Annotated in this window: 54 protein-coding genes and 1 pseudogene (2 of these 55 only partly in view); 20 read left to right on the top strand and 35 right to left on the bottom strand. The window is 65.6% G+C overall.

The features are described 5' to 3' along the window. Positions 1–107: the 3' portion of a (2Fe-2S)-binding protein gene (locus tag EV560_RS15440; protein WP_131856651.1), read on the top strand. The gene continues 391 nt to the left of window position 1, outside the view; 107 of the gene's 498 nt are visible here — the last part of the coding sequence; its start codon lies beyond the left edge, outside the window; it ends in the stop codon at positions 105–107. After that, the gene (locus EV560_RS15445) at positions 107–2,335 is read left to right on the top strand and encodes a xanthine dehydrogenase family protein molybdopterin-binding subunit (RefSeq protein WP_131856652.1); all 2,229 of its coding nucleotides are present in this window, start codon (positions 107–109) and stop codon (positions 2,333–2,335) included. Before EV560_RS15440 ends, EV560_RS15445 begins: the two co-directional genes overlap by 1 nt. 101 nt (positions 2,336–2,436) lie before the next feature. Here the strand turns inward: EV560_RS15445 and EV560_RS15450 are convergent, their stop codons facing one another. Together EV560_RS15450 and EV560_RS15455 are read right to left on the bottom strand one after the other, a co-directional pair. Beyond that, complete coding sequence (locus tag EV560_RS15450; RefSeq protein ID WP_131856653.1) at positions 2,437–3,438, bottom strand: substrate-binding domain-containing protein; 1,002 nt, start codon at positions 3,436–3,438, stop codon at positions 2,437–2,439. Continuing rightward, complete coding sequence (locus tag EV560_RS15455; protein ID WP_131856654.1) at positions 3,439–4,542, bottom strand: LacI family DNA-binding transcriptional regulator; 1,104 nt, start codon at positions 4,540–4,542, stop codon at positions 3,439–3,441. A gap of 209 nt (positions 4,543–4,751) precedes the next feature. On the opposite strand from EV560_RS15455, the gene EV560_RS15460 reads away from it, so the two are divergent. From EV560_RS15460 to EV560_RS15470, 3 genes are all read left to right on the top strand, one after another. Continuing rightward, positions 4,752–6,341 carry an ABC transporter substrate-binding protein gene (locus tag EV560_RS15460; RefSeq protein WP_465247013.1) on the top strand — a complete coding sequence of 530 codons (1,590 nt, stop codon included), beginning with the start codon at positions 4,752–4,754 and terminating at the stop codon, positions 6,339–6,341. Positions 6,342–6,485: 144 nt separating this feature from the next. Continuing rightward, positions 6,486–7,892, top strand: a complete 1,407-nt coding sequence (locus EV560_RS15465; RefSeq protein ID WP_131856656.1) for a M20/M25/M40 family metallo-hydrolase — start codon at positions 6,486–6,488, stop codon at positions 7,890–7,892. A 296-nt stretch (positions 7,893–8,188) separates the two neighbouring features. Next, positions 8,189–9,004 (top strand): DUF4118 domain-containing protein, encoded by an 816-nt coding sequence (locus tag EV560_RS15470; protein WP_165923481.1) that lies wholly within the window; start codon positions 8,189–8,191, stop codon positions 9,002–9,004. Between the two features lie 63 nt (positions 9,005–9,067). Here EV560_RS15470 and EV560_RS15475 read toward each other — a convergent pair whose 3' ends face one another. The 5 genes from EV560_RS15475 to EV560_RS15495 all read right to left on the bottom strand — a co-directional run bounded on the left by EV560_RS15475 (position 9,068) and on the right by EV560_RS15495 (position 13,299). After that, complete coding sequence (locus EV560_RS15475) at positions 9,068–9,772, bottom strand: fumarylacetoacetate hydrolase family protein (RefSeq protein WP_131856658.1); 705 nt, start codon at positions 9,770–9,772, stop codon at positions 9,068–9,070. A gap of 32 nt (positions 9,773–9,804) precedes the next feature. Then, the gene (locus EV560_RS15480) at positions 9,805–10,557 is read right to left on the bottom strand and encodes an ABC transporter permease (RefSeq protein WP_131856659.1); all 753 of its coding nucleotides are present in this window, start codon (positions 10,555–10,557) and stop codon (positions 9,805–9,807) included. 9 nt (positions 10,558–10,566) lie between these two features. Further along, positions 10,567–11,391, bottom strand: coding sequence for an ABC transporter ATP-binding protein (locus EV560_RS15485; protein WP_131856660.1), 825 nt, complete (start codon positions 11,389–11,391; stop codon positions 10,567–10,569). Next, positions 11,388–12,206, bottom strand: coding sequence for an ABC transporter permease (locus tag EV560_RS15490; protein WP_131856661.1), 819 nt, complete (start codon positions 12,204–12,206; stop codon positions 11,388–11,390). The genes EV560_RS15485 and EV560_RS15490 overlap by 4 nt, the downstream gene beginning before the upstream one ends. Positions 12,207–12,300: 94 nt before the next feature. Next, on the bottom strand, positions 12,301–13,299 hold the full coding sequence (locus EV560_RS15495) for an ABC transporter substrate-binding protein (protein WP_207908036.1): 999 nt from the start codon (positions 13,297–13,299) through the stop codon (positions 12,301–12,303). A gap of 226 nt (positions 13,300–13,525) precedes the next feature. Between EV560_RS15495 and EV560_RS15500 the strand changes: the two genes are divergently transcribed. Further along, the gene (locus EV560_RS15500; RefSeq protein WP_248312056.1) at positions 13,526–14,224 is read left to right on the top strand and encodes a FadR/GntR family transcriptional regulator; all 699 of its coding nucleotides are present in this window, start codon (positions 13,526–13,528) and stop codon (positions 14,222–14,224) included. A 128-nt stretch (positions 14,225–14,352) separates the two neighbouring features. On the opposite strand, the gene EV560_RS15505 is transcribed toward EV560_RS15500, so the two are convergent. From EV560_RS15505 to EV560_RS15515, 3 genes are all read right to left on the bottom strand, one after another. Further along, positions 14,353–15,297 (bottom strand): ABC transporter substrate-binding protein, encoded by a 945-nt coding sequence (locus tag EV560_RS15505; RefSeq protein WP_131856788.1) that lies wholly within the window; start codon positions 15,295–15,297, stop codon positions 14,353–14,355. Positions 15,298–15,384: 87 nt separating this feature from the next. Next, entirely contained in the window at positions 15,385–16,380 is a 996-nt protein-coding gene (locus EV560_RS15510) for an ABC transporter permease (protein ID WP_131856662.1), read from the bottom strand. Beyond that, on the bottom strand, positions 16,377–17,897 hold the full coding sequence (locus EV560_RS15515) for a sugar ABC transporter ATP-binding protein (RefSeq protein ID WP_131856663.1): 1,521 nt from the start codon (positions 17,895–17,897) through the stop codon (positions 16,377–16,379). The genes EV560_RS15510 and EV560_RS15515 overlap by 4 nt, the downstream gene beginning before the upstream one ends. 226 nt (positions 17,898–18,123) lie before the next feature. On the opposite strand from EV560_RS15515, the gene EV560_RS15520 reads away from it, so the two are divergent. Beyond that, complete coding sequence (locus tag EV560_RS15520; protein ID WP_248312057.1) at positions 18,124–18,906, top strand: IclR family transcriptional regulator; 783 nt, start codon at positions 18,124–18,126, stop codon at positions 18,904–18,906. 400 nt (positions 18,907–19,306) lie between these two features. On the opposite strand, the gene EV560_RS15525 is transcribed toward EV560_RS15520, so the two are convergent. The 11 genes from EV560_RS15525 to EV560_RS15575 form a co-directional block, all read right to left on the bottom strand. Continuing rightward, entirely contained in the window at positions 19,307–20,074 is a 768-nt protein-coding gene (locus EV560_RS15525) for an ABC transporter ATP-binding protein (protein ID WP_131856664.1), read from the bottom strand. Beyond that, on the bottom strand, positions 20,071–20,793 hold the full coding sequence (locus EV560_RS15530) for an ABC transporter permease (RefSeq protein WP_131856665.1): 723 nt from the start codon (positions 20,791–20,793) through the stop codon (positions 20,071–20,073). The genes EV560_RS15525 and EV560_RS15530 overlap by 4 nt, the downstream gene beginning before the upstream one ends. Beyond that, positions 20,793–21,512, bottom strand: a complete 720-nt coding sequence (locus tag EV560_RS15535) for an ABC transporter permease (protein WP_131856666.1) — start codon at positions 21,510–21,512, stop codon at positions 20,793–20,795. Before EV560_RS15535 ends, EV560_RS15530 begins: the two co-directional genes overlap by 1 nt. 27 nt (positions 21,513–21,539) lie before the next feature. Beyond that, the gene (locus EV560_RS15540) at positions 21,540–22,382 is read right to left on the bottom strand and encodes a transporter substrate-binding domain-containing protein (RefSeq protein WP_131856667.1); all 843 of its coding nucleotides are present in this window, start codon (positions 22,380–22,382) and stop codon (positions 21,540–21,542) included. Beyond that, positions 22,379–24,079: a M28 family peptidase gene (locus tag EV560_RS15545; protein ID WP_131856668.1), complete on the bottom strand. Its 1,701-nt coding sequence runs from the start codon at positions 24,077–24,079 to the stop codon at positions 22,379–22,381. Before EV560_RS15545 ends, EV560_RS15540 begins: the two co-directional genes overlap by 4 nt. 113 nt (positions 24,080–24,192) lie before the next feature. Then, a complete protein-coding gene (locus tag EV560_RS15550) occupies positions 24,193–25,614 on the bottom strand; it encodes an amidohydrolase (protein WP_131856669.1) in 1,422 nt (473 codons plus the stop codon). A gap of 219 nt (positions 25,615–25,833) precedes the next feature. After that, positions 25,834–27,066 (bottom strand): HlyD family secretion protein, encoded by a 1,233-nt coding sequence (locus EV560_RS15555; protein ID WP_131856670.1) that lies wholly within the window; start codon positions 27,064–27,066, stop codon positions 25,834–25,836. After that, complete coding sequence (locus EV560_RS15560) at positions 27,059–27,523, bottom strand: hypothetical protein (RefSeq protein ID WP_131856671.1); 465 nt, start codon at positions 27,521–27,523, stop codon at positions 27,059–27,061. The genes EV560_RS15555 and EV560_RS15560 overlap by 8 nt, the downstream gene beginning before the upstream one ends. A 25-nt stretch (positions 27,524–27,548) precedes the next feature. After that, complete coding sequence (gene ppk2 / locus EV560_RS15565; RefSeq protein WP_131856672.1) at positions 27,549–28,367, bottom strand: polyphosphate kinase 2; 819 nt, start codon at positions 28,365–28,367, stop codon at positions 27,549–27,551. 101 nt (positions 28,368–28,468) lie between these two features. Further along, complete coding sequence (locus EV560_RS15570; protein WP_131856673.1) at positions 28,469–28,957, bottom strand: hypothetical protein; 489 nt, start codon at positions 28,955–28,957, stop codon at positions 28,469–28,471. A gap of 89 nt (positions 28,958–29,046) precedes the next feature. After that, complete coding sequence (locus tag EV560_RS15575; RefSeq protein ID WP_131856674.1) at positions 29,047–29,628, bottom strand: hypothetical protein; 582 nt, start codon at positions 29,626–29,628, stop codon at positions 29,047–29,049. 353 nt (positions 29,629–29,981) lie between these two features. On the opposite strand from EV560_RS15575, the gene EV560_RS15585 reads away from it, so the two are divergent. The 4 genes from EV560_RS15585 to EV560_RS15600 all read left to right on the top strand — a co-directional run bounded on the left by EV560_RS15585 (position 29,982) and on the right by EV560_RS15600 (position 34,057). Then, entirely contained in the window at positions 29,982–31,892 is a 1,911-nt protein-coding gene (locus EV560_RS15585) for an adenylate cyclase (RefSeq protein ID WP_131856676.1), read from the top strand. A gap of 253 nt (positions 31,893–32,145) precedes the next feature. Then, on the top strand, positions 32,146–32,658 hold the full coding sequence (locus EV560_RS15590) for a hypothetical protein (RefSeq protein WP_131856677.1): 513 nt from the start codon (positions 32,146–32,148) through the stop codon (positions 32,656–32,658). Between the two features lie 51 nt (positions 32,659–32,709). Beyond that, positions 32,710–33,333, top strand: a complete 624-nt coding sequence (locus EV560_RS15595; RefSeq protein WP_131856678.1) for a response regulator transcription factor — start codon at positions 32,710–32,712, stop codon at positions 33,331–33,333. Between the two features lie 61 nt (positions 33,334–33,394). Beyond that, positions 33,395–34,057: a hypothetical protein gene (locus EV560_RS15600; RefSeq protein WP_131856679.1), complete on the top strand. Its 663-nt coding sequence runs from the start codon at positions 33,395–33,397 to the stop codon at positions 34,055–34,057. A gap of 15 nt (positions 34,058–34,072) precedes the next feature. On the opposite strand, the gene EV560_RS15605 is transcribed toward EV560_RS15600, so the two are convergent. From EV560_RS15605 to EV560_RS15620, 4 genes are all read right to left on the bottom strand, one after another. Continuing rightward, on the bottom strand, positions 34,073–35,743 hold the full coding sequence (locus EV560_RS15605; protein WP_131856680.1) for a SulP family inorganic anion transporter: 1,671 nt from the start codon (positions 35,741–35,743) through the stop codon (positions 34,073–34,075). Between the two features lie 96 nt (positions 35,744–35,839). After that, the gene (locus tag EV560_RS15610) at positions 35,840–36,763 is read right to left on the bottom strand and encodes a DUF2950 domain-containing protein (protein ID WP_131856681.1); all 924 of its coding nucleotides are present in this window, start codon (positions 36,761–36,763) and stop codon (positions 35,840–35,842) included. A 58-nt stretch (positions 36,764–36,821) separates the two neighbouring features. Next, positions 36,822–38,540 (bottom strand): DUF3300 domain-containing protein, encoded by a 1,719-nt coding sequence (locus EV560_RS15615; protein ID WP_131856682.1) that lies wholly within the window; start codon positions 38,538–38,540, stop codon positions 36,822–36,824. A 176-nt stretch (positions 38,541–38,716) separates the two neighbouring features. After that, a complete protein-coding gene (locus EV560_RS15620) occupies positions 38,717–39,334 on the bottom strand; it encodes an NAD(P)H-dependent oxidoreductase (protein WP_131856683.1) in 618 nt (205 codons plus the stop codon). Positions 39,335–39,412: 78 nt separating this feature from the next. On the opposite strand from EV560_RS15620, the pseudogene EV560_RS15625 reads away from it, so the two are divergent. The 6 genes and pseudogenes from EV560_RS15625 to EV560_RS15650 all read left to right on the top strand — a co-directional run. After that, a pseudogene (locus EV560_RS15625) lies at positions 39,413–40,061 on the top strand (TetR/AcrR family transcriptional regulator); the annotation flags it as partial. A gap of 194 nt (positions 40,062–40,255) precedes the next feature. Next, on the top strand, positions 40,256–41,572 hold the full coding sequence (locus EV560_RS15630; RefSeq protein WP_165923482.1) for an extracellular solute-binding protein: 1,317 nt from the start codon (positions 40,256–40,258) through the stop codon (positions 41,570–41,572). Further along, positions 41,556–42,533, top strand: a complete 978-nt coding sequence (locus tag EV560_RS15635; protein ID WP_131856686.1) for a carbohydrate ABC transporter permease — start codon at positions 41,556–41,558, stop codon at positions 42,531–42,533. Before EV560_RS15630 ends, EV560_RS15635 begins: the two co-directional genes overlap by 17 nt. After that, positions 42,530–43,354: a carbohydrate ABC transporter permease gene (locus EV560_RS15640; RefSeq protein ID WP_131856687.1), complete on the top strand. Its 825-nt coding sequence runs from the start codon at positions 42,530–42,532 to the stop codon at positions 43,352–43,354. The genes EV560_RS15635 and EV560_RS15640 overlap by 4 nt, the downstream gene beginning before the upstream one ends. Positions 43,355–43,493: 139 nt before the next feature. Beyond that, positions 43,494–44,042 carry a chromate transporter gene (locus tag EV560_RS15645; protein WP_131856688.1) on the top strand — a complete coding sequence of 183 codons (549 nt, stop codon included), beginning with the start codon at positions 43,494–43,496 and terminating at the stop codon, positions 44,040–44,042. 4 nt (positions 44,043–44,046) lie between these two features. Continuing rightward, positions 44,047–44,589: a chromate transporter gene (locus EV560_RS15650; RefSeq protein WP_131856689.1), complete on the top strand. Its 543-nt coding sequence runs from the start codon at positions 44,047–44,049 to the stop codon at positions 44,587–44,589. Positions 44,590–44,595: 6 nt separating this feature from the next. Here EV560_RS15650 and EV560_RS15655 read toward each other — a convergent pair whose 3' ends face one another. Next, complete coding sequence (locus EV560_RS15655) at positions 44,596–45,204, bottom strand: hypothetical protein (RefSeq protein WP_165923483.1); 609 nt, start codon at positions 45,202–45,204, stop codon at positions 44,596–44,598. Between the two features lie 269 nt (positions 45,205–45,473). Here EV560_RS15655 and EV560_RS15660 point away from each other — a divergent pair, with 269 nt between their 5' ends. Genes EV560_RS15660 through EV560_RS15670 form a run of 3 tightly spaced genes read left to right on the top strand, consistent with a single transcriptional unit; the run spans position 45,474 to position 48,996 of the window. Continuing rightward, complete coding sequence (locus EV560_RS15660) at positions 45,474–46,121, top strand: cupin domain-containing protein (RefSeq protein WP_248312058.1); 648 nt, start codon at positions 45,474–45,476, stop codon at positions 46,119–46,121. A 3-nt stretch (positions 46,122–46,124) separates the two neighbouring features. Then, on the top strand, positions 46,125–47,195 hold the full coding sequence (locus EV560_RS15665) for a Gfo/Idh/MocA family protein (RefSeq protein WP_131856692.1): 1,071 nt from the start codon (positions 46,125–46,127) through the stop codon (positions 47,193–47,195). A 19-nt stretch (positions 47,196–47,214) separates the two neighbouring features. Further along, on the top strand, positions 47,215–48,996 hold the full coding sequence (locus EV560_RS15670) for a phosphoenolpyruvate hydrolase family protein (protein WP_282568857.1): 1,782 nt from the start codon (positions 47,215–47,217) through the stop codon (positions 48,994–48,996). Between the two features lie 127 nt (positions 48,997–49,123). Here EV560_RS15670 and EV560_RS15675 read toward each other — a convergent pair whose 3' ends face one another. The 9 genes from EV560_RS15675 to EV560_RS15715 form a co-directional block, all read right to left on the bottom strand. Beyond that, the gene (locus EV560_RS15675; protein ID WP_131856694.1) at positions 49,124–49,567 is read right to left on the bottom strand and encodes an SRPBCC family protein; all 444 of its coding nucleotides are present in this window, start codon (positions 49,565–49,567) and stop codon (positions 49,124–49,126) included. Positions 49,568–49,598: 31 nt separating this feature from the next. Further along, on the bottom strand, positions 49,599–50,438 hold the full coding sequence (locus EV560_RS15680) for a phosphoenolpyruvate hydrolase family protein (RefSeq protein ID WP_131856695.1): 840 nt from the start codon (positions 50,436–50,438) through the stop codon (positions 49,599–49,601). A 3-nt stretch (positions 50,439–50,441) separates the two neighbouring features. After that, the gene (locus tag EV560_RS15685) at positions 50,442–51,650 is read right to left on the bottom strand and encodes a Tm-1-like ATP-binding domain-containing protein (RefSeq protein WP_131856696.1); all 1,209 of its coding nucleotides are present in this window, start codon (positions 51,648–51,650) and stop codon (positions 50,442–50,444) included. 10 nt (positions 51,651–51,660) lie between these two features. After that, a complete protein-coding gene (locus tag EV560_RS15690; protein ID WP_131856697.1) occupies positions 51,661–52,383 on the bottom strand; it encodes a ThuA domain-containing protein in 723 nt (240 codons plus the stop codon). Positions 52,384–52,414: 31 nt separating this feature from the next. Continuing rightward, positions 52,415–53,263, bottom strand: a complete 849-nt coding sequence (locus EV560_RS15695; RefSeq protein WP_131856698.1) for a carbohydrate ABC transporter permease — start codon at positions 53,261–53,263, stop codon at positions 52,415–52,417. After that, positions 53,260–54,147, bottom strand: a complete 888-nt coding sequence (locus EV560_RS15700; protein ID WP_131856699.1) for a carbohydrate ABC transporter permease — start codon at positions 54,145–54,147, stop codon at positions 53,260–53,262. The genes EV560_RS15695 and EV560_RS15700 overlap by 4 nt, the downstream gene beginning before the upstream one ends. Before the next feature lie 72 nt (positions 54,148–54,219). Continuing rightward, complete coding sequence (locus tag EV560_RS15705) at positions 54,220–55,449, bottom strand: ABC transporter substrate-binding protein (RefSeq protein ID WP_131856700.1); 1,230 nt, start codon at positions 55,447–55,449, stop codon at positions 54,220–54,222. Positions 55,450–55,573: 124 nt separating this feature from the next. Continuing rightward, on the bottom strand, positions 55,574–56,401 hold the full coding sequence (locus EV560_RS15710) for an ATP-binding cassette domain-containing protein (RefSeq protein WP_248312059.1): 828 nt from the start codon (positions 56,399–56,401) through the stop codon (positions 55,574–55,576). A 136-nt stretch (positions 56,402–56,537) separates the two neighbouring features. After that, positions 56,538–56,877, bottom strand: partial view of an MBL fold metallo-hydrolase gene (locus tag EV560_RS15715; protein ID WP_131856701.1) — the 3' end only. It continues 464 nt past the right edge of the window; the window shows 340 of its 804 coding nt (coding positions 465–804); the start codon falls outside the window, past its right edge; the stop codon is at positions 56,538–56,540.

A 56,877-nucleotide genomic window follows, 5' to 3' on the forward strand; every position in this document is an offset into this window, starting at 1 on the left:
ATCTCTGCCGCTGCGGCACGCATATGCGCATCCTGGCGGCGATCCGCCGGGCGAGCGAGCTGATGCAGGCTTCGCTCGGCCCGGTCGCGAACAAGAGGGCAGGCTGATGAACGCTCCCTTGACCGGCGCTCTCACGCGCCGCGGCCTGCTGGCCGGAGCCGGCGGCTTGCTGGTCTCCTTCTCGCTGCTGCCTCACGCCTTCGCGCAATCGGCCGCGCCGGCGCAACCCCACCTGCCGGGCAGCCTGGAGACGAGCCGCTCGCTCGATGCCTGGATAAGGATCGACCCCAACGGCCACATCACCATCTTCACCGGCAAGGCCGAGCTCGGTCAGGGGGTGCGCACGGCGCTCCTGCAGGTGGCGGCGGAGGAGCTCGACGTTCCGCCCGGCGAGCTCGAGATCATCACCGCCGATACCGCTCGCACGCCCAATGAAGGCTATACGGCGGGCAGCCAGTCGGCCCAGTATAGCGGCACGGCCTTGCGCCATGCGGCCGCGCAGGTCCGGCAGCTTCTGATCGGAGAGGCGGCCCGGCGTCTCGAACTCGACCCGGGCGTCCTGAAGACGGAAGGCAAGGCCGTACGGGCGCCCGATGGCCGCTCGCTCGGCTATGGCGAGCTGGTCTCGGACCAGTTCCTGCGCGTCGAGGCGAAGCCCGTCTCCATCCTGAAGAAGCCGGACAGCTACCGCTATATCGGGCACTCCCTCCCGCGGGTGGATATTCCGGGAAAGGTCACGGGCGGCGAGGTCTATGTGCATGACATGCGCCTTGAAGGCATGCTGCATGCACGCGTCGTGCGCCCCGCGATCCCCCGCGCTCGCCTGCTCAGTGTGGACTCATCGTCGGTGGAAGCCATGCCCGGCGTCGTCGCCGTTATCCGCGACGGTGATTTCCTCGCCGTCGTCGCGCAGGGTGAGTTCCAGGCCGTGACCGCAATGCATGCGCTCGCCGGCCTGGCGCGCTGGGAGCGGCGCTATGCGTTGCCGGATCAGGCGGCGCTTCCCGCCTATCTGCAGAAGAATGAAAGCACTGTCGGAACCGTCTCCGCGAGCGGCGATCCGGACAAGGCGGCGGGCAAGGTCTTCGAGGCGACCTATACGCGCCCCTATCAGTTGCATGGCTCGATCGGGCCGTCCTGCGGCGTCGCAGTGCTGAAGGACGGGCAGCTGACGGTCTGGTCGCATACGCAGGGCGTCTATCCGGATCGCGCCGCCATCGCCGAGATGCTCGGCATGCCGCCGAACAAGGTCCGCGTCATCCATCGTGAAGGCGCCGGCTGCTATGGCCATAACGGCGCCGACGATGCTGCCGCCGATGCCGCGCTGATCGCGTCGAAACTGCCTGGGCGCCCGATCCGGCTCCTGTGGATGCGCGACCAGGAGCATGCAGGCGAGCCGTTCGGAGCGCCGATGCTGATGAAGATCCGCGCCACGCTCGGCGATGACGGGCGCATCGCCGGCTGGAATTACGATCTCTGGAGCAACGACCACAACACGCGGCCGGGCGGGGCGCGCTCACTGCTGGCGGCGCAGGCGAAGGAGAACCCGTTCCCGCCGCCGGTGCCGAAGCTGGCGATCACACCCAACGGCAATGGCGACCGCAACGCCAACCCGCTCTACGACCTGCCGAACAAACGCGTGCTCTGGCACTATGTCGAGGACATGCCGCTGCGCATCTCGGCGCTCAGAGGGCTCGGCGCCTATGCGAATGTCGTCGCGATCGAGAGCTCGATCGACGAGCTCGCGCTCATGGCCAATGCCGATCCCGTCGAGTTCCGGCTGCGGCATCTCAGCGATCCGCGGGCGCGCGATGTCGTGGAGCTTGCCGCCAAGCGCTTCGGTTGGTCGAATGAGAAGCTTCCGCCGCATCGCGGCCGCGGCTTCGCCTTCGCCAAATACAAGAACCTCGCCGCCTATCTCGCCATCGCGGCCGAGGTCGAGATCGAACGCGAGACAGGGCGCGTGCGCCTCGTGCGTGCGGTGTCCGCGATCGATACCGGCGAGGCGATCAACCCGGACGGCATCATCAACCAGACCGAGGGCGGCATCCTGCAGGCGACGAGCTGGACGCTCTACGAGGCCGTGACCTTCGACGAGAACGAAGTGACGAGCACGGACTGGTCGAGCTACCCGATCCTGCGGTTCTCGAGCGTGCCGGACAAGGTCGAGGTGCATGTGATCAACCGGCCCGGCCTGCCATTCCTCGGCACGGCAGAGGCGGCGCAGGGGCCGACCGGAGCCGCGCTCGCCAACGCCGTCAGGCATGCGACCGGCAGGCGGATCTACGACTTGCCGCTGAGCCGCCAACGGGTGAAGCAGGCGATCGGCATCTGAGCCAGCGTCGGAGCGACCGGTTGCGTGCAACGCAACGGCACCGGCATCCGTAACTCGGATGCCGGTGCGATCATCTGCGCCGGCGGGCCGGACGTGGGCGTTCAGCGCTTCTCCTGCGACTGAAGGAAGTCCGCGAAATACTCGTCCACGCTGATCGACCGGCCAATGATCCCGGCGTCGAGCGCCTGGTTGATGAAGGCCTGGACGGCCTTCCTGTTGGCCTCCGTGAGCCCGTGTCCATAGGGGTTGGAGCCGAGAAGATCCGCCGTCTTGTCCAGCTCGGCCTCCATCCAGGGGAATGCGTCGGGGAAGCCGCGCTGGGAAGCGTCGAAACTGCCATTGGCGGCGGCGAAAGCGTCGGTCAGGCTGCGTGCGATCCAGGGCGCGCGCTCCCAGAGCGAGCGTCTGAGGACGACGATATGCATCATCGGGAAAATGCCGGTGCTGCGATAATAATCGGTCTCGGCCGCGCGGAAATCGGGGAACAGCCGCACGATCGGCCCTTTGTCCGCATCAAGCAGTTTTGGGCGCGGCGGGCTCCACATCGCATCGATTTCGCCGGCGACGAGCATTTCCGCGAGGAAGCGGCCGGCGGGGGCAGGGCGAACATGGTTCGGAAGCTCCGCCACTTGCGCCGCCTGCTGCGTCTCGCCCGGGATCTCGATATCGCCGACATGCCATTCGACGGATTCGAGCGGGACGCCCATGGCGACCTGCGCGTGCCGGTACCAGATGCCGCCGCTGGCGAACCAATTGTACAGGCCAAGCCGCTTCCCGATCAGGTCCTTCGGCGATCGGACCGGCCCATCCTTGCGGACATAGATGTCCCGCATGGTGAAGCCGCGCAGGATGAAAACGGGCAGGGCGACGAAGCTACGGTCGCCCGTCTCGACCCGGCGCAGATGAGCACCCATCGAGCTTTCGCCACCGTCGAACTCAGTCGCGATCGTGGCGCGGCGCAGCAGATCGGCGCGGAGCGGCCAGGAGCCGCCACGCCCGATCGTCAGGGAAAGGTCGATGCCGGCGGGCTTCACCGCCCCGCTCGCGAGCGGCATGACGCGCGCGTAATCGGCGCAGGCGAGGCGAACAGAAATCTCGGTCATTCAAACAGGCTCCGGTTCTGCTGGGGCATGGGCGGTCTGCAAGCCGTTCGAGAGGATGATCTCGAAAGGAAGGATGCTGTCGAAGGGACCGGATGCCTTGCTCTCGTCGTAGAAGGCGTTGAGCGCGTCCACGACCGCGGGTCCGAACAGCTCGTAGGGCGAGCGGACCGTGCTGAGCCAGGGGGCAAGGAACTCGTTCATCGGATTGCCGTCGAAGCCGAAGATCGTCGAGTCGCGCGGCAGGCTCAGGCCGATCTCGAAGCAATGTCGGGCCACGCCATAGGCGATCTCGTCGGTCGTGCAGAAGATCGCCCGCGGCGGCGCGTCCGCCGAGATGTGCGTCTTCGCGAGCTGATAGGCCGAATCCCGCCGGCGCGTGGAGACGTCGATCTCGGGGAGGGGACAATCTGCCCCCGCCAGCTCCTGGAACCTGCGCTGGAAGGAGGTGACGCGGTCGCGGCTTGCCGATGATTTGAGGGGGGCGTGGAAGATCCAGGCGCCTTGGTGATGCTGCGAGAACAGGTATTCCGCGACCTCGCTGGCGGCGCGCACGTTGTCGATACCGACATGCCGCGCCGGGACATCATAGGGGCAGCGCCGGTTGACGAAGACGAGCGGCTCGTTCGACTTCAGGCTCTGCTCGAGCTCCGGGCTCTGGACGGCGCCGAGCATGACGACGCCGAAGACCTGCAGGGCCCTCATCTCCCGGAGCATGGCATCCTGCTGATCCGGGTCTTCGCCGGTATTGGCGAGGACCATGACGAGCCCCTGGTCGCGCAACGCCCGCTCGATCGATCCGGAAATCAGCGCGTGGTAGGCGTTGCCGAGATCGGGCGCCAGGACGCCGACAATATGGCTGCGCTGCTGGCGCAAGGCCCTGCCGGCACGAGACGGCAGATAGGACAGGGTCTCGACGGCCTTGAGCACGCGCTCGCGCGTCGCTGGCGAAGCCTTGTTGGGGACGTTGTTGATCACCCGTGAGACGGTCGCCGTGGACACACCGGCAAGACGCGCGACCTCCTCGATGGAGGCGGCCGATGCCTGAGGCGCTTTTGGATCCCTGGTCGCGATGCTGATCTTGGGCTTGGCCGGCTTCGATGGCATTCGCTTCGGTCTCGCAGCGATGACGGGCGCGCGCTCATAGTTGACACGGCCGGCCCAGTATGACTACGATTAAGGGTAATCGATTACCCTGTCAAGTCCCTTCGACTCCCGGATTTCGATGTCAGGCCGAAACCGGGAGTGGCTTGATCTCAAGGGCGGTCGAGGCGGCCCGGCCGCCAGCCGAACTCTATAAGGAGCGGAGGGGATAGATCATGGATCGTAGAACTTTCTTGGGTGCCTCGCTCGGACTTGCGGCGGGAAGCTTGGCAAGCCCCCATGTCGCAAGGGCTGCCGCAGATCGCGTCATCAAATTCATTCCGCAGCGCGACCTCAACTCGAAGGACCCGATGTGGATACCTGCGGCGAACGTACGCACGCATGGCTATATGATCTTCGATACGCTTTACGGGATCGACGAGAATTTCCGGCCCCAGCCGCAAATGGCGGAGGGCGCGGCGATCGAGGATGACGGCAAGCTCTGGAAGATCAGGCTGCGGCCGGGCCTGAAATTCCATGACGGGACGCCCGTGCTGGCGCGCGATGCCGCCGCCAGCATTCGGCGCTTCTGCGTGCGCGATCCGCTGGGGCAGGCCCTGGCGGCGGTGACCGATGAACTGTCCGCGCCGGATGACCGCACCATCCAGTTTCGGCTGAAGCGCCCGTTCGCGCTGCTGCCCGACGCGCTGTCGAGCACGCCCCTGTTCATGCCGGCCATCATGCCGGAGCGGCTGGCGAATACCGACCCGATGAAGCAGGTGACGGACATGGTCGGCAGCGGGCCGTTCCGCTACGTCGCCAACGAGGAAATGCAAGGCGAACGCTACGCCTACGAGAAGTTCGCCGGCTATGTTCCGCGGGATTCAGGCACGCCGGGTTGGACCGCAGGCCCGAAGGTCGTCAACATCGACCGGGTCGAATGGAAGGTCATCCCCGATCCGGCCACGATCGCGGCGGCGCTGCAGACCGGTGAGGCCGACTGGATCGAATATGCGCCGCTCGACCTTCTGGATGTGCTGAGGAGCGCCCGCAACGTCAAGGTCGCAGTGACGGATCCGACCGGCATGAAGGCCGATATGCGGATGAACCAGGCGATACCGCCCTTCGACAATCCGGAGATACGCCGCGCGCTGCTCGGCGCCGTCAAGCAGGAGGATTATTGCATCGCGATGGCGGGGACGGACCCGTCCGGCTGGAAGGCGCGCGTCGGATTCTTCGTGCCCGGCAGCCCGATGGCGAGCGATGCCGGATTGGATGTCTTCGACACGCCGCGGGACTTCGCCGCCGTCGCCGCGAAGATCAAGGCGGCCGGATACAAGAACGAGAAGGTCGTGATCATGTCTCCCGGCGATATCCCGGCGGGCAAGGCTGCATCCATCGTCAACGCCGACATGCTCCAGAAGGTCGGCATGAACGTCGACTATGCCGAGCTTGACTGGGCCAGCATCGCGCAGCGCCGGATGAAGAAGGAGCCCGTCGAGCAGGGCGGCTGGAATATCTGGATCGCGCCGGGGCCCGGCCTGAGCCAGTTCAATCCGGTTGCGGCGACGCTGTTGCGCACGGGACCGCAGGCCTATTTCGGCTGGCCGAAGAGCGACCGGCTCGAGGAGTTGCGCAACGAATGGCTCACGGCGCCCGATCTGGCGGCGCAGAAGCGCGTAGCGGTGGAGATCCAGAAGCAGGCATTCATCGATCTGCCGATGATCCCGCTGGGTATGTACTACCAGCCGACGGCTTACCGGACGAGCCTCGAAGGGGTGCTCTCAGGGTTCGCGACGTTCTGGAATGTCAGGAAGGCCTGAGTAGCCGCTCGAAAGCGCGCGTCCCGAACTCGGGCGTTCCCCTGGATGATCGTAGGGGGATGCCCGAGGCGAATGTCACATGCCGTCGAATTCGGCCCCCCCGGATCGTGGGGGTTGCCTGATGATGAGAAGAGAGCCGAGCGAATGCTTGATCAACCGCAATCGAATATCGAGAAAGTCCTTTCGCATCTCGCGGAGAACGAGGGTGCAGCCCTCGAACGCCTGTTTAGTTTCCTTCGCATTCCCAGCATCAGCACGGTCAGCGACTATGCGGGTGACTGCCAGAAGGCGGCGGAGTGGCTTGCGGCCCAGTTCGAGGGGCTCGGCTTCAGCGCGAGCGTTCGGCAAACGCCGGGGCGCCCGATCCTGATCGCCCATTCCGACGAGGCGGGGCCGGACGCGCCGCATATCCTCTATTACGGCCATTACGATGTGCAGCCGGCCGATCCGGAGGAGCTCTGGACCAGCCCGGCCTTCGAACCGGTTCTGATAGACGGCCCGGCCGGCAAGCGGATCGTCGCCCGCGGCGCGGCAGACGACAAAGGCCAGGTGATGATCTGGGTGGAGGCATTCCGCTCCTGGCGCGCGGTCCACGGCAAGCTGCCGGTGCGGGTGACGGTTCTCGTCGAGGGCGAGGAGGAGACCGGAAGTCCTAGCCTCAAGCCCTTTCTCCAGGCGCATGCCGACGAGTTGAAGGCCGATGTCGCTGTCATCAGCGACGGCAACATGTGGGATATCGCGTCGCCCTCGATCACCACGCGCCTGCGCGGCACGGTCTACACCCAGATCAAATTGCGCACGGCCAATTGCGATCTGCATTCGGGCCTGTTCGGCGGTGTCGCGCGCAATGCCTTGAACGCCCTGACGCAGTTGCTCGGGGGGCTGCATGACGAGCAGGGCAGGGTGCAGATTCCCGGCTTCTACGACGACGTGCCCGAGCTTCCGGAGGCGCTCGCCCGACAATGGGATGCGCTCGCCTTCGACGAGGCCGCATTGCTGAAGTCCTTCGGCCTCGCGACGCCCGCCGGCGAGACCGACCGGCCGGCACTGCAGAGGCTCTGGTCGAGACCAACAGCGGATATCCACGGCATCTGGGGTGGCTATACCGGAGAAGGTCGCAAGACGGTCATCCCCGCCGAGGCGCATGCCAAGATCTCGTTTCGCGTGGTGCCCGGCCAGGACCCGCAGCGCGTCGCTCAGTGCTTCCGCCGCTTCCTCGACGACAGGCGGCCGCCCGATGCCGAGATCACGCTGGACGTGCTCGGCGCCGAGCCGGGAATCGAGATTCCGGCCGACACCCGCTGGATGCGCGCGGTGAGGCGGGCTCTCGGCGATGAATATGGCAAGCCGGCGATTCTGGGCGGTTGCGGCGGCGCCCTTCCGATGGTCGGGGCCTTGAAGAGCATCCTTGGAGTGGATGCGCTCCTGTTCAGCTTCGGCCTCGACGACGATCAGGTCCACAGCCCGAACGAGAAGTTCGAGCTCCGCTGCTACCGCCAGGGCGCTCGCGCACATGCGCGGCTGCTCGCAGAGCTCGGCCGGGCGACCTGATCCGAGGTTCGCGGATCAAATCCGCCGCAGGACAGCGCGCGAGGCCAGACAAGGGGGGACGATCGGCGGAATTTTACGGGGAAGCCGGCAAGTCCGCATGGAATCCTTATGTCCAGCGTACTTCATATCGGGCAGGCAGGCGTTCCCTCCGTGGGTGCTGCCTCGAAGCACTTCGGATGGCCGCTGGTTCGGTCTGAGCTCGAAGCGCGTAACCGATGATGGAGCGTATGCATCCCGGCATACGGATGACCGCGATGTCGACATCGAGAACGGATTTTGGCGACGGCGCTGCGCCAGTGGCGCTCGCCGAGCAGCGGCAGGGCCTGCAACTGTCGGACCTGCCCAGAGTCGTTGGCTATCTGGCGGCCGTGGCCATGGCGGCGCTCGCGACAGTGGTCGCGGTCGGGTTCGACACCGCAGTCGCGGTTCCGAACCTGTCGCTCGTCTATGTGATCCCGGTGGTGGTCTCCGCGGTCCTGTTCGGCCTCGGTCCCTCGTTGAGCGCGGCGGTGCTCGGCGCGCTCTCCTTTAATTTCTTCTTCACCGAGCCGCTCTATTCGCTGCGCGTCGACGATCCCGCGAACATCTGGGCGATCGGCCTGCTTTTCCTGGTCGGCTGCATCTCGAGCGCCGTCGCCTCCACAGCGCAGCGCAAGGCGAATGACGCGGCGCGCCACCGGCAGCAAGCGCAGATCCTGCAGGGCTATAGTCACGCCGTCATTGCGGCGAAGAGCAACAAGGCGATCCTGTCGCTGACCGCAGCCACCCTCGATAAGCTGTTCGGCGTTCCGGCCGTGGTGATCATCTCGGCCGATGCCAAGGCCGAACTGGCCGAGCTTCGCGGCGGGCTTACGCCGAGTGCGGTGGAGTTCGAGGCGGCGACCGCATCTTTGGCCAGCCGAAAGCGCGTTCCCGCGGCAGTCTATCCGTTCGACGAATCCCGCTTCGACTTCTGGCCCGCCCCTACGGCCGACGGACCGTCGGCGGTGATCGGCCTCGCCTTCGATCCGGAGGAACGCCCGGCCGAGCCCGGCCTCCTGGCCGAACTCGTGGCCAATCTCCTGTCGCTGGCCCTCGCTCGCCAGACAATGACCGGCCGCCCCGTCGCGTGAGCGCAAGTCCGGGCCTTTCGGACATCAGCGCGCGATCATGACCGCGCGCTGATGTCGCCGGGGTCACGCGACCTTGGCGTGCAATGTGCCGACGCCCTCGACATAGCCTTCCATGACGTCGCCGCGCACGATCGCGCCGACGCCGGAGGGCGTTCCGGACATGATCAGGTCACCCGGCTGCAGCTCGAACAGGCCGGAGAGATAGGAGATCATCTCCGGCACCTTCCAGATCATGTGGTTGAGGTCGCCCTGCTGGCGGATCTCGCCATTGACCTTGAGCCAGATCGCCCCGTTCTCGGGATGGCCGATCGTGCTTGCCGGAACGATCTCGCCCATTGGCGCCGAATGCTCGAAGGCCTTGCCGATCTCCCACGGCCTTGCTGCCTTCTTGCACTCGTCTTGCAGGTCGCGCCGGGTCATGTCGAGGCCGACGGCATAGCCGTAGACGTGATCGAGCGCGCTATCGACGGGGATGTCCTTGCCGCCCTTGGCGAGGGCGACGATCATCTCGATCTCGTGGTGAACATTGCTGCTGCGCGGCGGATAGGGGAAGTCGGCCCCGTCGAGGACGACGTTGTCGGGGTTCTTCTGGAAGAAGAAGGGCGCCTCGCGATTGGGATCGCCGCCCATCTCGATCGTATGGGCGGCGTAGTTGCGGCCGACGCAATAGATGCGGTGGACCGGGAAGCGGCTCTGCGTTCCGCGCACCGGCAGCGTGACCGGGGCAGGGGCCTGGACGACATGGTTCTGAGGCGTGGCGATATTCATCTTGCGGGGTCCTTCGTTGGCAAGAGGATGGGTCAGCGCGAGGCGGCGTAATAGGCGAACCGACGTTCGAGCCCGGCCAGCAATTCGTTGAGGGTGAAGGCGAAGGTGAAGAGCACGAGCAGCAGCGCCCAGAAATGCTCCATCAGGAAGTGCGACTGGTAGATCTCGAAGAGCGTGCCGAAGCCGACCACCGAGACTAGCAATTGCCCGATGATCACGCCCTTCACCGCCCGGATCATGCCCAGCCGGATGCCGGCCAGGATCTCGGGCAGCGCCGCCCAGAGATAGATCCGGCTGAAGGCCTGCCAGGTATTGGCGCCGAAGCTGCGGGCCATCTCGACCAGCGAGGGCGAAATGGCGCGGATGCCGGCACGGGTGTTGAGCACGATGATCCACATCGAGAACAGCACGACGGTGAGCACGATCGTCGTCTCGCCGAGCCCGAAGAGCACCATGATGACCGGGACCAGCGCGCTGAGCGGCGCCGAGAGGAACAGGTTGACCCAGGGCAGGAGCAGCCGGTCGGCGATGACCGAGCGGCCCATCAGGATCCCGAGCGGGACGCCGATGACGATCGCGATGGCATTGCCCAGCAGAAAGGCCTTGGCGGTGATCAGCAGCGCGTCGAGGAACGAGGCGGTCGGGACGATCTCGACGACGCGCCAGACGATGCGCGACAGCGGCGGCAGGATGAAGCCCGCGTCGGTATGCCCGACGATCTCCCAGATCACGGCCCAGACGATCAGCGACGTCATCAGGGGAAGGCGAATGCCGGAAATGACCATGGCCGCCCCCTAGTCCAGATAATGCTTGAGCTGCTGCCAGATCTCCTCGACCACATCGAGATAGGCGCTGTCGCGCCTGATCTTGTCCGGGTCGCCGTCGCGGATGATCTTCGGTTCGATCACCGCCGAGACGCGGCTCGGGCGGCGCGAGAGCAGCGCGATCCGATCGGAGACATAGACCGCCTCCTCGATGCTGTGCGTCACGAAGATGAACGACTTGCCTTCATTGGCGACGAGCTCGAGCAGTTCCTCCTGGAACTTGCGGCGCGTCTGCTCGTCGACCGCCGAGAACGGCTCGTCCATCAGCACGACCTTGGCATCGACCGCGAGCGCCCGGGCCAAGCCGACGCGCTGGCGCATGCCGCCCGAGAGCTCGTGCGGGTACTTTTTCTCGAAGCCCTTGAGGCCGACGCGCGCAATCTGGCGTTCGGCGATGGCCTCACGCTCGCCATGGGCCACGCCGCGCAATTCGAGCCCGAAGGCGACATTGCGGATGACGCTCGCCCAGGGCATCAGCGCGAAATCCTGGAAGACGAAGGCGCGTTCGGGGCCAGGCCCCTTCACTTCGCGACCGTCGACGAAGACCTGGCCGCCGCTGGCCGGGATCAGGCCCGCGATGATCTTCAGGAGCGTGGTCTTGCCACAACCGGATGGTCCGAGCAGGGTCGTCAGCCGGCCTTCCGGAAAGTCCAGCGAGATGCCGCTGAGCGCCTCGATGCCGCCGGCATAGGTCTTCGAGACGCTCTTGACCTCGACGATCGGCCGGGCGGGGAGGGGAGGCAGCGCAAGCTCGCTCACGGGCTGCGCCGTCGTGCTTTCAAGGTTCGGGTTCATGCGCGCGCCTCCGGTCGGAACAGGGTGACCTCGATCCGTTCGAGCATCTCGATGAACAGGACCGAGAACACGATGATGGCGAGAATGGCCGCGTACATCTTCGGATAGTCGGCGACCGACTGGTTGTAGGAGATCACGTCGCCGATGCCGGTCGGCGTGATCAGCAGCTCGGCGAGGATGACGCCGATGAAGGCCGCCGCGCAGCCCAGCCGAAGACCGGCGAAGATCATCGGGCTCGCCGCGGGCAGGATGATGAGGCGGATGCTCTGGCTGCGGCTGGCGAGAAAGGACCGGCCCATTTCCAGAAGCGATTTCGGCGTGTTGCGCACCGCGCCCAGCGTGTTCAGCACGATGACCGGCATGGCCATGATGCAGACGGTCATGATCTTGGCCGTGAGCCCGATTCCATAGGCGAAGGTCAGGATCGGGATGAGGGCGGCCAGCGGCGCCGCCTGCGCGATGATGAAGACCGGCGCGATCAGCCATTCCGAGGGCTCGTGCAGCCCCATCAGAACGCCGAGCGCGATGCCGAGCAGGACCGAAACGGCAAGGCCGATGACGAGTGGATGGAGCGTGATCAGGAAGGCCTTGAAGAGGGTGCCGTCGGCGATGATCGCGCCGAGACCACCCATGGTTTCCAGGAAGGTCGGGAAGGCCGGGCTCAGCGGAATTCGCCCGGCATATTCCCAGAGCGCGAGCACGGCCGCGAAGGACAGCAGACGCAGGACGAGCGGGTGGATCAGGACATCGCGCCAGTAGCTGGCCTGAGCGTCACGACGCGTCGGAAAGGCGGTGGCAAGGTCGGATATCTGCAAGGGAGGTCACTCCGCTTGTGAGAGCCGTAGCAGGGGCCGCCGGGCATGATCGCCCGGCATGCCGGTTGGCGCGACAGGCAGGCGCGAGCCTGGCCTAGCTGCCCAAGGCCTTGCGCGCCCGCTCGAGCGGCGCGAGATACCAGAAGTCCTCGACCTTCAGCTCAGCCACCGGCCCCTGCATCTGCCCGGCCTCGGTGTAGAACTCGAAATCGGCCTTCGCGATCTCGGCATTGCCGCCGGTCGGCGCATAGACGCCCTCCTTCGTCGCCATCGTGTAGAATTTGGTGATGCCCTCCAGCACCTCCTTCGGCTGGTCGGCCATCAGCTTGCGCTTGGCACGCTCCTGCTCGACCACTGCCGGGTTGGCCGCCATTTCCTGCCAAAGCCGCAGGAATTCGGTGACGATGACATCGACCTGCTTCTCGTTCTTCTTGATCCACTCGATCTGCCCGAACAGGGTCTCGTCGGAGGCAGGCTCGCTGACGCCGGGCAGGACGTGGAAGCGGTCACCTGCCTTCTCCAGCAGCAGGTTCTTGTTGGCGAGATCGACCACGGTCGCTTTGATCTGGCCCTTCATCATGCCGATGATCCGGTTCTCCGAGCCCGGCACATAGCTGCGCTCGCCGAACTGAATACCTTCGCGCTTGGCGATGATGTTGCCGATCGCCTCCGTCCCGGTCGCGCGGGCGTGGAAGGTGATCGGCTGGCCGTTCATGTCCTTCCAGGATTTGTAGGATTTGTCGGCGACCGGGAAGAAGACGAGGCGCGTGCCCTGGAAGAGGACGCGCAGCGGCGCCTTGCTCTTCTGGACGACGGCATAGGGCGTGCCGATGCCCAGATCGGCCTGGCCGTTGATCACGGCCTGGATGGCGAGATCCTCCTTCGAGAAATGCGTGACCTGGTAGTCGACGCCTTTCTCCTTGGCGCGTTCGAGCGCGATGACCATGGCGAGCGTCTCGGTCGAGAGCACGTCTCCGAGCGCGATCCGGACCTTGTTCTGCGCCTGCGCTTCCAGGCTCCCGAACATCAGCGCGGCCGCGACGGCAGCGGCACCGACCATGGCGGACAGTCTTCCTCCCAAGGGCTTCATCATCTGATTCCTCCCATGATTATTGCTTGGTCTTTTGAGCGATCTGGTCGCAACCAATTTTTATTTGGGCAATGTCATGTGGCAAATTGATCCTGTCAAGGTAGCAGTTTCCGCAGAACAGCTAGCTTGTGCGGTCTTCGAGATGCCATTGTTTCAACCAATTTCATAATGGTTGCAATCGCCGGCGATCCGTGGAATCAAGTCGGAACCACCTATTGCCGGTCACGTCATGATGGATCAGAAAGTCACCCCTCCGGCCGATGCCGCCTATTCAGGGGTCCTGACGCAGCTTTATGGCTTCCTCGCCTCGGCGCGGCTTCCCGATGACGGGCGGCTGCCGCCCGAGCGGGAACTGGCCGAGATGCTCGGCGTCAAGCGAACCGAATTGCGCAAGGGCCTGGCCGTGCTCGAGCGGGAGGGGCAGCTCTGGCGCCATGTCGGCAAGGGCACCTTCGTCGGATCGCGGCCGCCGCAACTGGTCGATATCTCGGATCTGGCGCAGCGCAGCAACCCGATCCAGGTGATGAAGGCGCGCATCGCGCTTGAGCCGGAACTCGCCCGCCTCGCCACGATCAATGCGACGGCCGCCGAAATCGCCACGCTTGCCGAGCTGAACGAGGCCTGTCGCAGTTCGACGACCTGGCGCGAATACGAAGCCTATGACGCGCGCTTCCACCACGAGATCGCCGAGGCCGCGCATAACCCGATCCTGCTCGCGCTGTTCGACACGTTGAACGCCGTGCGCCGTGCCGTCACCTGGGGGCGGCCGCGGCCGAGCCATGGCAGCCCGCCCTCGGACCACCATAGTTTCGACGACCACGCCCGGATCGTCGACGCCATCGCCCATCGCGAGCCGGCCGGCGCGGCCGAGGCGGTGCGCCGGCATCTCCAGAATGTCGAGGATCGGCTGATCGGGCGCGCGCCCTGAGGAGGAGAGGGGCCTTCGACGTCAACGGCGACGTTGGCCCGGAATCCAATGGGAAGCCGGCGCGGCAAGGCAACCGGCCCCCTTGAAGTCCGGCGCAGCCGCGGCGTGCTGCTGCGCCGGCTTGAGGGTCAGTCGTAGAGAACCGCGGCGATGCGCGGATCGGTGAGGTTCGACTTGTCGTAATAGTAGAAGCCGGTGTCGATCTTTGGCGCGACCTTCTCGCCCTTGATCGCAGCGACCGCGGCCTTGACGGTCTCGTAGCCGATGCCGACCGGATTCTGGGTGATGGCGCCCGCCATGATGCCGTCGCGGATCGCCTGTTTCTGCGCAGCGCCCGAATCGAAGCCGATGATCACGAGGCGGCGGTTCATCTCGCGCGCGCCATTGGCGACGCCGATCGCCGAGCCTTCGTTCGCGCCGAACATGCCCTTCAGGTCGGGATTGGCCTGGAGGATCGCCTTGGTGATCTCGGTCGACTTCAGATGGTCGCCGGCGCCGTATTCGATTGCGACGATCTCGATCTTCGGATGGGCCTGCTTGATCCGGTTGACGAAACCGTCGCGGCGGTCGACGCCGGTGCGGCTGGTCTGGTCATGGACGAGGACAGCGACCTTGCCGGCGCCACCGATCAGCTCGGCCATCTTGTCGGCGGCGAGGGCGGCGGCGGCGATGTTGTCGGTCGCCGCGGTCGTCACCGGGATATCGCTCTCGACGCCGGAATCGAACGCGATCACCGGGATGCGGGCGCTCTTGGCCTGCTGCAGCAGCGGGATCGCCGCCTGGCTGTCGAGCGCGGCAAAGCCGATGGCCGTCGGCTTCTTGGCGAGGGCGGCAGCCAGCATGTCGATCTGGCGGTCGACCATCGTCTCGTTGTCGGGCCCCTCGAACGAGATGGTGACCTTGTATTCGGCCGCCGCCTTCTCGGCGCCTGCCTTCACCGCCTGCCAGAACTGATGCTGGAAGCCCTTCGAGATCAACGGGATGTAGATCTTCTCCTGGGCCATGGCGATTGGTGACGCTGCGAGCAATGCAGTTGCGGGGATTCCACCGAGGACCAGGCGTCTGGTGGGCATGCTTTCCTTGCCTCTGGTCATTGTCTCCTCCTGTTCGATCGGTCTTGGTCTTCGGCAGACGAGCGATGCGGCCCGCCAGCCCTTTGGTCAGCCACGCCTGCGGCGCAACTGGTCGGCATAGACGGCCACGATGATGATCGCGCCGGTCACCACGGTCTGCCATTCCGGCGCGACCGAGAGGATGCGCAGCCCGTTGGTCAGCACCGACATGATGAGCGCGCCGATCAGCGTGCCGAGCACGGTGCCGCGCCCGCCCGATAGCGAGGTGCCGCCAATGACCACCGCAGCGATGGCGTCGAGCTCATAGCCCTGTCCAAGCGCGGGCTGGGCGGAGTTGAGGCGCGCGGCGATCAGGATGCCGGCAATGCCGCAAATCGCACCCGCGAGCGCGTAGACGGCGATCTTCCAGGCATCGGTGTTGACGCCGGAGAGCCGGATCGCTTCCTCATTCGAGCCGATCGCATAGGTGTAGCGGCCGAGCACGGTGCGCGCGAGGATCCAGGCGGCGAAGCCGGCGACGGCGAAGAGCAGCAGCACGCCGTTCGGGATCGGCAGCTGGGGGATGACCATTCCCACCAGCGAGCCCTGGGCGATCTGGGTGAAGCCCGGCGTGCTGTTGAAATAGATCGGCCGGGTGCCGGAGATGATCAGCGCCAGGCCCTTCAGCATCAGCATCATGCCCAGCGTGGCGATGAAGGGCGGGATCTTCATGCGGGCGATGATCGTGCCCGAAACCAGCCCGCAGGCCGCGCCGGCGAGGATGGCGGCGAGGATGCCGACAGGCAGCGGCATGCCCCACCAGGTCAGCACCACGCCGCAGATCACGGCGCAGAAGGTCATCAGCGTTCCAACCGAAAGATCGATGCCGCCGGTGATGATCACCAGCGTCGCCGCCACCGCCAGCACGGCGTTGACCGAGGTCGCCTGCAGGATGGCCATGATATTCGAGGTCTGGAGGAAGTTGGGCGAGGCCAGGCTGAAGCCGACCACCAGGATCAGCAGGCTCGCAAAGGCGAGGAGCTTCTGCCCGGCGCCCGAAACCTTGGCGCCGGCCGCGAGCGTGCGCGTCGGAAAGGCGGTCATGCCGGCTGCTCCTCTGTCAGGGCCTCGCGCTGGGTCGCGAGCCGCATGATCTCTTCCTGGGTCGTGTGAGGACCACCGGGCAGGATACCGGTCAGGCGCCCCTCGCACATGACGGCGATGCGGTGGCTGAGGCGCAGCACCTCCGGCAACTCGGAGCTGATCACGATGATCGCCCGGCCCTGGGCGGCGAGCTCGGCGAGCAGCCGGTAGATTTCCGCCTTGGCGCCCACGTCGATGCCACGGGTCGGCTCGTCGAAGATCAGGATGTCGCAGTCGCGCAGCAGCCATTTGGCGATGACCACCTTCTGCTGGTTGCCGCCGGAGAGCAGCCGTACTTCCTGCTGCTCCGAGGGGGTACGGATCCCCAGCCTGCCGATATAGCGGCGCGCGGTTTCGCCCATGGCCGCCTCGTTCAGCCGGCCGAGCCGGTCGGTGAAGCGCTGGAGGCTCGCGATCGCGACATTGTCGCGCACATCCATGCCGAGCGCGAGGCCGAAATGCTTGCGGTCCTCGGACAGGTAGCCGATGCCGGCGCGAACCGCGTCCCTGGGACTGCGAATAGCGCGCGGCTCGCCATGGACCCTGATCTCGCCGGCCTCATGCCGGTCGGCGCCGAAGATGGCGCGGGCCACCTCGGTGCGGCCGGCGCCCATCAGCCCGGCGAAGCCGAGGATCTCGCCCCGGCGCAAGGTGAAGCTGACATTTCGGATTGCCCGGCCACGGCTGAGCCCTTTCACCTCGAGCACCACCGGCTGGGTAGAGAGGTCGGGCACCGGCAGCGCCTCGTCAGTCAGCGCACGGCCGACCATCATGGTGATGATGGTTGCGATCGGCGTATCCGCCGCCTCGACCGTGCCGACGAACTCGCCGTCTCGCATCACCGTGACCCGGTCGGCGATCTGGCGGATCTCGTCCATCTTGTGGCTGATATAGACGATGCCGACGCCCTCGGTGCGGAGCTGGCGGATGATCCGGAAGAGCTCCGCGATCTCGGCATCGTTCAGCGCCGCCGTCGGCTCGTCCATGATCAGGATGCGGCTCTTCACCGACAGGGCCTTGGCGATCTCGACCATCTGCTGGCGGGCGATGGTGAGCCCCTCGACGAGTGCCCGCGGCTCCATGGCGATGTTCATCGCGTGGAAGATCGCGGCTGCCCGGGCGTTCAGCGCCGCCTCGTCGAGCCGGCCGAAGGACTGTCGCGGCTCGCGGCCGATGAAGATGTTCTGGGCGACCGTGAGGTCGTTCATCAGCGCCAGCTCCTGGTGGATCATGGCGATGCCGAGGTTCTGCGCCGCCCGCGGCGAGGCGATGGCGACCTCCTGGCCGTCGATGGCGATGCTGCCGCTATCGGGCTGGTAGATGCCGGCGAGAATCTTCATCAGCGTGGATTTGCCGGCGCCGTTCTCACCCATCAGGGCATGGACCTCGCCGGCCCGAAGCTCGAATTGCGCCTGCTTCAGCGCATGAACGCCGGGAAACCGCTTCTCGATGCCGGCCATCTGCAGGAGGCCGGTCATGACGCGGCTATCCGTCCGGCGAAAGGCGCTCGCTCAGGCCCGCCTGCCGGCCGGCCTCGACGGGAATCCTGGTCCCCGGGGCACATCGGCATTTCCATCCCGTTTGCCGCCATTTGTGCGGCTATGTTTATATATGGATATGCTATTTATGCCTGAACATAATGGCAAGCGACTTCACCGAAGCGGCGACCATCGAACAAGCCGCGCCGACAGAGGGGAGGGCGAAGTGGACACGCAGGAGGCTGTGGACGCCGCGGCGGAAGGAAGCGAGCGCTATCGCGCGCCCGCGCTCGACAAGGGGCTGGATATTCTCGAATTGCTTTCCGAGCAGTCGGCCGGCCTCACCCGTGGCGAGATCGTCAAGGCAATGGGCCGCGGCCCCTCCGAAATCTACCGGATGCTGGAGCGGCTGGTGGCGCGCGACTATGTGGTGCGCTCGTCCGGCGGCGATCGCTACGCGCTGTCGATGAAGCTTTTCGTGCTCGCCAATCGCCATCCGCCGATCCGCCGGCTGGTGGCCCAGGCCCAGCCGCAAATGGACGCCTTCGCTCGCCAGACCGGGCAGTCGTGCCATCTCGTCGTGCCTGACCGTGGGGCTGCGATCGTCGTGGCGCAGGCCAGCCCGATGGACACCTGGGAGTTCCGCGTGCGTGTGGGCGCCCGGCTCGGCTTGCTCGATACCGGCTCCGGCCTGACGCTGCTCGCGTTCCAGAACCCCGCGCGGCGGACCGAGACCCTTGCCGTCTGGGGCGGCAGCGAGGCGCTCGCGCAACTGCATCGGATCGAGACCGAGTTCGCGGCGACGAGAGCGCGCGGCTACCGCCAGGGTCCGAGCCGGCAGCTCCTCGGGATCACCGATCTATCTGCGCCGATCCTGTCGCCTGAAGGCGACGCCGTCGCCGTCGTGACCTGCGCATGGATTGGCCGCCCGGGATCCGAACCAGAGGCGGCCATGGAGACCACGGTCGCGCAGTTGCGGAGATTGGCTGCCGAGCTGTCGCTGAGCTGAGGTCGCGAAGCGCATGGCATGTCCGAGGAATATCCGACTGCCGGATGCAGACCGAACCTGCGGGCGACCACGGCACTTGGAGCGGAAGTCGGCGTGTAGCGGTCAAGCGGATGGCATCGATGCGTAGCCTCGGGAAATGCAGCATCGAAACAGTAGCTTGCGCTATCGTGCTCAACGGGAATGGAAGGCGGTTGCTCCGCAGAAGCGAAGGCTCCGGAACCACATATTTGTTCCATAATATGTCTTATGCGAATCGGATTGGCGCGGCTGAGCATGCTCGCCCGTCTGCCGTTCGGCGCTCCCTGCTGCCTGCTCACCTGGCTCTGTAGCGCTGCCATGAGCTGACGCTCCCGCTGATCCTTGGCGCTCCCTCGGCTCCCGGTTCAACGCCGGGATCAGGTCACTTGGCCAGGAATTGGCGGAAGCGTTCCGAACTGCTGTTTCCAAAGACGTCGGCCGGCGAGCCTTCCTCCTCCACCACGCCCTGATGCAGGAAGACGACCTTCGACGACACGTCGCGGGCAAAGCCCATCTCATGGGTGACGACGAGCATCGTGCGGCCTTCCTCGGCGAGCGCGCGCATTACCCGCAGCACCTCGCCGACCAGTTCCGGATCGAGCGCCGAGGTCGGCTCGTCGAACAGCATCACCTTGGGATGCTGCGCCAGTGCACGCGCGATCGCCGCACGCTGCTGCTGGCCGCCGGACAGATGGGCCGGATAATGGTTGCGCTTGTCGGCGATGCCGACCTTGGCCAGCAGGTCCTCGGCCTCGGCGATGCATTCGGCGCGCGGACGCTTCTGCACATGCACCGGAGCCTCGATGACATTCTCGAGCACGGTCATGTGGGACCAGAGATTGAAGCTCTGGAAGACCATGCCGATATGGGCGCGCATCCGATCGACCTGCCTTCGGTCCGCAGGACGCGTCCTGCCACCCGAGGTTTCCAGGCGGATCGTTTCGCCAGCGACCGTGATCTCGCCGGAATCCGGCACTTCGAGCATGTTGATGCAGCGCAGCAGCGTCGACTTGCCGGAGCCGGACGAGCCGAGGATGGAGACGACCTCGCCTTCACCCGCCTTGAGATCGATACCCTTCAGCACCTCGAGTAGGCCGAAGCGCTTATGCAATTTCGCAATCCTGACAGCGGGTTGGATCTCGACGTTCATGCCACGCCTCCCTGCTTGACGAGGGCCGCATGCGGCGCCGGCCGCAGATGCGGCGTCAGCCGGTACTCGAGAAGCTGGATCAGACGGGTCACGACGAAATTGATCAGCAGGTAGATGGCCGCAGCCACGACGAACACCTCGAAAGCGCGATAGGTCTCGGAAATCAGCTTGGCCGCCAGCCCGGTGATTTCGAGCAAAGTGATGATCGAGGCGAGCGCCGTCGCCTTGATCATCAGGATGATCTCGCTGCCATAGGCCGGCAGCGCCTGGCGCAGCGCCAGAGGCAGGACGATCCGGCGCAGCAGCTGCAGGCGCGTCATGCCGCAGGCGAGCCCGGCTTCGACCTGCCCGGCCGACACGGATTGGAGCCCTCCCCGGATGATCTCGCTGCTATAGGCCGCCGTGTTCAGGGTGAGCGCGATGACGGCGCACCAATACGGCTCGCGCAGGATCGGCCAGAGGATGCTCTGGCGAATGCCGACGAACTGGCCGAGCCCGTAATAGATCAGGAAGATCTGGACGAGCAGCGGGGTCGAGCGGAAGAAGAAGACATAGGTCTTCACGAAGGCGCTGAGCGGCCCGATCTTCGAGACCCGCATCAAGGCGAGCCCCAAGGCGAGCACTGCGCCCAGCCCGACTGCCGAGGCGGCAAGCTTCAGCGTCAGCGGGATGCCCGGGAGCAAGGTCAGCAGGGTCTCGTAGAGGAAGGCGAAATCCATCACACCCTCCTCATGCCGCGCGTGAAATGCTGCTCGCTGCGCCCGAGCAGCCAGCCCGAGACGCTGGAGATCAGCAGATAGAGGATCGCCGCGGCGAAGAAGAAGGTGAAGGGCTGGCGGGTCGAGCCCGAGCCGATCTGGGCCTGGCGCATGATCTCGACCAGGCCGGTCACGGAGATCAGGGCGGATTCCTTCAGCACGAGCTGCCAGACATTGCCGAGGCCGGGCAACGCATAGCGCAGCACCAGCGGCGCCACGATGCGGCGGAACATCAGCGGGCGCGACATGCCGGTGGCGAGCGCGGCCTCGATCTCGCCGCGCGCGACATTGCGATAGGCACCGCGGAAGACCTCGGTGTGATAGGCGCCCGAGACCACGCCTATCGCCAGCGCGCCGGCCAGGAAGCCCGGCAGGCTGATGAAGCCGGTGGCACCGAAGAACCGCCCGATCGGCGTCAGCACCGCGCTCGAGCCGAAATAGAACAGGTAGATCACCAGCAGGTCGGGAATGCCGCGCAGGACCGTGGTGTAGGCATCGGCGGCGGCGCGCAGCGCGACGCCGCCCGAGAGCTTGGCCCAGGCGCCGCAGACGCCGATGACCGCGCCGAAGGCAAAGCCCGCCAACGCGACCGCGATCGTCATCGCGGCCGCCGTCAGCATGGCAGGACCCCAGCCGCCCGGCCCGAAGCCGAGCGTCGTCAGAAAGGCGAAATCGGTCATGCGGAGCCCTGCCCGGCTCTGACGCGATTATTGCGGCGTCAGGTCGAGCTTGCTCCACTTGGTCGAAATGGTGCGGATCGTGCCGTCTCCGGCGGCTTCCTTGATCGCCTTGTCGAAGATGGCGCGCAGGTCGTCATCGCCCTTGCGCACGCCCATCGCGACATCGGTCGCCAGCGGCGGGCCCTTGATCAATGGGCCGGCGAGCGCGATGTCCTCGTTGCCCGGCTTGTCATGCAGCGTCGCCGCATAGACGGCGCTATCGAAGCCGATATCGATGCGGCCGGCGATCAGGTCGAGATCGCGCTCCTGCGAGGTCTTGTAGGTGCGCACGCTGACATCGTCGCCGAAATATTGGCGGATGAGCTGCTCATGGCTCGTCGACTGCACGACGCCGACCGTCTTGCCCTTCAGGATCTTGCGGATCTCGGCCATGACCGGGTCGGCCTTCGCCTTGTCGGTGAGGTCGAGACGCTGTTGCGCCAGCGGCAGCGCGGCGAGGCCGCCGCTCTTGCTCACGGTGAAGGTCGCCGCGCCCGTGGCGTAGGGCACGGTGAAATCGACGATCTTCTTGCGCGCTTCATTGATGCCGAGCGACATCACCATGTCGAACTTGCCGGCATTGAGGCTTGGCACGATGCTCGACCACTCGTTCGCGATGAGCTCGCATTCGACCTTGGCGCGCTTGCAGAGATCGGCGAGCAGGTCGACATCGAGGCCAACCAGCTTGCCGTCGGCGGTCGTCGCGTTCCAGGGCGGGAAAGCGCCCTCGATGCCGATGCGGACCTTGGTCCAGTCCTTGGCCGGAGCAGGCAGCGCGGCGAGGCTCGCCAGCGCAACGGCGAGCGCGAGGGCGGATGGCTTGAGTGTCATAGTCCCCTGTCCTTCTTGGTTTGGTTCAGGCAGTCGGCAGCGCCCTGGAGGGCGTGGAGGACGCGGTTGCGCGCCCTGCGGGCCTCCACCACGTAGAAGTTCTTGTCGGCTTCCTCGGCGTCGGCGAGCTCGCGCAGGCATTGCAGCGCGGGCCAGGAGGGCAAGGTCCTGGCGGGATCGGGCCGAAAGCGATCGCCGCTGGTATAGTTGATCGGCACGAGCAGGCGGGACGCGGCGATCAGCGCCTCGTCGATACGGCGAGCCTGTGCCTCCCCCTCGCCTGCGGGCAATGCAGCAGCGGCCTTCAGGGCGGCAGTCGCCTGCTTGAGCGAGGCAATATCGAAGCGGCCGGCCAAGGCGGTCTCGATTGTGCCGAGCTCGGCCAGCAGGTTCTCGGCATAGGCGGCATAGTCGAAGGGCAGCGTCGCGTCAGTGAGCAGATGCCAGAGCGTGCGCAGTACGATCCGCGTGTCGCGCACGAGCCCGTCCGGATCGATCTTGTCGGCGAGATCGTGCGGCGTATGCCACCACCAGCCGAGCGCCATATGCGCCTCGCCTGGCCGCTTGGGCTGATGGCTGAGGCTGCCATACATCGACGGGACACCGATGCCCCAGAAGGACTGGTCGGCGACGCGGCCATGGCGGTGCCCGGCATGGAGCTGTCCGGTCTCTGCGGCGATCGCGCGGGCGGCCAGGCCCTGCAACTCGTCGACCGTGCTGTTGTTGCCGAGCACATCGGCGCCGATGCCGCCGGTGGAGTCGACATTGACATGCGCGGCGCAGCGCCAGTCGAGCTCGGCGAAATGCTCATCCGCATACCAGGCCGAGCCGGAATAGCGTCCATGCGAATGGCCTGACCAGAAGCAGACGCGCAGGCCGCGCCGCCATGACGAGCGGTTCTCGGCGAGGACGCGCGCGGCCTCCAGCATCGTCGCATTGGCCGAGCCATTGTCCATGACGCCGTAATGCCAGCTGTCGTGATGGCCGGAAAACAGGATGAACGGCGTCGCCTCAACGCCCTCGGGCGCATCGAGATCGCAGACGAGCAGCGGTGTCTGGCGCCAGCCGGTCTCGACCTCGGTCGTCAGCGCCGCGGTCAGCCCCTCGCCCGCGAGGCAGCGGGCGCGCAGCTTTGCACCGTCATGGCGCGAGACCGTCGCCGCCGCAACGGTCGGCAGCAGGCCGAGCGTCAGCTGCGAGGGACTGCCCCAGACCGTGGAAATGCACATCTCGTGGAGGTGCTCAGTCGGCGAGATGTGGATTTCGGCGAGTGCGCCGGCTTTGGAGGCGCGATCGGCCACGTCCTCGACCGCGACGCCTTCGACCAGCACGATCTTGCCGGCGACATCGGCCTTGTCGAAATCGGCCTGCTCGCCCTCCCCGACATAGACCAGCGGCGCCCTGATGCCGGCCGGGCCGGTCGGCACCGACATGGAATGGGTGATGCTCGCGATCTCGACGCCGTCGACCACGAGGCGGGATGAGCCCGGCAGGCTGATATAGGCGTCGTGCTGCAGGAGCTGCGTGCGATAGCCGTAGCCGCGCATGGTCGCTTCGAGATAGCGGAAGCTCTCCAACTCCTCCGGCGTGCCCGAGAGTTTGATGCGCTTGGCGAACTCGGCGATGTGAGCCATCAGCCTTGTGCGGTCGACGCCGCCGGCCGGCGCTTCAGTCGGTTTGGTGACGGCGACGTCCATGGCGATCTCGCTTCGAGCATTTCCGCGTTTCTCCGAATCGCGAAAATTCTCTATCTCTTTGTGTTGACGCATTTTCTTCACGCGAACCGGTGTCCACTTCGCTCGAAAATGCTCTAGTGGGCGGCCATATCGAGCGGCGGCTCGATATCGGCGGTGATCGGGTTTTGGAACGGGTTGTCGGCGCGAAACGCGGCGAACGCATCCTTGGCCGCCTGCATCAGCGCCGGCTGCGAGAGCGCATCGACCGCAACGCCGGCCATGGCCTTGGCCGCGAGCGCCAGGCCCTTATGCGCCGCCGGCGCCCTGCCCTGCGCGACGAGTTGCCAGGAATGGCCGGGAGTGCCCACCGCATAGCTGGCGACGCGGCACTGCACGGTCGGCACGACCCAGCTCACCGTCCCGACATCGGTCGAGCCGACGAAGAGATCGGCATTGAAATCGAGCGGGTAGATGTCCTCGCTGAGCGACTCGCCCTCGCGCACCGGCAGGCCGAAGCGGCCATAGGAGGCGCGGATATCCTCCTTCGAGAAGGTCTTCTGGAACTCCGCCGCGAAGGCGCGGTCGGCGGCGTCGAAGCCGGGGCCGCCAAGGCTCGTGAGATTGGCGTGCATCGCCTCTTCGAGCGGGCGATTGCCGACGAGGTTGGCATCGCCAGATAGCTGCTGGATCGCGACCGTGGTCTCGCTCATCAGCGCAGCACCTTGCGCGACGTTCTTGACGCGGCGAACCAGGTCCCACATCTCGTCGAGCGTGCGCGCGCGGATGAGATGGCGCACCGTCGCCTTCGCCTGCACGACATTCGGCGCGATGCCGCCGCTATCGATCATGGCGTAGTGAATGCGCGCCGAGGACGGCATGTGCTCGCGCATGTAGTTGACGCCGATATTCATCAGCTCGACCGCGTCGAGCGCGCTGCGGCCGAGATGCGGCGAGGCAGCGGCATGGGCGGCCCGCCCGTGAAAGGTGAACTCGACCTCGACGCAGGCGAGTGAGATCGGCTTGTTGACGCCGGTGAAGGCGGCTGGATGCCAGCAGATCGCGATATCGACATCGTCGAACAGCCCGGACCGCACCATGAAGCCCTTGGCCGAACCACCCTCTTCCGCCGGACAGCCGTAATAGCGCACGCGCCCGGCGATGCCGTTATGGGCAAGCCAATCCTTCACCGCCGCCGCGGCCAGCAGCGATGCGGAACCAAGCATGTTATGGCCGCAGCCATGGCCGTTGCCGCCTGCCTGAAGCGGCTTCTGAACCGATGTGCCGGCCTCCTGGCTCAGGCCCGGCAAGGCATCGTATTCGCCGAGGATTGCGATGACTGGACCGCCCTCGCCCGCTTCGCCAACCATTGCGGTCGGCAGGCCGGCGACGCAGGTCTCGACACGGAACCCTTCCGCCTCCAGCATCGCCGCATGCTCGGCGGCCGAGCGCGTCTCCTGGTAGTTCAATTCGGGCGTGCCCCAGATCCGATCCGAGAGGGCGAAGAACGCGGCGCTCTTCTCATCGACCCGGCGCCAGACCTCTTTGCTGTTTTCCATTCAGATGGTCACTTCAAATACGCGGCAATTTTGGCGCCAATTTTTTCTCACGATTGGCGGGCGCGGGCAAGCCACTCTCGCATGGAATTTCTGTCGGGTGGGATGCGCACTGCGAGCCGCCGACCGTCGGGGCGCTCATGGCGCGCCGAACGAGACGGACAGCTTCGGCTCAGGCAGCGCCGGGACGCTACCCGAGCCGAAGCCCGAAGAACCGCCTCGTCAATGACCGCTGAAGACGAGTGTCTGGATCGGCAGCACGAGCGCCTGGATACGCAGGAGCAAGGCGTGGACGAGGCCCACCGCGTCCACGGCGTGAAGCATGATCTTCCGGGTCGTGCTGATGTTTCCGGATGTGATCAGATCGTGGTTGCTGGAATAGGCATTGGCGATGCAGGTGCTGCCGGGCGTCACCCCGTCGAGCCCGCCGGCATAGAGCGGCTCGAGGAAAGCCAGCAGGGTGCCCGGTCGCTGGACCTGCTGCGCATCCAGCAACTGCTCGCCGGCACGGATCTGCCCTGCGGCGATGAAGTCCTGCACGCTGGTCACCACCATCGGGATCACCACCCAGGGTTTCGACATACAAGTCGCCTCGGCCACCATGCCGACCTTCATGACCTGCGCCTCGATCTGCGAGAAGCCGGCCTGAATCGAGACACGTCCGGCCTCCTGCGGGATCAGCACGCCGCCAGGCCGCATGATCGGAGTGACGATGTCGCCGACGCGCAAGGTGAACTGCTCGACGCGCCCGCTCACGCCGGCCCTGACGGTCGTCTTGTCGAGATCCGTCTGGGCCTGTGCGAGGGCCGCTTGTGCGCTGGCTCTCTCGGCGGGCAGCGAGGTCGAGATGCGTGCCTGCGTCGTCGCCTTGACCGCAACGGCCGCAGCGACGCCGGCCTCACGCCCGGTCACCAGGACCTCGAGACGCTCGATCTCGCGCCGGGCGACGACGTCGTCATTGCGGCGCCTGAGCTCCCGCTTGGTCTCAAGCTCATCGACCGCCTGTTGCAGCGCGCTTCTGGCCTCCTGGATCTTGCTCTCGTCGGATACGATTTCCGTCTGCGCGACGACTATCGCGGCCTCCACCTCCGCGATCTTGCGCCGGGCCGTTTCGACCGCGGCTTCCTGCGCGCTGCTGTCGAGCTTGAAGATCGGCGCGCCCTTCTCCACCGGGCCGCTGATGCCGACAAAGACTTGCGCAACGCGCCCGGTGGTCTCGGAGATGACCGGGATGGTCCGGAAGAACAGCGTCGCGTTGGTCGTCGACGGGTGGTTGTAGAAGATCACCGTGATCAGGCCGACCGTGAGCATCAGGCACGCCGTGATGCCCCAGCGCAGCTCAAACCACACCGAATAGAAGGTGATTTCCTTGCCGAGCCGCTTTCCCTGCCGGTATCTCCGGTAGAGATAGTCGGGAACGATGGTGAGAAGCGAGCAGACGAGAAGCTCAAGCATGGGTCACCTCCCCGAGGCGCTCAGCCTGCCGCTCGCTCTCGCCGGGGCCTGCCGGAGGCTGATGGGCTTCCGGCTCGGCTCGCACTGCCGCGTTCGATGCGCCGCCGCCCCGCCCCATCCCGGCCATCCGTTCGAGGGCATGCGCCATCCTGCCGAACAGGCCGGAGAAGTCCGGGATATCGATCAGGGCGAGCAGCAGCGCCGCCACCCAGAACAGGTGCACATGAGTGAACAGCGCCAGCAATCCCAGCACCGCGCAGATCTCGAACTGGAGCTTCTGCGACTTATGTGCCAGTCGCTCAGGCAGGGTGTGCAGCCGCAGGAAGATCAGCCCGACGCCGAGTACTGCGCCAATCAGCACGAAGGCCATCACCACCATCAGGTAATCGGTCTCACCCGGCGCCGTGATGAAAGCCGGTAGGTGGTGCGGCGCGGCGGGATGCGTAGCGGTAGCCATGTTCTATCTCCGATCCAGCTTTCGGTCAGCTGCGCTGCACCGAAGTCTGGGTGATCCAGTTTCGCGCGAAATTCGACTCTTCGTAGCCATTCGACTTCTGCCGTTTCGGCAGCTTGATCTTTTCCTTGGGCAGCCCCTCGTAGGGGATCGAAGAGAGGATGTGAGAGATAACGTCGAGGCGCGCGCCCCTCTTGTCGTCGGAATGAACGGCATACCAGGGAGCCCAGGCCGTATCGGTCGCGCGGAACATGTCGTCGCGTGCACGCGAGTAGTCGTACCAGCGCGAATAGGACTTCAGGTCCATCGGAGAGAGTTTCCAGACCTTCCGCGGGTCGGTGATCCGTTCCTCCATCCGGCGGGTCTGTTCCTTCTGGCCGACTTCGAGCCAGTATTTCAGCAGGATGACCCCTGAATCGACGATCGCCTTTTCGACTGCCGGCGCGATCTGCAGAAACGCCTTGGCCTGTTCTTCCGTGCAGAAGCCCATGACCCGCTCGACGCCGGCACGATTGTACCAGCTGCGATCGAAGATGACGATTTCGCCGGCAGCCGGGAGATGCGGCAGGTAGCGCTGGATGTACATCTGGGATTTCTCCCGCTCGGTTGGCGGCGGGAGCGCAAGGACGCGAAAGACCCGCGGGCTGACACGTTCGGTGATCGCCTTGATGACGCCGCCCTTCCCGGCGCCGTCACGCCCTTCGAAAACAATGCAGATCTTCGCGCCCGCACGCTTGGCCCATTCCTGGAGCTTCACCAGCTCCGCATGCAGATCACGAAGCTTCCGCTCGTAATCCTTCCTGCTCAAGGGTTTGTCGACCTTTGCGTCCATGACCGGTCTCCCCATATCTCCCGCATCATGGGACCGGATATCCGGCCCGATGATCCAACTCCTTGTTTTAGCGTCGGCATTTCCCGGGAACGCAATCTGCTTTTCGGGTAGACGCACTAGGACCAGCTGAGAAAGAACGCCACATCCCCTGGAAGGCCGCCCGGCCAGTCGATGATCATGGCGCGGAGCTTGTACTTTGCCGGCTGCAAGTGCTCCTTCCAGAACTCGAAGGCCTGGCGGGGACGTCCGGTCAGGGTCGTCGGCCAGTCCGGCTCGGCATTGTTGATCGCCCTGCCCTTGTCCGTGCAGAGCGCACTCGGGAAGCGCATGACCAGGACTTCCCTCTCGCCGCGTTCCGCCGCGGCGCGCGTCTTGGTCGCCAGGCTCTGCTTGATCTCGGCGATCTTCTCGGGCGTGACGGCAATCTCCTCCTGCAGCGAGGAGACGAGCTTCTTCCTCGCCGCCTCGGCCTTGTCCATGGCGTCAAGCATCTTGGACGCCTTCGCCATCTCCAGATCCGTCATGTAGGAGCGGAGATCGTCTGCCGACATGAAGCTCTCGTCGGCGAGAGTTGCCGCTTTGTCGGTATGGCTCGCGGTCGACATCGCTCGCCTCTCCTTCACTGTTCATGGCCAGCTGGAGCGGATCGGCCCTGCCCGGTTGCCCGGACAGGGCGCCTCGCCCCGGAACGCGCCTAATTGAGGATGATGTGGAACGCCTCGGCGAAGGTGAGGTCGACCATGTCGCCCCTCCTCATTGTCTGCAGCTCCGCCCTGATGGCCGGGTCAGCCACGTTGAGCGTGCGCGGACCAAGCGGGCCGACATAGCTCACGACATTGGTGGCCGGATCGAACCGCTCGAACCTTGCCGTCAGCGTCAGCGCGCGCACGACATACTTGTCCGGCAGGTTCTGGAACTGTGGTCCGCTCACCGCTTCGGTATAGGTGATGCCCGGCTTGGCGCCGCGCCTGCTGCGCCTGACCTCCAGGACCGCGCCCTCGATCCGCCTGATCTCGACCGTGTCGCCGACACGGACATTCGAGAGATCGCCGAAGAGCGGCGGGACGTCGACAAGCCATCTGCGACCGCGCTGCTCGACGATCACAGATCGGCTGGGCCGGTCGACCGACACCACCCGGACGCTGAGGCTCTCGATCTCCACCGGCCCGACGCCGGCGACGATCACGGTCGTGGTGTTGACAACCGGCGTGGTGGCGCAGCCCGCGACGGCCGCGGCAATTGAAAGCGCAACAATCCAGCTAATGTGCTTCGACATGGGAAACCTCTCCACTTGGACAGCAATTCGGTTTCGGCTTGAGTATCGAGGTTCGGAGCGGTGCTACCGCTCGTGAACCGCTTGCCGAAGCTCGGCTTCAAGTCCGTCGATGATTTGCCTGTACTCGGCGCAACGCGCCTCCTTCCCCGGGAGTGTTGAATTCTCCCACCGCTTGAGAGCGAGTTCGGCCTCGGCGAGATCTCCACACAATGTGCGGAAGCTTTCGCTGAGAAGAACCAATTCTTCGATCGACTTCTTATGTGTCGGCAGAAGCCGAATAGCGGCCAGAACGCCCGGATCCATTGGAACGAGCCCCCCGCGAAAGGCCATAATTATGTAGCGGGGCGCCGGGGATGGGAGTAAATAACGGGAGGTTACAGAGATCATCCGGCCTAAGTAGAGAAGCTTTTACGTGGATTTACGGCCGGGGGGCCAATTCCATGGAACGGCCTGCGCCTAGGAATTGTGTCGATGACGATGGATCCGGGGCCCGACCGGCGCCGGGGCCCGGCGAAACTGATGTCCGAGCGCAGCTCGACCGCATTCTCGCGAGCGCCGAATTCAACGTGCCCGAGCGGGTGCGGCAGTTTCTCTCCTATGTGGTCGAGCAGACGCTTGCCGGCCATGCCGACCGCATCAAGGCCTATTCCGTGGCGGTCGAAGTCTTCGGCAGGGACTGCAATTTCGATATCCAGAACGATCCCGTCGTTCGCATCGAGGCCGGCCGGCTCAGGCGCGCCCTGGAGCGGTACTACCTCCTGGCGGGCAGCCCCGACCCGGTCCTGATCGAGATCCCAAAGGGTGGCTACGTACCGCATTTCTGCTGGCGGGCGGACGACCTCAAGCAGCCAAAATTGCCGCCAGGGCCGGCGCCGGTGCTGAAGCCGCAGCCCAGCTCCTCGATTGTCGACTGGCTGAAGCAGCCGTGGCTCGTTGGCTCGGCCGTCGCACTGGCGATCGGCTCGGCCTTTGCCTTCATCTGGATGGCGGATCTGTCGAGCCCGGCCGCCTCCGCGAAGGGCCCGGCACTTCAGGAAGGGCCGTCCCTCATCGTCAAGCCGTTCGTCAACCTCTCGAAGAATCCCGATGCAGATATGTACGCCGCTGGTCTCTCAGAGGAGATTCTCGCGCAGCTCGCCCGTTTCAAGGAGCTGACGGTCTTCGGCCGGGAGACCTCGGTCGCCCTCGCGCCAGGTGCATCCGCCCCTGATATTCGGCGCCGCTTCGGCAGCCGCTACGTCCTAGAGGGCAGCGTCCGCCTTTCCGACGACAAGCTCAGAATCACCAGCCGCGTTCTCGATGGCGAAACGGCCGCGATCATCTGGTCGGAGGCCTATGATGCCGACCTGCGGGCCAGCAGCATCGTCGATATCGAGATGAGCATCGCGTCCAAGGTCGCGACCGCGGTGGCCCAGCCCTATGGCATCCTCTTCAGGGTGCCTCCGGCGGCAGCGTCGGGGACACGGCCGCTGCCGAGCCTCGAGGCCTATCAGTGCTCCTTTCGCTTCTACCGATATCGCACCGTGCTGAGTCCGACCGAGCATGCGCCGACGCGCGAGTGCCTGGAGCAGATTACGACGCGCTACCCCGATCATGCCACCAGTTGGGCGATGCTGTCCTATCTCTATCTCGACGAGGATCGCTTCCAGCTGAATCGGCGCCCCGGCTCGCCGACGCCGATCGAGCGGGCGCGTGACGCTGCTCAGCACGCCATCCGACTCGATCCGCAGAATGTCCGGGCACTGCAGGCCCTGATGACGGTCCTCTTCTTCAGCAACGAGCCGACAGAGGCGCTACGCGTTGGAGCCCAGGCGCTTGCGCTCAATCCGAACGATACCGAGCTGCTCGGCGAGTTCGGCAGCCGCGTCGCGCAGGCCGGGGACTGGAAGCGCGGGGCCGCACTGCTCGAGGAGGCAATGGCACGCAATCCCGGATATTCCGACTATTATGTCGGGATCCTCGCTTTGGCGGCCTATATGCAGGGCGAGGATACGCGGGCGCTCGAACTGATCCGGCGCGCCAATCTGCAGCGCTTCGCGATCTATCACTTCGTCGCCGCGCTCATCTTTGCGCGTACCGGGCACGAAACCGAGGCTGCCGAGAGCCGCGCGCTCTTCCTCAAATTGAGGCCAGGTTTCTTCGCCGACTTCGAGGGCGAGCTCGACAAGCGCAACTTCAACGCGAGAGACCGGGCCATCCTGACCCGGGGTGCCGTCCAGGCCGGATTTCCGGTGAAACCGCGCCTTGCAAGTGGCACGGAATAGTCATCACGCGAGCGATTTGAGTGTTCCGACACGGCAACCGCCCGCTCACGTAGCCTACTGTAACCTACTACCTGCCACCCGAAATGCGGCTTTGACTGATTTCAATCAGTGAGCGCATCGATCGGGGGAAGCGCAGCTGGTCGTCGTATCGCGGCGGCGCTCAATGGCGGATGTCGCGTGTGTATCGCACTGCCCCGATGGAATGGTTGGCTCGATAGAGGCTTTCGCTGATGCGAACGCATCGCGAGCGGGCATGGCCCGCGTCGGCGCGGAGGATTCAATGATCGGGATGGCTCACCGGATAAGCCTAGGCCTGCTCGCAATAGCTGTTGCTACGCCCTTTCAAGGCGCCTTGGCGCAGACGAGCAGCCTGCAGGGCGCCTGGCTCGAGGAGGGGCTCTCCTGCGGCAGCGTCTACACCACCGCGCGCAGTGCAATGGCTTTCAAGCGGCCGGCGAGCGCCTTCATTCCGGCTTTCATCATTTCCGGCAAACGCCTGTCGACGCCGCTTGCCACCTGTCGGATCGTCAATGTCACGACGAGCGGCGACCGCCAGATCATGAGCCTCCACTGCACGACGTCGATTGCGAGCGATTCCGCACGGGCTGTTCTCGCACCGACATCCGATGGTGGCCTGCTCCGCTATCTCGCCGCCGAAGGAGGCATCGCTACCAAGTATCAGCGCTGCGACCGCGACAATCTGAAAGCGCGCGACGGTGGAGGAACGAGCGGCCGGAGCGCGACGCCCGGGCGAAGCCCGTCATGACGGGCCGCGTTCCACGTCACCGCAGCGAGCATGGAAATCGGGGGATTTGCCATGTCGGCACTTGTGCATCTCGTCGATGATGATGTGACGTTTCAGGCAAGTATAGGCAGGGTGCTGCAGGCATCGGGATATCGGCTGCAGGCCTATCACAGCGCGGAGGAAATCCTGAACCATCTCCCTGACAGCGCCAGCGAGAGCTGCATCGTCATCGATGTTCAGGTTCCCGGCGCGGGAGGGCCAGATCTCTACGACCGGTTGCTCGAGGCCGGCTCGAGCCTGCCGGTGATTTTCCTGGCTGGTTATAGCGATATCCGCACCACCGTCCGCGCCATCAAGGCGGGCGCCGAGGATTTTCTGGCGAAGCCCGTCGAGTGCGACGAGTTCATCGGGGCGATCGACCGCGCGATCGCGCGGCATCGCCTCGCCAACGAGCAGGAATCCTGGGCCCGCCAGCGTACGCTGCGGCTGAGGCACCTGACCCCGCGGGAACGAGAGGTGTTCGACCTCGTGGTGCGCGGCAAGATGAACAAGCAGATCGCCCACGAGCTCGGGACCACCGAACGGACGATCAAGGCCCATCGCCACAAGGTGATGGAAAAGATGGAGGTTCGCTCCGTCGCCGAGCTGGTCTCCTGTGCCGAGCGGCTCGGCCTGCTGCGGCCGGCGAACCGATAGCGAGCCGCCGGCTCGACCTATCCGCGAGGAGCATTGTTCACGTCCGAAATGGACTTCCACTGTGACGCTTCCGCATCGCACACCCGAGGGGCTGAAGACGCCGAAAGCCGCCGCGGTGGCCGGCATCCTGTTCTCGGTTCTGCTGATATCGGCGATCGTGCTGGTGCTGCAGACCTTGCGGCTGAACCCGCGCGATCCCGGCGATTGGCTCGGCGCGCAGTCCTGGAAGGTCGCGCTCGCGCTCAACCTGATCCCCTTCGCCGGCATCGCTTTTCTCTGGTTCATGGGCGTGCTGCGCGACAGGATGGGCGAGCAGGAGCACAAGCTATTCGCCACGGTCTTTCTCGGCAGCGGGCTTCTCTTCGTCGGGCTGCTGTTCACCTCGGCATCCGCAATCGGCGCAATCCTGATCACACATGCCGCCCTGCCGCGTGAGCTCGCCGGATCCGTGACCTTCACCCTGGCACGCTCCTTCGCCTATCACCTCACCAGCATCTATGCGCTGAAAATGGCCGGCGTCTTCCTGCTGACGGCCTCGACCATCGTCCTGCGCACCGGGATCACCGGCCGCTGGACGGCGATCGTCGGCTATGCCGCGGCGACGTTCATCCTGATCGGCAGCCATTTCATGGACTGGACCTTCATGATCTTCCCGATCTGGGTGCTGATGGTCAGCATCGACATTCTGGTCCGCGAATATCGGCGCCCCGAAAAGCCAGCATAGTGGAGGTTGCAGAGCTCAAGCTTGCGCCCGCTCCAGCACCCGCACCGCATCCTCGAGGTCTTCGAAAACCACGGCCGCTTCCGATGGCTCGAAGGCGCCGGCCCGTCGCAGGATTTCCTTCGGCTCGTTATGCAGCTCGGCGAAGCCGAGCGACAGGCCGCGCTCGGCCAGGCGCGTGCGCAATTGCCTGAGCATCACGGCCGCGGTCGAGTCGATCTGGGCGATCGCGCTCGCATCGAGGACGAGCCATTTCGTCCCCGGCGGCTGTTGTTCGGCGATGGTCTCGATGCGCGAGCGGACATAGTCCGCGTTGAAGAACAGCACGCTTCCCTGGATCAGGCACAGGGCCAGTCCCGGCAAAGGTTGCGCATCCGGCGCCCGGTGGAGCTTGTAGAAGCCCGGTCGGCCGGGGATGCGCCCGAGCATCGCGTCGCGCGGATGCATCTCGTTCAAGATGACGTAGAGCAAGGTGCCGGCAATGGCGATGATGACGCCGCTGAGCACGCCGAGGCTGATCGCCCCCCACATGCTGATCAGGGCGAAGATGAACTCGGTGCGGTTGACCCGCCAGGTCTCACGCAGCCCCTCGACATCGATCAGGCTGAGCGCGGCAAAGGCCAGGATCGCGCCGAGCGCCGGATTCGGCAGCAGCCGCATTGCGTCGTTGAGAAAGATCAGCAGCACCGTCAGCGCGAGGGCGGCCACCAGCCCGGATGCCTGCGAACGGCCTCCGGCGGAGATGTTAATCGCCGTCCGCGAGTCCGAAACCGTGACGGGAAAGCCGCTGAACAGGCCCGACGCGATATTGCCGGCCCCGAGCCCGATCAGCTCACGGTTCGCATCGACCTCGAACTTGTCCCTGGCGCCGAAGCTGCGCGCCCCGACCAGCCCCGAACTCACCCCGACCAGCCAGATCGCCCCGGCGCCGAGCAGGATCTGCGTGAACGGCAGACGCGAGATATCAGGGAACGATATGGCCGGAAGCGTGCTCGGCAGGCTGCCGATGACCTTGATGCCCCTGCCCTCGAAATCGAACAGGGCTGACAGGATGCCGGCCACGATCACGACGACCAGCGGGCCCGGGATCGGCGAGCGCAGGCGCGCGAGCAGCCAGAGCAGCGCGAGCATGGCCAACCCGAACATCAGCGAGGGCCAATGGATCATGCCGGCCTTTCGGATGATCTCCAGTATCGGCAGCAGCAGCCCGTCGGATTCGATCCGTACGCCGGTAAATCGCCCGATCTGACCGATGAGGATCGAGATCGAGATGCCGCTGATGAAGCCGATCAGGATCGGGCGGGAGAGGAAGGCCGCGACGATGCCGAGGCTCAGCTTGCCCGCCAGGATGCAAAACACGCCGACCAGCAGCGCGAGCCCCGCCGCCGCGACGACGCGTTCTTCCGGACTGCTCAGCGGAAGGGTCGCAAGTGTCGCGGCCAGCACCGTCATGGTCGCCGCGTCCGGACCGATCATCAGCTTGCGCGAGGGCCCGAAGAGCGCATAGCCGAGCAGCGGCAGGATGCTGGAATAGAGCCCGACCTCGGGCGGAAGTCCTGCGATCGCGGGGTAGGCGATCGCGCTGGGGATGGCGACGGCCGCAACGGCGAGCCCAGCCGTCAAGTCGTAGCGCAGCCACTCGCGCCGGTAGCCCGACATGCCGGTCAGGATCGGAAATCGATCGCTCATCCAGGTCCCGGCTTGACCATGCCGGCCTCCCTCGCTGGATTGCCGACGGGCTCGGAACGTCGCCGGATCCGTTCAATGCCCGGGAGAGGCCGCCCGCTACTGGTCCTTGGCAACGGAAACCTTCTCCCAGGTGCTGTCGGGGTTGAAGGTGCGCATGCGCGACGCCGTGCGGTTCGTGCCGAAGCCGAGATCCTTCTGATAGACCGTTCCGGCATGGTTGATTATGAAGCTCATCACGCCGGAGCGTCCATATTCGGCCGGATAGGCCAGAAGCGCGAAGCCGCCGATCATCCGCCCGCCGACGACATAGTCGGCCGCACCGCCGACAGCGCCGGAGCCCTGTTTTTTCAAGATCTTGTAGTAATAGCCGTGGAACGGGCGGCGCGTCTCGCTGGCCTTGTAACCATCCGCCGCGGCTTCGGCGGCGAGCTCTCCCAGCGGGCTCTGTTCCTCGCCGGGCGCCGTCGGCCAGTATAAGCCGTCCTTGGCGCCAGGCCGGCTGATGATCCTTTGCGCATAGGTGCCCGCACCCTGCCCGTGATCCTTCGCGGCGTATTCGTATTGCGCGTCGAAGAAGGCGAGGCTGGCCTGGATCGCATCGAGCTCGTTGCGGCCGATCCGCCTGAACAGGATCTCCTTGCGGCCGGCCTCGGCGTCGAATTTCCACTGGCCGTTGGAGCGAATGATCGGAATCGGGAACGGGAACTCATCCTGTCCGACCAGGAGAGTGGCGGTATTTCCCGTTTCCTTGATCGCGTTCTTGGCGTCATAGGCCGTGATGAAGCGCTGGCGGTCGCCAGCGTCGGCGACCGGATCCCCCGAGGAGATGATCTGCCGTCCCTCGACTCCGAGGATCGCATAGAGCTGGCTCTGGTTGCTGGCGCGCGCGGCTGCCACCAGCGCCGCAGCGGCCTCAGCGGGCGACTTGAACAGTTCCTGCGCGCTCGCGAGCGTCACATTGGCCAGGAGGGCGACCATGCAGGCCCAGAGCAAGCGGCGAAAGTAACGAGCATTTGGCATCGCGGCTGTCATTGGGCTGCGTCCCCAACAGGTTCGAGAGAGCGTGATCCGGTCGACCTCAGTGCCAGTGGCCTCCCCCGGGTATCCGGGCACCGGAAGCCTGCCATTTGGCGAAGGTCTGGAACGGAACGCCAAGCTGGTGGTAATCGACGCGCAAATAGCCATCGGTGCCACGGCTCACGGCCTGCGGAATGACGACCTGCACCTCCTGGGCGATCACGCCGACATAGGTCGTCGGGGAACCGTTATATTCGAAGCGGTAGAATCCGATGCCGTTCGAGAGGCGTCCGAGCAGTTCGACATGGTTCTTGAGCTGGATGTCTGAGCGCCGCCCGCCACCGCCGCGGCCGCCTCCTCCACCCATTCGTCCACCGCCACCGCCGCCCATGCGGGCACCGCCGCCACCGAAGCCACCGCCGCGCATGGCCGGTCCGCCACCGCCGAAGCCACCGCCACGCATCGCCGGGCCACCGCCCCCGGCGCGTGAATGAGCGAAGCTGGCCTGCCCGCGCTGGGACTGGAAGCCCGCGGCACGGCCGGCCTGGGTGTTGAAGGCGCCCTGACGTGCTCCGCTGCTGGGACGGGTCGCAGCCCGCGGCGCTCCGCCGGCCCGCCCTCCCTGCCGGGCACCACCGGAACGCGCGCGATCACCGGCACGCTCCTGGCGGCCGCCCGCATTGGCACGTTGACCCTGCCCGCGATCCTGCCGTCCAGCCGCGCCTGCACGATCGGCCGGCCTCTGTTCGGGGCGGGCCGCGGAGCGGATATCGCCGCCGCCAGGGCGGTCGCCACCCGGCCGCAGCACCTGGTCGCCGCCGCGCCCGCGGAAATCCATCCTGTCGGCGCTGCCAGCGCGGATATTGTTGATGTTGGTGTTGCCGAACCGTTGTTGGACGGCATTGTTGCGGTACTGGACGCCTTGGCGGTGCTGCGGGTTATGCTCCCAATGCGACACGCGATTGCGGTCGATGTTGATGTTGTTGTTGTTCCAGTTGACGTTGCCGCCCCAGTAGCCCCCGGTGTTCCAGCGCCCGAGCGCATAGCCGGCGCCGAAGGCGAGCCCGGTGGCGACCACGCCGGCGGCGATATAGCCCGTTCCCGGAAAATAATAGGGCGGATCGGCGGGATAGGGCCATGATCCGTAGACGACCGCGGGGTCGTAATACGGCACATAGACGGTGTCCGGCGAGGTCGGCTCGATCGCGATCACCTGCCGCCCGCTCTCCTGCCTGACTGAGACCGTCTGCTGGGAGCCCGAGGTCAGCTTCTTGCCGTCATAGGCCCGCGTCCTCATGCGCTGGATTCCGTCCATCACATCCGGCTGCTGGGCAAGGACCGCGTCGCCTAGCTTCTGCGTCCAATCCAGGTTCTTGCTCATCATCTCGAGCACGGAGGGCGTGGCGACGAGCGATTTGACGCTGGTGTCCCAGGGTTGCTTCTCGGCAGCAGCCTTCAACTGGTCGCCCTTGAGCTTCTTGTTCGCCGTCACCCAGCGATCGGCCTGGACCACTTCGAGCGGATAGGTCGAGGCCATCAGGACCTGCGCCAGCAGGGTATCGGGATAGAGGGCGATCGGCGCGACCAGCGCGTCCAGTTGCGCCGTGCTCAAGAGCTGCTCGCTCGGCGTGGTCGGTGCAGCCGGCTGGGCCGCGGGTGGCTGGGCAGCAGGCGGCGGCTGGGCAGCAGGCGGCTGGGGTTGAGGCGGAGGCGTCTGCGCAAGAGGTTGGGAAGCCAAGCCACTCGTTACGACACAGGCCAGCACGATCCGGAGATACATAGGCGTCTCCCAAGAGATGCCGCATGAACCCCAGATGGTCTCTGAGGCCTCGGGTTGATACTAACGAATCCGTCGCAACAAAAACCTGTCCCTAAGGACAATACACAGCCGGCTCCCTTTGTGTCGGGCCCAAGCCCGGCAGCGCACTTCAGGTCGAGATATCCTCCTCGCAGCGCTCACGCTGCGGTCGCCTCGCAATGCGTGGCGGCGTCGAAGAGATTGCGGCCGATGGCGCGCGCCGCCTCGAGGTGCAACCCCGGATCCTGGCTGTCCGAGTCGAGCAGAAGCTCCGAGGTCACGACACAGGCGCCGCAATAATCGAAGATGCCATGGTCGATCTGCGTCTTCATCGCCTCGAAATAGCCGTGGCGCGCATAGGTTCGCGCATCGGCGCCGCCTATGCCGACGAGATGGACCTTGAGGTGGCGAAGCTTCTTCACCACCTTGCCGTCCGGGCCGGCTTCGTAGGCCCAGCCATTGGCGAAGACGCGGTCGATCCAGCCCTTGAGAAGCCCCGGCATCGACCACCAATAGACCGGGTAGACCAGCACGAGCGCATCGGCGCGATCGATCCTCGCCTGCTCGGCCACAATCTCGGCCGGTGGCGGCGCCTCGCGGCGATGGACGGCGATATCGGCCAGGCCGAAGCTGGGATCGAAGCCTTCCGCTGCGAGGTCGCCGATCTCCGTGGAATTGCCGGCACCGGACAGCGCTACGCCCTCGGCAATCCGCGCCGCGATGCCGTGGCTGAGCGACTTCGGATCGGGATGTGCGATGACGAGAAGGGCATGCATATCGAAAACTCTCCTGCTCGATTGCGGATGAGCGGCTCAAGTTATATACTTTAGGTAAGTTACTTTTGGTATATAACCATGTCAACCACCGAAACGAAAGAACAGGCTCCTCAGCCGCGTCGCCGCCTGTCGCGCGACGAACGGCATCGCCAGCTCATCGACGTCGCCTGGCGGCTGATCCGGGAGGAAGGAACGGAAGCGTTGACGCTCGGGCGGCTCGCCGAGCATTCCGGCGTGACGAAGCCGGTCGTCTACGACCATTTCGAAACGCGGACCGGGTTGCTTGCTGCGCTCTTTCGCGAATTCGATGCGCGCCAGATCGCGCTGATGGACCTGGCGCTTCAGACGAGCGAACCGACCCTCGCGAGCCGGGCTGGCGTCATCGCGTCTTCCTATGTCGATTGCGTCCTTCTCCAGGGCCGCGAGATACCGGGCTTGCTTGCTGCCCTGGCCAGCTCCCCGGAGCTCGAAAAGATCAAGCGTGACTGCGAGTCGGCCTTCATGGAGAAGTGCCGGGCCGCCCTCGCCCCCTTCGCCGCAGGCGGCGCCATCGCGCCGGCCGGGCTTTGGGCGATGCTCGGCGCCGCCGAGGCCCTCTCCTATGCTGCCGCGAATGGCGGGATCACGGCCGAGCAGGCCCGGCAGGAACTTGTCGGGACCATCACTGCAATGGTCGCAAGGAAGCCGCGGCCAAGCGGCGGTTCCTGACCGGAAGAGGTCTGCTGCCTGCTGCTCCTGCGTGCTGCCGAGGTCGCCACCGGTGTCTATCTCAGCCTGCACGGTTGAGCCGATCCGTTCCGCCGATCGGGATTTGATCCGCGCTTACCCACATTTACTCAAGGCGCGCCCTCAATCCGATTGAGCCGTGATGTCCCCTCTGCTGTCCTGCTCCCAACAAAAAATCACATGGGAGGATCGACAATGAAGGGGCTTTCGCGCCGCCAGTTCACGCTGGGCGCTCTCGCCGCCGGTACGAGCTATGCCGGCCTCGTGGAATATTGCGCCGCGCAGGCCGCCGCTGCGCCGGCAACGCGCAACCTGCCCAGGACCCATGCCGGCAAGACGGTGAAGGTGGTCTGGGGCAATACGCCGGCCTATGTCGCCTCGGCCGAGGTCGCCAAGGAATTCACCGCCGCCAGTGGCATCAATGTCGAATTCTCGGCCCTGCCCACGGCCGAGCGCTATCAGAAGATGGTGCTGGACACGACGACCAACACGAATTCCTTCGACATCTACCTGGTCGCCTATCAGTGGAAGGAGCAGGTCGCTCCCTTCGTGATCGACCACACCAATCTCGACAAGGAAGTCGCGGGCATCCCGGCGATGAACTGGGACGACTATGCGCCGCGGGCGCTAGCCGCCTATTCCAAGGTCGGCGACAAGCTGGCGACGATCCCGATCAACGGCGACACCTCCTTCACCGTCTGGAACAAGGAGGCCTTCCAGAAGGCCGGGCTCGACCCCGAGCAGGCGCCGACCACCTGGAAACAACTCGTCGAGAACGGCACCAAACTCAAGCAGGGTGACCAGTTCGGCTACAATATGCCGGCCGGCAAGACGATCCAGACCGGCTGCGTCTGGATCACCTTGTTTCATAGCTTCGGCGGGCAATATTTTGATTCGGCAGGAAAACCGCTGCTCGACAGCAAGGCCAGCGTCGAGGCCTTCCGTTACATGAAGGAGCAGCTCGGGCCGATCAGTCCTCCCGGCAACCTGACCTGGGATTTCCCGGAGATGATCGCCAGCGTCTCGTCCGCCCAGGCGGCACAGGGCTATATGTGGGCCGGCGGCGTCGGTGCGCTCTACGACCCGTCCAAGTCGAAAATCGCCAAGGCGGTCGGCTATGCGCCGACGCCGGAAACCGTGCTGCTCGGCGGCTGGGGCCTCTCGGTCGGCTCGAAATCGCGCAGTCTCGACGCGGCCAAGCTGTTCATCGGCTGGTTCACCTCGCCCGATATCGTCAAGCAGACTGCGCTGCTCAGCCTGTCGCCGGTGCGCCGCTCCGCCCTGCTCGATCCCGAGACCAACAAGAAGTTCCCCTTCTTCCCCTCCGTGCTGAAGGGCATGGAAGGCAATGTCGCGACCTATGCGCCGATCAAGGATGCCGAGCAGGTCAATATCCAGATCTATGACGAGGCCAATGCCGTCTGCTCGGGCACCAAGACGCCGGAGCAAGGCGCGGCCGCCCTGCAGGAGCGCGTGACGACGCTGTTGAAGCGCCGTGGCTATATCCAGTGAGCGGCAGGCCGTGACGAGCTCGCCGATGCTTGCGGCCGGGGGGCGCTCCCTCCCGGCCGGTGCCCGCAAGACCGAAACTTTCCGCCGCGCCAAGGTGCCGCTCGAGCCCTATTGGTTCATGGCGCCAGCGGTGATCATGCTCGCGACGGTCTATCTCGGGCCGATGATCTACGCGGTCATGACCAGCACCACCCATTGGGTCCTGACCGAGCCCGGCAGCGAGACGATCAGCGCCGGGCTGGAGAACTTCAAGGACGTGCTCGGCGCCCCGTCCTTCTGGCAGGCGGTGAAGATCACCCTGCTGTATACGCTGACCTCGGTCACTCTGAGCCTGACGCTCGGCACCTTGCTGGCGCTGCTGCTCGACAACGAGCTGCACTACGCCTCGTTCTTCCGCTCGATCATGCTGATTCCGATGGTGATCACGCCGGCCGTGATCGCGATCTTCTGGAAGCTGCTCTACGAGCAGGAACAGGGCGTGCTGAACTCGCTGCTGGTCGCGCTCGGCTTCGGCAAGGTCGCCTGGCTCGGTCTGGAGCACGCCTTCTTCGCCATGGTGATCATGGATTCCTGGCAGAACACACCGTTCTTCATGCTGGTGATCCTGGCCGGGCTGCAATCGGTCGACAGCAACCTGATGGATGCCGCCCGCGTCGACGGCGCCAACGCCTTCCAGCGCTTCCGCCATGTCGTCTTGCCCCATCTCGTGCCGTACATGCTGATCGCCGCAGCCTTCCGGGGCATCGCGACGATGAATGATTTCGACAAGATCTGGCTCCTGACCCAGGGCGGGCCCGGCGAAGCGACGACAACGATCACGGTCTACACCTACAAGATCGCCTTCTCCTCCTTCGACATGGGCCGCACCACGGCGATCGCGCTGATCTTCGTCGTCATCGTGCTGATTGCGAGCTCGCCCCTGCTCCGGCACCTGTTCCGCACGGCGCGGAGGCCGGCATGACACTGACGCTCTCGCACAGCACGAAGCGGATGCTGCTGAGCCTGCTCTGCCTCGGCCTCGGCATCGTCTATCTCTTCCCCTATGCCTGGATGGTGCTGACCGGCTTCCGTTCGGCAGTCGATACGCTGTCGCTGCGCTTCATCTTCGAGCCGACGCTCGAAGGCTTTCGCAGCGTCATCGGCGACAGCATCTTCCGCGCCTATATGCTGAACAGCATCATCGTCTCGACGCTGACCACCGCCGTGGTCCTGACGGTCGCCGCGCCGGCCGCCTTCGCCCTGGCGCATCTGCCGATCCGCGGCACCGGCTTCCTGCTCTTCGTGCTGGTGGTGCGCATGGTGCCGGGCATCGCCATCCTGATCCCGATCTATCTCGTCGCCTCGCGGCTCGGCGTGCTCGACACCCATGGCGTGCTGATCGTCCTCTATTCGACCTTCAACCTGCCCTTCGCGATCTGGCTGCTGCGTGGCTTCTTCTGCGACGTGCCGGGCGAGATCCGCGAGGCGGCGATCATCGACGGCTGCTCGGAGCGGCAGGTCTTCCTCAAGATCATGCTGCCGCTGACCTCGAGCGGCATCGTCGCGACCGGCGTCTTCGTCTTCATCGCCGCCTGGAACGAGTTCCTGTTCGCGCTGGCGCTGACCAACAACTTCGCCTCGACGGCCCCGCTGGCCATGGTCGCTTTCCGCAGCGAATACGGGGTGCAATGGCCCTCGATCGGCGCCGCCGCCTTCATCATCTCGACGCCGGTCGTGCTCTTCGCGGTGGTGATGCAGCGCTTCCTGGTGCGCGGCCTAACCATGGGCTCGGTCAAAGGCTAGGGTCTGTCCTCAACAGGAGGACAGACCCAGGGCCGCCGCCTCCCCCGAGGCTCATGGCGTGCATGCGCTGTGGTGCTGGCCATCCGGTGCGGACTCTGCATCTAGGGATGGTCAGCAACCGCATGGCCGCGGATGAGAGATGCCGGATGCCAAACCGCAGCGCCTGAGCCCGCTGCAACTCTTCCTGATCTTCACCCGGATCGCGCTGACCAGCTTCGGCGGCGGCCTCAGCGGCTGGTTCATGCGCGAGTTCGTCCAGACCCGCAAATTGATGAGCGAGGAGGAATTCCTCAACGGGCTCGCCATCGCCCAGGCCCTGCCGGGCGTCAACGTCACCAATATGGCGATCTGGATCGGCTATCGCATGGCCGGCCGCAACGGCGCGATCGCGAGCTTCCTCGGCATCGTCGTGCCTCCGGCCTTCACGGTCGTGTTGATCGGCAGCATCTTCGCCTCGTTCTCGCAGTACCCGCTCAGCCATGTCGCGCTTGACGGCGCGGCCTCGGCCGCCATCGGATTGTCCCTGGCTATGGGGCTGACGGCCGCCCGGCGCGTCTCGCGCAAGCTGTTCCCGCTCATGATCATGGCCGCGACCTTCGTGGCGATCGGCATCCTGCAATGGCCGCTGCTCTGGACCGTCGCCGCCGCCGGCTCGCTCAGCGTTGCCGTGACCTATTTCGATACGTGAGGGCATGCCGATGCCGAGCCTCGCCTGGAGCATCCTGCTCGTCTTCGCGCCGCTCTCTCTGGTGACGATCGGTGGCGGACAAGGTGCCGTAGCGGACATGCACCGCCAGATCGTCGACGTGCATCAGTGGATGACGGCCACGCAATTCGTCGACGCCTTCGCGATCTCGCGGATGGCGCCCGGGCCCGGCTCGCTGCTGGCCACGCTGATCGGCTGGCAGATCGCCGGCTTCTGGGGTGCGTTGGCGGCGACGGTCGGCATTTTCGGCCCCACGGCCTTCCTGATCTACGGCGTCGCCCGGCTCTGGGAACGCTATGAGGGGGCCCGCTGGCAGCGCGCGCTCGAAACCGGCTTGCGCCCGGTCGCAGCGGGATTGATCCTCGCCGCGACCTATATCCTGCTCCAGGCCATGGCGGGCGGCTGGATCGCGCGCTCGATCGCGCTGATCTCGACAGCACTGCTGATGCTGACCCCGGTCAATCCGATCGTGCTGATCGCGGCCGGCTCGGGCTGCTTCATGGCTCTGCGCCTGCTGGGCTTGATCTGAGCCCGCTCAAGCATCTTCGATGCGCAGCGGCCGGTCCGGCCCCTGATGGCGCAGGATGAAATCGAACTGGGCCGCGCGCTCCGGCGCCAGGGCCACGTCGGACCGCGCGCAGAGCGCCGTATCGAAGCCGAGACCGCGCGCCTGCGCCAGGAAGCCGATCTCGCTGTCCAGCGTGAAGGCGAGCCGGCCGAATGTCTGTGCCGTCGCGCCATCGAAGAAGCCGATGCTCGGCAGGTTGATCAGCCTGGCGACGCCCTTGTCGCGCAATGGCCCGAAAATCTGCTGGCCGGAGCGCAGGCGGTCGAGCGCGAAGACGCCGACATAGCAACGCTCGCGCAACTGCGTCGGGGCCTCCAAGGTCCAGTCGCTGTCGATGAAGGCGTTGCAATCGTGGATCGGCAAGGCGGCGAGCCATAGGCCGGTGCAGGGATCGAGCCCGCCCAGCCAGGGACAGACGAGAATGATCTCATCGGCAGCGATATCTGCCCAATCCCCCGGGATGCCAGGGACGATCCGGAACGGGCGCGAAGAAACGCCCGGCCCGGCCGGGGACGTCCGGTCGGCCCCCATACGCCAGGGCACTCCCGGCGGCTTCGCATAGGCGTGTTCGGTCACGGCATTCCCTCCTCGGCGATGGTTGCAGGAGGCACTGCCCTTCGCCATGCCCGGACGTCCTTGCTGGCGCCCGGCTTTCCCAATTCTACCCATCCTTTCCGGATTTGTCCCTATCGGCCCGACGGCGCCTCGGTCATTCTGCCTCGGAAGATTCACTTCGGCTGCCAAGGCCGCAGGCAGGATCTTTCGTCGGGAGGTTGCCAGGACGGGCTCGCGCGGGCGCGACGATTGCCGCCCTCCATCTCCGGACGCCGTCCCATCGTTCCGAGGTGTCGATCTTGTCGCTTTTCCGCAGTCATGAAGCGCCGCCATCCTGGTGCACGCTCCGCTCCTTCGAAATCATCGATCTCACCGACGCCCAGACGGCCTCACGACAGGCGTCCACCGCCAAGGAGCGCTTGCTCTGCACCGGCGGGACCGCGCAGATCGCTGGAACAAACGGCTCCATCATCCTGAAAGAAGGCCAGTTTCTCGATATCCACGAGAAGCCCGGCTTCAGCTCCTGGAGCGTGACCGGCCACGGCTCCAAGACCCAGCTCGTGCGGCTCTCAGGCTCCTGGGGCGACGACATGGCCGGCTGCGGCATCTTCCGCGTCGCCCATGAGCCGGATGCGACCAATAATGGCGACCCGGTCTCCTATCCGAAATCGACCCGCGTCGATTCGCACTATCATGATTGCGACGAGTACTGGCTCATCCTCGAAGGCCGCGGCACCGTCGTCGTCGGCGGTCGCTTCTTCGACAGCGGCCCCGGCGACTGCGTCGCGCTCGGCATGGGCCATCACCATGACATGGCGAGCGTCTCCGAGCCGGTGAAGGCCGTCTATTTCGAGACCTCGCTCGAGGGCCGCAAGCGCGTCGGCCATCTCTGGAACCATACCCACGGCACCGCCCAGCCCCAGCCCGAGAGAATCTGAACCATGACGAAGAAGGTCATCCATGTCGGCGTCGGCACGTTCGGCCGGCGCTGGTGCACTGAGTTCCTGGCCTCGAACATTGCCGACGGCACGATCGAGGTGGTGGCGCTGGTCGATGTCGATCCCAAGGCCCTAGAATTCGGCCGCAAGGCGCTGAAGCTGCCGGAAGCCGCCTGCTATACCGATCCCAAGGCCGCCTTTGCCGCGCACAAGCTCGATTTCTGCACAATCGTCGTGCCACCCGGCTATCACGAGGCGATCATCGACATCGCGCTCGCCCATAATGTCGACATCCTCTGCGAGAAGCCGATCGCCGACACGATGGAAGCCTGCGCCCGCATTGTCCGCAAGGTCCGCGCCGCCGGCCGCAAGATGGCGGTGACGATGAGCCACCGCTTCGACCAGGACAAGACGACGCTGCGCCAGATCATCCGCTCGGGCCAGCTCGGCCGGGTCAACAATGTCAGCTGCCGCTATTTCGCGGATATGCGCGAGCACCTCGCCTGGGGCGCCCTCTTCCGCCACACGATGCAGGACCCGCTGATGATCGAGGGCGCGGTCCACCATCTCGACCTCGTCGCCGATTTCGCCGGTGCCCAGTGCAAGTCGCTGACCGCCTCGACCTGGAAGCCCGAATGGGCGAAATATGCCGGCGATACCGATGGCGTCGTCATGATGGTGTTCGAGAATGGCGTGCGCGGCATCTACGAGGGTTCGTCCTCGGCCGCCGTCGGCCTCAACGACTGGATGAAGGAATATGTCCGGGTCGATTGCGAGTTCGGCACGGCGATCCTCAACAACCGCGAGATCGAGACCTTCTCGCGCAGCCAGCTCGTGCGCCAGCGCTGCCGCGAGGGCCAGGGCCAGAAGATCCAGATGATCACCCAGCCGAAATGGCTGAACCACTGGCTGATCGAGAAATTCTGCATCTGGCTTGACGGCGGCGCCGAGATGGAGACCCATGTCGAGGCGAACCTCCACGCGGCGGCCCTGATCTTCGCGGGGATCGAGAGCGCGCGCAGCGGCAAGACCATCGATGTCCAGGACTATATCCGCTCCTTCGACGGCTCGTAACAGCGGGACGCCGGCTCCGATGGGGCCGGACCTTTCAGGCTCCCAGCGGGAGCAGCCGCGCTTCATGGTCGGTGCCGCGATCGGCACCGGCATGGCGGCCCAGTCGGCGACGCGCGGTGGCGCCGACTTTCTGATCGCGCTCAGCGCCGGCCGGATGCGCTGCATCGGCGAGCCGTCGGTGGCGGCGATGCTGCCGCTGCGCGACAGCAACGAGTTCGTGCTCAGCTTCGCGCGCTCCGAAATCCTGCCGCGCGCCACCGTGCCGGTCTATTTCGGCGCGGCCAGCTTCGACCCACGGCTCGACCTGCGCGAACTGGTCGAGCGCATCGCCAGGGCGGGTTTTGCCGGCATCGCAAATTTCCCAACCTCGATCCTGATCGACGGTCAATACCGCGCCTTCCTGGAACGCAGCGGCGTCGGCTTCGGCCGCGAGCTCGAATTACTACAGGTTGCGCGCGAGCGCGGGCTCTCGACGCTGGCTTATACCCACACCGCGGAGGAGGCCGCGGAGGCGGCGCGCCAGGGCGCCGACATCGTCAATATCGATCTCGGCTGGAATGTCGGCGGCGTGCTCGGCGCGGTCTCCCATTTGCGCGTCGAGGATGCCGGGCTGATGGCGAATGCGATCGCCCAGCAGGTCCGGGCGGTCTCGCGCAAGACGCGCTGCCTGGTCGAGGGCGGGCCGATCGTCAGCCCGCGCCAGCTGGAGGAGCTTTGCCAGATCGCCCGCGTCGACGGCTATATCGGCGGCTCGACCATCGACCGCGTGCCGTCCGAAAGCGCGATCGAGGTCGTCACCGCCGCCTTCAAGGCGATCGGCACGCTCAGGCAAAAGGCCGATGGGCTCGAGACGCGCTATAATCCACGCCGCTTCCCGCGCCCGCTCTGGGGCCATTCACAGGCCGCCGAGACCGCACGCGCCCTGTTCAACCGGTTGACCACGACCGACTACCCCGTCGTCATTGCAGGCGAGGCCGGCACCGGCCGGCGCGAGATCGCCCGCGCCCTGCACCGGTTTGGCCCACGCCAGGCCCGCGACATGGTCAGCCTATCCTGCGCCAACCAGGGTGCCGAGCGGCTCAAGCTCGACCTGTTCGGCTGCATGGCCGGGATGCATCCGAGCGCGGTCAAGCACCGGCTCGGCTGGCTCGAGATCGTCCATTCCTCTTCGCTGCTGCTCGACGATGCCGACGAGATGCCGCCCGAGGTACAGCGGGCGCTGCTGGACGCGGTCGAGGCCGGTTCCTTCTGGCGTCATGGCAGCGAGACCCCCTCGCCGCTCAATGTCCGCTTCCTTGCGATCGCGCATCAGGATCTGCGGCATCTGCCGGCCGACAGGGTCGATCCGCGCTTCGCCGAATGGCTCGGCTGCTTCACCATCGTGCTGCCGCCCTTGCGCGAGCGCAGTGAGGATCTGCCCTCGCTGATCGATGAATCGCTGCGCACGATCGGCCTGCGCCGGCAGAGCGAGCCCAAAAGCCTCGACCCCGCCGCCTTCCGTGCCCTCGCCGCCCATCATTGGCCCGGCAATCTGCGCGAGCTCGACTCGGTGCTGGAACAGGCCGTGCTCGCCTGTAGTGGCGGCGTCATCCTGGAGCAGCATCTGCCGCCGCTCGGCGCCGAGATTGTCGCATCGGCGCGCAATTTCAGCTCGGAAAAGGAGTGGATCCTGCACGGGCTGAAGCGCAACCGTTTCCGCCGCAGCCAGACGGCCGATTTTCTCGGCATCTCGCGCAAGACCCTCTACAACAAGATGCGCACCTACGGCCTGCAATCGGCGTCGGGGCCGGAGGGAGAGTAGCCGCTCCGGAACTCGTCATGGTCGGCTTGTCCCGACCATCCACGACTTCCTTGATCGAGGGCGGTGTTCAAGGCGTGGATGCTCGGCACAGGGCCGAGCATGACGCGGGCAGAGCCCCGGGGGCAGGTTACGCCCGCGCCTTCACCGCCTTCTCGAGCGCCTTGATGCCCTCGGCGAAGGTGCCCTGGCCAACCTTCTCCTTGATATCCGCCTCATCGGCCGGCGAGACGTCGAACTCGGCCATCCATTCCACGAAGGTCTTGTTCCCTTCCGTGATCGGCTTGACGCCAAAGGTCGCGACATAGTTCTCGATCGGCATCGGCGAGACGATGATGTTGTAGGTGAAGCGGCGCTCCAGATCGCTGAAGGAGAGCAGCCGCTCGCGCAGATGCCCGCCATTGGTCAGCTTGAAATTGCGCACGCAGCCGACCCGGTCGCTCGGCAGGCCGTCCTCGACATGGCTCTCGGCGATCAGCGGGTGCCATTCGCCATGGCCGTTGAAGTCGCGGGCATAGTCCCAGACCTTGTCGACCGGCGCGTCGATGATCCCGCTGATATAGACTTTCGCCATCTCTTCCTCCTGTCCTGTTCTTGCGCCGCACCTATTCGGCGGCGCGGGCTATCGCCTTGAAATTGCGGGTCTGCTCCGTCAGCGAGGTCTCGGTCGGCAGCCGCTCCATCGAGCTCGCGCCGTAGAAGCCATGGCAATGACGGCAATGCGAAAGGATGTAGCGCGCGTCCTCCGGCGAGGCGATCGGCCCGCCATGGCAGAGGATGATGATCTCCGGCCGAACCTTCAGCGCCGCCGCGGCGATGGCGTCGATGCGAGGCACGCAATCGGCGAGGCCAAGCGCCGTCTCCGCCCCGATCTTGCCGCCCACCGTCAGGCCCATATGGGCGACGAGGATATCGGCGCCGGCCTGCGCCATCGCCACCGCCTCGCTCTCGTTGAAGACGTAAGGCGTGGTCAGCATGTCCTTGGCGCGGGCCATGCGGATCATCTCGACCTCATGGCCGTAGCCCATGCCGGTCTCTTCGAGATTGGCACGGAAGACGCCGTCGATGAGCCCGACCGTCGGGAAATTCTGCACGCCGGAGAAACCCATGCGCTTCAGTTCGTCAAGGAAGCTGTCGAACAGGCAGAACGGATCGGTGCCGTTGACGCCGGCCAGCACCGGCGTGCGCTTCACCACCGGCAGCACCTCGCGCGCCATCTCCATGACGATCTCATTGGCATTGCCATAGGCGAGGACGCCGGCGAGCGAACCGCGGCCAGCCATGCGGTAGCGCCCGGAATTGTAGATGACGATGAGGTCGATGCCGCCCTCCTCCTCGCACTTGGCCGAAAGCCCGGTGCCGGCGCCGCCGCCGACGATCTTCTCGCCGCGACGGACCATGTCGTGGAAGCGATCCACCAGTTGCTGTCTCTTGAATGGGGGCATGGCTCAGGCCTCTTTCAGGGCTTCGTGCATCTGGGCGACGAGCGCCTCGGCGAATGCGGGATCGTTGATGGCGTGGGGCAGGCGCAGCAGCTTGCGGCGCGGTCCGGTTTTCAGCGTGCGCTCGAGCGCGTCGAACAAGACGGCGTCCGCCGCGGGATCGTGAAAGGCCTGGCCGGGCATATCGAGCAGGGAGACGCCGCCTTCGGGTATCAGGAAACGCACCGGACCGTTGCAGCGGTTGAGCCGCTCGGCCAGCCAGGTGCCCATCCGGGCATTCTCCTCCGGCGTGGTGCGCATCAGCGTCACCTGCGGGTTGTGGCGGTAGAACAGCCTGCCCTCGTAGCGCGCCGGCACGGTCTCGGGTGGGCCGAAATTGACCATGTCGAGCGCCCCACAGCTGCCGACATAGGGCACGCCGGTGCGGGCGAAGGCGCCGAGCCTGTCCTCGGTGCAGGGGAAGATGCCGCCCATCAGCAGGTCGCAGAGCTCGGTCGTGGTCGCGTCGATCGCCGCATGGATCAGGCCGGAATCGACCAGCTTTTCCAGCGATTGCCCGCCCGTGCCGGTGGCATGGAAGACGAAGCACTCGAATTCACCGGACAACCTCTCCACCACCTGGTTCACGCAGGGCGTGGTGACGCCGAACATGGTGAGGCCGATCGGGGGCTTGTCCTCGGCCCCGGGAGCGATCGTCGCGGCGCCTTTCACCATGCCCGCGACGGCATGCGCGGCATTGGCGATGACGAGCCGCGAGATCCGGTTCAGCCCGGCGATATCGGTGACCGAATACATCATCGCGATATCGGTCGGCCCGACATAGCCGGCGACATTGCCCGAGGCGATGGTCGAGACCAGGACCTTGGGCACGCCGACCGGCAGCGCCCGCATGGCCGGCGCGACCAAGGCCGTGCCCCCCGAGCCGCCGAGCCCGAGCACGCCGGCGACATCGTCACGCTCCGGCAGGAACCGGGCGAAGGCCTCGGTCATGGCAGCGACGGCAGTGCCGCGATCGCCGGTGAAGACGGCCTTGGCGCCCTCGGGGTGATGGGCCGCCACCTCTGCCGCGGGGATATCGGCGACGTGGCCGTGCGACTGCGTCGAGAGATCGACGAGGATCGCCTCCTCGCCCATGGCCCGGATCGCGTCGCGGGCATAGGCGAGTTCGGCATGTTTGGTGTCGAGGGTACCCGCGATGTAGATGCGCCCAGCCATCGCCCTGCCCTCAGATCGGCTCGAGCGGCGGCATGATGCGCCGGTTCTGGAAGGGCTCGGCCTCCAGCACGACGGGCGCCGCCCAGCGCACGGCATTGGCGATGACCTTGCGGATCGTCGCATCGTGATAGGTCGGGAAGGTCTCGTGGCCGGGACGGAAATAGAAGATCCTCCCGCGCCCGCGCCGATAACCGCAGCCGCTGCGGAAGGCCTCGCCACCCTTGAACCAGCTCAGGAAGACGAGCTCGTCCGGCGGCGGCACCTCGAAAGGCTCGCCATACATCTCCTCGCGCTCCAGCTCGAAGAAGGGCGGGATGCCGGCGGCGACCGGATGCGCCGGATCGACCACCCAGAGCCGCTCGAGTTCGCCCTCGGCGCGCCAGCGCAAGGTGCAGGGCGTGCCCATCAGCCGCTTGAACACCTTCGAGAAATGCCCGGAATGCAGCACGACGAGGCCCATCCCGGCATTGACCCGCTCGCAGACCGCAGCCGCGAGCGCATCCGAGACCTCGTCATGATGACGGTGTCCCCACCAGACCAGCACGTCGGTCTCGGCCAGGCGTTTCGCCGAAAGTCCCTGCTCCGGCTCGTCCAGCGTCGCCGTCGTCACGCCCGCGATGCCGTTCTCGCTGAGGCCGGCCGCGATCGCGCCATGGATGCCGTCCGGATAGATGCCGGAGACGACCGGATTCGACTTCTCGTGGCGGAACTCGTTCCACACCGTCACGCGCATGGCGCAGGCCTCCGCAAGGCAGGTTTCGGGGTCATTTCAGCGCTCCCGCCGTCAGGCCGGAGACGATCCGGCGCTGCATGGCGAGGAAGATCGCCAGGATCGGCAGCACGAAGATCGAGGAGAAGGCCATGACCCGGTGCCAGTCGGCATATTCGGCGCCGACGAAGCTGTAGATGCCGACCGTCGCCGGCTGCAGCTCCTGCTGGCTGAGCAGGGTCAGGCCGTAGACGAACTGGCCATAGGCCTGGACGAAGCAGAGCGTGCCGACCACGATCAGCGGCACCCGCATCAGCGGCAGCACCACCAGCCGGAAGGTCTGCAGACGCGTGCAGCCATCGACGAAGGAAGCTTCCTCCAGCTCGAACGGCACCTGCCGGAACATCGGCCGCAGGATCACCAGCGCGAAGGCGAGCGTCTTCGAGGTCGTCGCCAGGATGACCGCGGCGAAGGTGTTGAGCAGGTCGAGCGAGCGGAAGATGATGAACATCGGCGTCGCCAGGAGCGCCTCCGGGAAAACCTGGAGCAGCAGCACGATGACGATGGCGAAATCGACGAGCCGATTGCGGAGCCTGCTCATCGCATAGGCGCCCATCGAACCGAGCAGCAGGGTCAGCACCGTGACGGGGATGGCGATGGTCAGGCTGTTGCGCAGGTAGCGCAGCACGTTCTCGCGGACGAAGACATATTCGAAGGCGGCAAGCGAGGGCGCCCGCGGCACGAAGCTCGGCGGATTGGCGAAGATCTCGGCGGAATCCTTCAGGCCCGAGATCAGCATCCAGTAGATCGGGAACAGATAGGCCCCGACGCCGAGGATGGCGATAACCGTGACCGGCCAGCCGCCGAGCGGCAGTGCGTCGAGGCGGCGCAGCTTCGCGCTCATATCGCCGGCTCCTCGTGCTTGAGCGTGCGCACATAGAGCAGCGCCACGCCGAAGACGATCAGGAAGGCGAAGGAGCCCATCGCCGAGCCGACGCCAAAGTCGAACTGCTTGAACGAGAACTGGTAGGAGAGCAGCGGCAACACGTTGGAGGCGTCGAGCGGCCCGCCCTGCGTCATCGCGAAGATCAGGTCGAAGGCCCGCATCGTGTAGATCGTCACCAGGCAGGCGACGGCGAGCAGCGCGGGCCTCAGGGCCGGCAAGGTGATGTACCAGAAGCGCGCCGCGCTGCCGGCGCCATCGAGCGAGGCGGCCTCGTAATGCTCCTTGGGGATCGCGGTCAGCGCTGCGGCGATCAGGATCATGCTGAAGGGCATGCCGAACCAGATATTGGCGAGCGTTACCGAGGTCAGCGCCACCGACGGGTCCGAGAGCCAGTGGATCGGCGAGCCGGTGAGATGCAGCGCCTGCAGCACGTAGTTGGCGACGCCATACTCGGTGGCGAAGATCCATTTCCAGAGAGCGCCGACGACGAGAGCCGGCAGCATCCAGGAGCAGAGCAGAAGCCCGCGCATGAAGCCCGCTCCTGGAAAGTCTTGCGCGAAGAAAAGCGCGACCGCGAGGCCGATGCCGACCTGCGCCACGACGTTGCAGCCGACGAAGACGAGCGTGTTGACCAGCACCTTCTGGAAGGATTCGTCGGCCAGCACCGTGCGGTAATTGTCGAGCCCGACGAAGGGCCGGATGAACTCGGTGATATTGCCGAGATTCACCTCCTGCACGCTCATCATCAGGTTGTAGGCGATCGGGAAGCCGACGAAGCCGATGAGATAGAGGATCGGCAGCGCCAGGAAGACATAGAGCAGCGCTGAGGGAGATCCCGGCATATCCTGTTTTGCTCCGAACTCGGCTTCAGGCAGGCGGGAGCGGCCGACGGGCCACTCCCGTTTTGCGTCAGATCACAGCGGCGTCTTGGCCAGGATCGGCTTGATCTTGCGTGCGGCGTCGGCGAGCGCGGTATTGGCGGGCTTGGTGCCGGTGATCGCCTCCTGCATCGCGATCTGGATCGCGCGCGAGATTTCCGGCCATTGCGGGTGCGGCCCGCGCGCCCGGGCGCTCTCGAGCTGCTTGCGGTAGATGCCGTAGGCCTGCGGCCAGAGCGGATCGGTGACCGTGACGTCGGTGCGCGGCGCCAGACGGCCGGTCTTCCAGCCCTCGTTCAGGATCTTAGGGTCCGACATGAACTCGATGAAGCGGAAGGCGCCATCGGCGTTCTTGGCACCCTTCGGCACGACCCAGTCATAGCCCCCCAGCGACGAGGCGGCGATGTCCTTGCCGGCCTTGACCGGCAGCAGCGCCAGGCGCCACTCGAACTTCGCCTCCTTCTGCAGGCGCGGCAGCTCCCAGGGGCCGCACATCACCATGGCGGCATTGCCGGCCATGAAGGTGTTGGTGACCTCGTACTGGCGCTGGTTGATGACGTCGCGCGAGGCGATGCCGTCCTTGACCATGTCGGCCCAGAAGGTCAGCGCCTCCGTCGCCTCCGGCGCGTCGAGCTTGTCGATGGCGCCGCCGGCCTGATGCAGGAAGGGCAGGAACTGGAAGACGCCTTCTTCGGCCTGCACGGCGCTGAAGCCGAAGCCATAGACGTTCTTGGCAGGATCCTTCAGCGCCTTGGCGGCGTCGAGCAGCTCAGTCCAGGTCTTCGGCGGCTTGTCGGGATCGAGCCCCTTCGCCTTGAACATGTCGGCATTGTAGCAGAGCGCCAGCGTGTTCGCGTCGCGCGGCACGGCGAAGATGCGCTGCTTCCAGAGGCCCGAGGCCCAGGGCCCCTTGAAATAGACGTCCGGCTTGATCGTCGTCGACTTCGAAATGCGATCGGTCAGGTCGGTCAGGGTGCCCTGCGCCGAGAAGCTCGCCACGACGGGATTGTCGAGCGTGACGAGGTCGGGCACCGAGCCCGAGGCGATCGCCTTGATCAGCTCGGAATCCATTTGCGGCCCGGGCACGATGCGCGGGTCGATGCGATATTCGCTCTGCGACTCGTTGAAGGCCTTGATGCCGCCATAGATCATGTCGGTCTCAAGGGTGAACGGGTGCCAGAGACTGATCGTCTTCGGCTGCGCCAGGACCGGGCCGGCCAGAGCGCATAAGGCAGCGACAACAAGAATCCGCGATCTTTTCAGCACGGCGACCTCCCTGATGAGCAATTCTGACGATGCTCGTTGCGGGAGTTGGCCGGGTGCGAAGCGCGGAGGCAATCGCCTTTGGGGCAGCGATGGGTAAAACTGGGCAAGACGCCCAGCTCGCCGCTCAGCGAACGAAGCTGATCGGGTAGCTGGTCTCGGGATGGCGCATCACGCCGATCGGGATGCCGTAGATGGCCTGGAGCTGCGCCGGCGTCATGATCTCCTCCGGCGCGCCGCGTGCGATCAGCTTGCCGGAATGCAGCGCCAGGATCTCGTCGCAGAAGCGCGCGGCCATGTTGACGTCATGCAGCACGACGACGACGCCGAGCCCACGCTCGGACGCGAGCCGATGCACCAGCGCAAGCACCTCGACCTGATGCGCGACGTCGAGCGCCGAGATCGGCTCGTCGAGCAGCAGGCATTCGGCATCCTGCGCCACCAGCATTGCGAGCCAGGCGCGCTGGCGCTCGCCGCCCGACAGCGTATCGACCAGGCGGTCGGCGAAAGGCTCGATATCGGTCAGCGCCATCGCCTCGGCGACCTTGTCGCGGTCGGTATGACCGAAACGGCCGAGCGCGCCGTGCCAAGGATAGCGGCCGAGCGCGACCAGTTCCCTGACCAGCATGCCCTGGGCCGGCGGCGTGTGCTGCGGCAAATAGGCGACCTTGCGGGCGAAGGGGCGATCGCCCCATTCCCTCAGCGCCTTGCCCTCGAAGCGGATCGTGCCGGAGGAGGCCGGTTGCTGGCGTGCAAGCAGCTTGATCAGGGTCGACTTGCCCGAGCCGTTATGGCCGATCAGGCCGACCACCTTGCGCGCCGGCAGGTCGAGCGTCAGCGGCTCCAGCAGGACGCGGCCGGGTATCGAGAAGCTGACGGCCTCGAGCGCGAAAAGCGGCGCTTCAGACGATGCTGAGGGGATGCGGATATCCGAGGCGAGTGGCGGGAGAGACAAGTACCGACCCCTGACTGCTGGTGATGACGCCGAGACGGGAACCGTCACGGTGGCGGACGCGGATGAGACGCATCCTCATAGACTAAGACGCATGACGGCTGAATTCCCTTACCGGCCGTAGCCTTCGCGCGATGCGCTAGCCGTCGACCGTGATACCCATGCCGTCATAGGCAACTTCAATTCCGGGCGACAACCTGCTGGACAAGCTGGCATAATCCAGATCGATATGCAGGTTGGTAAGGACTGCCCGCCTCGGCTTGAACTCGGCGATCGCTTCCAGAGCCTCGGCAAGATTGAAATGGCTCGGATGCGGCGACTCGCGCAGGCAGTCGAGGATCAGCACGTCGAGGTCGGCCAGCGACGCCCTGGCTTCCGGCGGGATCTGGCTGACATCGGGAACATAGGCGAGATCGGCGAAACGGAAACCGAGCGCCCGATAGCCCGGCCCATGCTCCAGCGCGAACGGTTCGGCGACG

It is taken from the genome of Allobosea sp. BK604 (assembly GCF_004341515.1).
Lineage (GTDB): Bacteria > Pseudomonadota > Alphaproteobacteria > Rhizobiales > Beijerinckiaceae > Allobosea.

Excerpts from the sequence above, each read along its gene's own strand:
- EV560_RS15445 (WP_131856652.1), top strand. The coding sequence starts at position 107 with ATGAACGCTCCCTTGACCGGCGCTCTCACGCGCCGCGGCCTGCTGGCC.
- EV560_RS15450 (WP_131856653.1), bottom strand. The coding sequence starts at position 3,438 with ATGACCGAGATTTCTGTTCGCCTCGCCTGCGCCGATTACGCGCGCGTC.
- EV560_RS15455 (WP_131856654.1), bottom strand. The coding sequence starts at position 4,542 with ATGCCATCGAAGCCGGCCAAGCCCAAGATCAGCATCGCGACCAGGGAT.
- EV560_RS15465 (WP_131856656.1), top strand. The coding sequence starts at position 6,486 with ATGCTTGATCAACCGCAATCGAATATCGAGAAAGTCCTTTCGCATCTC.
- EV560_RS15475 (WP_131856658.1), bottom strand. The coding sequence starts at position 9,772 with ATGAATATCGCCACGCCTCAGAACCATGTCGTCCAGGCCCCTGCCCCG.
- EV560_RS15480 (WP_131856659.1), bottom strand. The coding sequence starts at position 10,557 with ATGGTCATTTCCGGCATTCGCCTTCCCCTGATGACGTCGCTGATCGTC.
- EV560_RS15485 (WP_131856660.1), bottom strand. The coding sequence starts at position 11,391 with ATGAACCCGAACCTTGAAAGCACGACGGCGCAGCCCGTGAGCGAGCTT.
- EV560_RS15495 (WP_207908036.1), bottom strand. The coding sequence starts at position 13,299 with ATGATGAAGCCCTTGGGAGGAAGACTGTCCGCCATGGTCGGTGCCGCT.
- EV560_RS15500 (WP_248312056.1), top strand. The coding sequence starts at position 13,526 with ATGATGGATCAGAAAGTCACCCCTCCGGCCGATGCCGCCTATTCAGGG.
- EV560_RS15505 (WP_131856788.1), bottom strand. The coding sequence starts at position 15,297 with ATGCCCACCAGACGCCTGGTCCTCGGTGGAATCCCCGCAACTGCATTG.
- EV560_RS15510 (WP_131856662.1), bottom strand. The coding sequence starts at position 16,380 with ATGACCGCCTTTCCGACGCGCACGCTCGCGGCCGGCGCCAAGGTTTCG.
- EV560_RS15515 (WP_131856663.1), bottom strand. The coding sequence starts at position 17,897 with ATGACCGGCCTCCTGCAGATGGCCGGCATCGAGAAGCGGTTTCCCGGC.
- EV560_RS15525 (WP_131856664.1), bottom strand. The coding sequence starts at position 20,074 with ATGAACGTCGAGATCCAACCCGCTGTCAGGATTGCGAAATTGCATAAG.
- EV560_RS15530 (WP_131856665.1), bottom strand. The coding sequence starts at position 20,793 with ATGGATTTCGCCTTCCTCTACGAGACCCTGCTGACCTTGCTCCCGGGC.
- EV560_RS15535 (WP_131856666.1), bottom strand. The coding sequence starts at position 21,512 with ATGACCGATTTCGCCTTTCTGACGACGCTCGGCTTCGGGCCGGGCGGC.
- EV560_RS15540 (WP_131856667.1), bottom strand. The coding sequence starts at position 22,382 with ATGACACTCAAGCCATCCGCCCTCGCGCTCGCCGTTGCGCTGGCGAGC.
- EV560_RS15545 (WP_131856668.1), bottom strand. The coding sequence starts at position 24,079 with ATGGACGTCGCCGTCACCAAACCGACTGAAGCGCCGGCCGGCGGCGTC.
- EV560_RS15550 (WP_131856669.1), bottom strand. The coding sequence starts at position 25,614 with ATGGAAAACAGCAAAGAGGTCTGGCGCCGGGTCGATGAGAAGAGCGCC.
- EV560_RS15555 (WP_131856670.1), bottom strand. The coding sequence starts at position 27,066 with ATGCTTGAGCTTCTCGTCTGCTCGCTTCTCACCATCGTTCCCGACTAT.
- EV560_RS15560 (WP_131856671.1), bottom strand. The coding sequence starts at position 27,523 with ATGGCTACCGCTACGCATCCCGCCGCGCCGCACCACCTACCGGCTTTC.
- ppk2 (WP_131856672.1), bottom strand. The coding sequence starts at position 28,367 with ATGGGGAGACCGGTCATGGACGCAAAGGTCGACAAACCCTTGAGCAGG.
- EV560_RS15570 (WP_131856673.1), bottom strand. The coding sequence starts at position 28,957 with ATGTCGACCGCGAGCCATACCGACAAAGCGGCAACTCTCGCCGACGAG.
- EV560_RS15575 (WP_131856674.1), bottom strand. The coding sequence starts at position 29,628 with ATGTCGAAGCACATTAGCTGGATTGTTGCGCTTTCAATTGCCGCGGCC.
- EV560_RS15585 (WP_131856676.1), top strand. The coding sequence starts at position 29,982 with ATGGGAGTAAATAACGGGAGGTTACAGAGATCATCCGGCCTAAGTAGA.
- EV560_RS15590 (WP_131856677.1), top strand. The coding sequence starts at position 32,146 with ATGGCCCGCGTCGGCGCGGAGGATTCAATGATCGGGATGGCTCACCGG.
- EV560_RS15595 (WP_131856678.1), top strand. The coding sequence starts at position 32,710 with ATGTCGGCACTTGTGCATCTCGTCGATGATGATGTGACGTTTCAGGCA.
- EV560_RS15605 (WP_131856680.1), bottom strand. The coding sequence starts at position 35,743 with ATGAGCGATCGATTTCCGATCCTGACCGGCATGTCGGGCTACCGGCGC.
- EV560_RS15610 (WP_131856681.1), bottom strand. The coding sequence starts at position 36,763 with ATGCCAAATGCTCGTTACTTTCGCCGCTTGCTCTGGGCCTGCATGGTC.
- EV560_RS15615 (WP_131856682.1), bottom strand. The coding sequence starts at position 38,540 with ATGTATCTCCGGATCGTGCTGGCCTGTGTCGTAACGAGTGGCTTGGCT.
- EV560_RS15620 (WP_131856683.1), bottom strand. The coding sequence starts at position 39,334 with ATGCATGCCCTTCTCGTCATCGCACATCCCGATCCGAAGTCGCTCAGC.
- EV560_RS15630 (WP_165923482.1), top strand. The coding sequence starts at position 40,256 with ATGAAGGGGCTTTCGCGCCGCCAGTTCACGCTGGGCGCTCTCGCCGCC.
- EV560_RS15640 (WP_131856687.1), top strand. The coding sequence starts at position 42,530 with ATGACACTGACGCTCTCGCACAGCACGAAGCGGATGCTGCTGAGCCTG.
- EV560_RS15645 (WP_131856688.1), top strand. The coding sequence starts at position 43,494 with ATGCCGGATGCCAAACCGCAGCGCCTGAGCCCGCTGCAACTCTTCCTG.
- EV560_RS15650 (WP_131856689.1), top strand. The coding sequence starts at position 44,047 with ATGCCGATGCCGAGCCTCGCCTGGAGCATCCTGCTCGTCTTCGCGCCG.
- EV560_RS15665 (WP_131856692.1), top strand. The coding sequence starts at position 46,125 with ATGACGAAGAAGGTCATCCATGTCGGCGTCGGCACGTTCGGCCGGCGC.
- EV560_RS15670 (WP_282568857.1), top strand. The coding sequence starts at position 47,215 with ATGGGGCCGGACCTTTCAGGCTCCCAGCGGGAGCAGCCGCGCTTCATG.
- EV560_RS15675 (WP_131856694.1), bottom strand. The coding sequence starts at position 49,567 with ATGGCGAAAGTCTATATCAGCGGGATCATCGACGCGCCGGTCGACAAG.
- EV560_RS15680 (WP_131856695.1), bottom strand. The coding sequence starts at position 50,438 with ATGCCCCCATTCAAGAGACAGCAACTGGTGGATCGCTTCCACGACATG.
- EV560_RS15685 (WP_131856696.1), bottom strand. The coding sequence starts at position 51,650 with ATGGCTGGGCGCATCTACATCGCGGGTACCCTCGACACCAAACATGCC.
- EV560_RS15690 (WP_131856697.1), bottom strand. The coding sequence starts at position 52,383 with ATGCGCGTGACGGTGTGGAACGAGTTCCGCCACGAGAAGTCGAATCCG.
- EV560_RS15695 (WP_131856698.1), bottom strand. The coding sequence starts at position 53,263 with ATGAGCGCGAAGCTGCGCCGCCTCGACGCACTGCCGCTCGGCGGCTGG.
- EV560_RS15700 (WP_131856699.1), bottom strand. The coding sequence starts at position 54,147 with ATGCCGGGATCTCCCTCAGCGCTGCTCTATGTCTTCCTGGCGCTGCCG.